Below are 56,885 nucleotides of genomic sequence, written 5' to 3' on the forward strand. Positions count from 1 at the left end.
GGTGAGACGACGGACCGTGACCTCGTCGCCGAGCGACAGCGCCCGGTGCGCCACCGTGTCGACGTTCAGCGCGACGTCGGCGTGGGCCATCCCCGGGTCCCACCGGGGCTGGAGCATGCTCTTGTCGCTCAGCATCACGAGGGTCGGCACCCGGATGCCGAGCCCCTTCTCGACCCGTGCCTGACCGTCGAACACCGCGGCGAGCCACCCGGGGTGCAGCGGGAAGCCCCGCTCCGGGCGCCACCGCTGGTCGTACGTCCACGACCCCTCGCCCTCGGCCGAGACCGTCCGGGTGTAGAAGCCGGGGTCGACCGCGGGCATCGGTGCGAGCGGGTTCCGTCGCGCACCGAGCTTGATGACCGGGGCGACGACGGCCCGCCCGACCGCGGTGGCCTGGAACTCGAGCCACGGGCTGTTCAGGATCAGGCCGTCGACGAGCTCCGGGTGCCGGGCCGCCCAGAGCGACAGGGTCAGCCCGCCGGTGGAGTGGCCCATCGGGACGAGCCGGCGGGACCCCGAGCCGGGGTGTTCGGCGGAGATCGCGTCGAGGGCGGCGGCGATGTCCTCGTCGTACACGGCCAGGTCGTCCACGTTGCCCGGTGTCTGGCGTGGCCGCAGGCTCCGGCCGTACTTGCGCAGGTCGAGGGCGTGGAACCGGGCACCGAGCCGTTCGAGCCGTTCGGCCAGCTCGACCTGGAAGAAGTAGTCCGACCACCCGTGCACGTACAGCACGTCGACGCCGTGCAGCGGACCGCGGCCGTGCAACAGAATGTCCGTCGGGGTGTGCCGGCGGCGGACCAGGGTGGCGACGACCGGCCCCTCGGCGTCGGAGCCGAGCGGCAGTTCGAGGCGCTCGAACGGTGCGCCGAGCACGTCCTCGTGCCACCCCCGGTCCGTCATGCCCCGAGCGTATCCGCGGCGGGCGGCGCCGGGTGCGGTGTCACGCGACGGTCACCACGACCTTGCCGGCGACGCGTCCCTCACTGGCCTCGGCGTGCAGTGCCGGGAGCTCGGCGAGGGGGATCCGCCGGGTGACCTCGACGGTCAGGGCGCCGGCGTCGACCAGCGACACGAGCTCCGCCAGTCGCTCGCGGTTCCGCAGCACGAAGACGGTCGCCGCTCGGACGCCGCGGGACTCGTCGCTCGGGGTCGCCATGAACGCCGTGGTGCTGACGACCGCGCCGCCGTCGCGGACGAGCGGGACGAGGGCGGCGAACTCCTCCGGGTCGATCGGGGCGAGGTTGAGCAGCACGTCCACCGGCTCGGACACCGCCTCGCGCACGTCGGTGGTGGTGTGGTCGACCACCTCGTCCGCACCGGCGGCCCGGACGGCGTCGATGCTGCGGGGACTGGCCGTCGCGATGACGTGGACGCCCGCGCGGACGGCGAGCTGGATCGCGTACTTCCCGACGACGCCGCCGGCGCCCATGACCAGGACGCGCTGGCCGGCCTGCAGCTGCCCGTCGTCGAACAGGGCCTGCCAGGCGGTGAGTGCCACGGACGGCAGCGCCGCGGCGTCGGCGAGCGGGATGGTCGTCGGTGCCGGGACGACCGCGTCGGCCGGAGCGACCACGTACTCGGCGGCGCCGCCGTCGCGCTCCATCGGCAGGAACGCGATGACCGCGTCACCGACGGCGATCCCGTCGACGCCCTCGCCGAGCGCGTCGACGGTGCCGGAGACGTCGTAGCCGGGGACGTGCGGCAGCTGGACCGGGATCGGCAGGAACCCGCCGCGCATCCCGTCGTCCGCGGCGTTGAAGGCCGAAGCGGCGACGCGGAGTCGCACCTGCCCGGCGGCCGGGGTGGGCTGGTCGACGTCCTCGGTGCGGAGCACCTCGGGACCGCCGACCTCGTGGAACCGTACTGCCTGCATGATCGTGCCCTTCGTCGTGTGGTGCATCGTTTGCTTCGAGTTCGAAGCAACTGGTGAGGACGCTACCACTGCTTCGAACTCGAAGCAACAGGTAGGATGCAGACATGACCGGAGCGCCGACGTCCCTGTCCCCGACGCAGCTCGGGGCGTACTTCGCCTTCACCGAGGTGAGCAGCCTGCTGCGCCACGCGGTCGAGCAGCAGCTGCGCGACGCCGGGGGCCTGAGCTCCGTGCAGTTCCAGCTGCTCGCCCGGCTCGGCGACTCCCCGGACGGGCGACAGCGCATGACGGACCTGGCCGACGGCGTCGTCTACAGCCGGAGCGGGCTGACCTACCAGGCGCAGCTGCTCGAGAAGCGTGGTCTGGTCACCCGGGCGCCGTCGCCGGACGACGAACGCAGCACCGTCGTCACCGTCACCGACGCCGGCAGGGCCGTGCTCGCGGACGTGTTCCCCGGGCACATCGCCGCCGTGCACGAGCTGCTGTTCGCGACGATGTCGGACGCCGACGTCGACAATCTCGCACGGATCCTCGGCAGGGCGGCGGAGCACCTCCGGGCCGACCCCCCGCGGTCGGCGGCCACCCGACGGCGCAGCTGACCACAGCACGACGGCCGACCGCTCGGGGGAGCGGTCGGCCGTCACGCCGTCAGGAGCGGTCGCTCCCGCGGGCGCCGATCAGTTGTACGCGGTCAGTCGGTTCGGCGCGGTGTTGCCGGCCGGCGTCGGCACCGCACCGCCCACGCCGTTGATGATGCTCGAGATCGTGCCGGTGTCACCGAGCGAGACGGTGACCAGGTTGTGCGCCCGGACGCCCGCGGTCTGCGGGACCTCGAACGCGCGGTCGGCGTGGACACTCGGGTTGACGTTGAAGAACGAGTAGACGCCGCCGCCCCAGATCTCGTGCTTCGTGACGTTCGACGCGACCTTGTACGCGGCCCATCCGTCGCCCGTCGGGCTCCGCCACGAGGCGTTGTCCGGCACGTCGTACGGCATCTCGTTCTGGAAGAAGATCGTCCGCCCGTTGTTGCCGTTCCAGAGCACCTCGTACTGCTGGTAGTGCTCGACGAACAGCCCGGTCGCCAGCACGTCGTTGCCGTTCACCTCGACGCCGGTCGCGCCGGTGTTGACGGTCCACCCGGTCGGTGCCCCGCCGTGGTCGGCGCGCCAGGCCCAGATGTGGTCGACGAGGGTGTCGTCGGCGTTGACCTGGAGCGTGGTCGTCGCCCTGCCCTGCACGCTCGAGCCGACGCGGAAGAACACGTCCTGGATGCTCTGCGGGTCACCGGCGTGGTCGACGTGCGACCCGGACGTGCCGAGGCGGACGAGCTGCGCGCTGTTCTGCGTGCCCGCGTCGACGACGAGGTTCGACACGTTCACACCGGCGACGTCCGTCGAGGTGAGCACCGCGTTGCCCCTGGTGGGCACCAAGGTCGGGAACCCGATGCCCGTGACGACGGTGTCCGGTCGGGTGACGGTGATCGCCGCGTCGAGCTGGTACGTGCCCGGCGTGAAGAACAGGTTCAGGCCCTGGGCCAGCGCGCTGTTGATCGTCGCCGCGGAGTCACCCGGGTGGGCGACGTAGAAGTTCCGCATCGGGATGTCGGTGCCGGCGGTGTTCGGCCAGGTGACGCCGCTCGAGTCCTGCCGCAGCGACGGGACGAACACGTGGTACTTGTTCGACGAGTCCACGTACAGGTACGGCTTCTCGCGCGTGGTCGGGGTGGTACCGAGCGTCGTGTAGCTCTTCGAGAAGTCGTTCGCCGGTGCGCCCTGCACGCCGGAGAACGTCATGTTCCAGTTGCCGCCCTGCCACGAGCCGATCGTCGAGTTGCGCGTGTACCACTGCTGCTGGGACCCGGAGGTGACCGTCCCGTCGACCTTGCTGTCGGCGATGTAGCCACCGGAGGAGTAGCCCTGGCCGCCGTCCTGGTTCGAGGGACCCATCGTCAGGTTGCCCTTGACGTGCACGCGGCGCATCGGTGCCGCCTGTGACACGGCCCACCGGTCGGTGCCGCTCTCCGGCGCGATGGCGACGTTCTCGACCGACCGCCAGAAGTTCTGCGTCGCGTTCTTCTCGTCGCCGGCGTTCCACCCGGAGTCGACGTTCACGGCGCCGTTGATGGTCACGTCGTCGGGGTTCTTCCCGAGCCCGGCGATCGAGGTGTAGAAGCCGAGGTTCGCCCAGACCCGCCCGTAGTTGCCGGGCTTGAACAGGAAGGCGTGCCGCTGCGTGCCGAACTGCGCGGTGGTGCTGCGGAGCTGGCTGGTGAACGCGGCGTCGACGTCGGCCTGGATGGTCGAGGCGGGGACCGAGGGGTCGTAGATCTTCACGTTGCTGCCGAAGTCCGGGGTGTCGCTCGTGGCGACCGCCTGGGCCGAGACCGCCGGTGCCAGTGCCCCCACGACACCGACGCTCAGCGCGAGCGCGAGGATCCGGTTCATCCGTCGTTGCATGATGCTCGATTCGTCATCGTGCGGCGTCGTTGCCGCACGCGAGCGACGCTAGCCCCGATCGAGCGTCCGGACAGTCGGACGAACGGCGGACAAGCGGCGGACGAGTGATCCCGGGCGATCAGCTCCGGGGCGCGCGCACCAGGAAGAGCGTGATCGCGCCGAGCACGGCCGCGCCGACGATGAGCACCCACGCCGCGACGATCACGGGGCCGTCCCACGGGGTGAACAGCAGGCCGACACCGGCGACCAGGGCGATCGCGGCGCCGAGGAGCGCGAGTCGGTGCGGGGAGCGTGTCACCGCTGCCACGGTACAGGCCCGGCCCTGGGCCTCCTGTCGCGCGCACACCGGCACTTTCCCAGCGGACGTGGCGGTGTTCCGCGGGGGAGTCCCGGCAGACGTCCGAGCAGTGCTGGGACGCTCCTCGAGCCGGACCCGTGGGGGTGCGGCCGAGGGGGAGGACGACATGAGGATGCGACGTGCAGGGGGAGCCGCGCTCGGCTTCGTGGGGGGCAGCGTGCTCGCCGGGTTGCTGGTGAGCGTCGGGGTGACACCGGTCATCGCGGTCGCCGGGGTGGGCACGACCTCGGCCATCGGGCTGTTCGAGTCGCTGCCGGAGGACATCGAGATCGGCCAACTGCCGCAGCGCAACCAGATCTGGGCGTACCGCGGCGGTGCACCGGTGCACCTGGCGGACGTCTGGGCCCAGGACCGGCAGGAGCTCACGCTCGAGCAGATCGACGACGACCTGGAGCACGCGGCGGTCGACGGCGAGGACAAGCGCTTCTTCGAGACCGGCGGTGTGGACGCCACGTCCGTCGTCCGGTCGCTCGTGAGCATCGCTGCCTCTCGGGGCGAGGGCGGGTCGGGTGGTTCGACCCTGACGATGCAGCTCGTGCGGAACATCAAGATCCAGCAGGCGAGCGAACTGCCCACCGCCGAGGAGCGCGAGGCCGCGTACGAGGACGCGACCCGGCGGACACCGCAGCGCAAGCTCGCCGAGATGAAGCTCGCGATCAGCCTGGCGGAGCAGTACAGCAAGCAGGAGATCCTGGCGGCGTACCTGAACATCGCCTACTTCGGCGACCAGACCTACGGCGTGCAGTCGGCGGCGCAGCACTACTACGGCAGGTCGGCGTCCGACCTGACCCCGGCCGAGGCGGCGTCCCTCATCGCGATCGTGCAGTGGCCGGAGCGTCGGGACCTGTCGACGCCGGACCACCACCGCGACAACGCCGCCCGGCGGAACGTGATCCTGCGCTCGATGCACGAGCAGGGGCACCTGTCGACGGCGGAGTACCGCACCGCGCGGCAGTCCCGCGTCGCCGACGCCGTCCACCTGACGGCTCCGCAGCAGGGGTGCCAGGCGGTCGAGGTCGGCGCCGAGTTCTTCTGCGACCACGCGGTGACCATCGCCCAGCGGCTCCCGCAGCTCGGCGTGACGGCGCAGCAGCGTGCGGACGCATGGCGCACCGGCGGCTACCGGATCCAGACCACGCTCGACCTCGACCTGAACGCCGAGCAGAAGCGGCTGCTCGACCAGTACGACCCGAAGACCGAGACCCGGCTGGCGCTCGGCGCCACGTTCGACACGGTCGAGGCCCGGACCGGCCGTGTGCTGACGATGGCCCAGAACACCGACCACGACCGGTCGTCCCAGGCGCCCCGCACCGCCACCTCGCTGAACTACGCCACCGACGAGGCGGACGGCAGCTCGACCGGGTTCCAGACCGGGTCGACGTACAAGATGTTCACGCTGCTCGCCTGGATCGAGGCGGGCCGGAGTCCGGACACCGTGGTGGACGGCACGCCCCACCCGCACAGCGAGTGGACCGCGTGCGGCGCACCCGCCTCGGCGTTCTGGCAGCCGAAGAACGACTCACCCGGCCAGCGCGGCCCGTACACCGTCCGCGCGGCGACGGCGCAGTCGGTCAACGCGGCGTACCAGTCGATGGCGGAGCAGCTCGACCTGTGCGACATCCGCGACGTGGCGCAGCGACTCGGCGTGCACCTGGCCACGGGCGGCGAGCTGCCGTGGAACCCGGCGTCGCTGCTCGGCACCGAGAGCATCGCGCCGCTCACCATGGCGTCGGCCTACGCCGGCATCGCGAACGGCGGGCGCTTCTGTTCCCCGATCGTCATCGACCAGGTCACCGCCCCCGACGGCGAGGAGCTCGGCGGGCAACCGCAGCACTGCACGCAGGCGGTGTCGCCGCAGACCGCGGCCACCGCGTTCGACGTCATGCAGGGCGCCTTCCGCGGTGGCACGGCGGACGGCGGGCAGACCCCGGACGGGGCGACCCTGTTCGGCAAGACCGGCACCACAGACGCGGCCGACCAGGTGTGGTTGGTGGGCGGGACCTCGCGGGCCGTCACCGCCTACTGGCAGGGCAACACGGACGGTGCGAAGCACAACCTGCGGTCGTTCTCCAACGGCCAGGGCGGCACCTACGCGGGATCGCGCGCCGCCGTGTGGCGCCAGGCGCAGACGGCGGTGAACGCCGCGCTGCCGGTCGGCTGACGGTCCGGCAGGTGACCACGGACGGACGGGTGCGTCCTAGGACAGCTTCTTGCTGTCCTCGAGCCAGCCCGCCATCTTCGTCATGTAGTCGGCCTGCGACGCGTAGTCGAGGGCCGGGAACGTCCAGCTATGGACCTGACCGGCCTCGAGCGCCGCGTTGTCGGCGAAGGTCGGCTGCTTCTCGAGGTCGGCGACCTGGTAGCCCTGCTGCGACAGCAGCAGGACGTCACCGGTGATCTGGCCGGCGTTCTCCCACGAGTAGATGCCCCAGTAGAAGCCCTTCGGCTTCGGGTCCACGAAGTCGACGCCGAACGACGAGTACATCTGCAGCGACGGCTCGTCGCTCGGGCGGGTCACGTAGGCGCCGCTGCCGTCGGCGAACATCGAGACGACCGACAGGTCCTTGTCCTTCGTGACCTGCTCGAGCTCCTCCGCGGCGGTGTCGAAACGCTGCTCGGCGGCGTCGATCGTCGACTCCTTCGCACCGAGGGACTCGGACAGGTCCGCGATCTCCTCGATGACGTCCTCGCCCTTGCCGCCCCACTTGACCTGGGCGACCGGCGCGATGGCCTCGATCTGCGCCTGCTGGTCCTTGTCCTTGAACCCGTAGCCGGGCTGCGTCGTGTCGAGCGTGCCCTTCTCGTCCTTGGGGTAGACCGAGGTCACGACGAGGTCGGGCTTGAGCGCGGCGAGCTGCTCGAGGTCGATGTCGCCGTAGGCCGTACCGAGCTGGGTGATGCCGTCGGTGTCGAGGTCGTCGAACCGGGCGTCCTTCGCCATGGTCAGCTGCCCGAAGGTGCCGACGGGCTTGAGGCCGTACTCGATGAACGACAGCGCGATGTCGTTGAGGACGACGACGCGCTCCGGCGTGTGGTCGACCTTGACGGTCGCGCCGGTGGCGTCCTCGTAGGACCAGGCCTTCGACGCGGCGGCGCCGCCGTCGGCGTCGGAGTCGTCCGTGCCGCCGGTGCTCGAGCAGCCGGTGAGCAGGAGGGCCGAGACGGTCACGGATGTCAGGAGGGCGGCGCGCAGGTGGCCACGTCGGGAGTGCTTCACGTTAGGAGAGGCTAACCTAAGTTCCCGGCCGGCGCCAGTGCGTCGTGCCGATCGGTGTGCAGCAGCCGGTCGTGCTCGTCGGCCTCGGGCACGATCATCGGAGCGCCGGTGACCGGGTCGGGCACCACGCGGGCGTGCAGCCCGAACGCGTGCTCGAGCAGGGCCGGGGTCAGGACCTCGTCCGGTGCGCCGTCGGCAGCGACCCCGCCGTCGTGCAGCACGACGAGCCGGTCGGAGTACCGCGCGGCCAGGGACAGGTCGTGCAGGACCATGACGACGGTCGATCCCTGCTCGCGGTTCAGGCGGCGGACCAGGCGCAGCACCTCGAGCTGGTGGGCGAGGTCGAGGTAGGTCGTCGGCTCGTCGAGCAGGAGCGTCTCGGCCTGCTGCGCGACGACGAGGGCGATCCAGGCGCGCTGGCGCTGCCCGCCGGACAGGCTGGCGACGTCGCGGTGCGCGACCTCGGTCAGGCCGGTCGCGGCGATCGCCTCCTCGGCGACGGCGGCGTCCTCGGCGGTCCAGGGCTTCGCCCACGACTGGTGCGGGTTCCGGCCCCGCATCACCAGGTCGAGCACGCTCGTGCCGGCCGGGGCGACGGGGGACTGCGGCAGGATCGCGAGCTTCCGGGCCACCTGCCGGTTCGGTTCCCGGCGGATCGGCACGCCGTCCAGCAGGACCTCGCCCGACTGCGGCTTGAGCACGCGGCCGAACGCCTTGAGCAGGGTCGACTTGCCGCAGCCGTTCGCCCCGAGGAACGTCGTGACGGTGCCGCGCTCGACGCGCAGGTCCAGGTCCCGCAGCACCGGGTGCCGGTCGTAGCCGACGGACAGGGCCCTGGCTTCGAGGACGGGGGTGTCGTTCGGGTGGTGGGTCGTCATCGGGACATCTCCTTGCGGTGACGGACGAGGAGCCAGATCAGGTACGGCGCCCCGATCACGGTGGTGATGATGCCGACCGGCACCTGCCACGGGAACGCCGAGCGGGACAGCAGGTCGGCGGCGAGCACGAGCGCGGCACCGAGGGCACCGGCGAGCAGCAGGGGTGGACGGTTCGTGCCCGCCAGCCGGAGTCCGACCTGCGGCACCACGAACGCCACGAAGCCGACCGGCCCTGCGGCGGCCACGGCGGCGGCGGTCAGCACGACCGCGAGCCCGATGACGAGCAGGCGGTGGCGCTGGACGCCGAGTCCGACGCCGGTCGCGACCTCGTCGCCGAGCTGTCCGATGCCCAGGGCGGCGCTCGTCGCGAGCGCGATGGGCACCGCGACGGCCGCCACGACCAGCAGCGGCCAGACGCTGGCCCACGACGTGCTCGACAGGCTGCCGACGAGCCACTGCGACGCGGCCGCGGCGACCGTGATCTTCGCGCGGACCAGCAGGTAGCTCGTGACGGCGTCGAGCGTCGCGCCGACGCCGATGCCCACGAGCACCAGGCGGTAGCTCTGCACGCCGCCGCGCCACCCGAGGCCGTAGACCAGCACCGCCGCGACGAGCGCACCGATCGTGGCCGCCACCGGGATGCCGCCGCCGAGGGCGATCGAGGACACCGAGTAGGTCCCGCCGCCCAGGACGATCGCGGCGACCGCACCGACGCTCGCTCCCGCGGTGACCCCGATGATGTCCGGGGTGCCGAGCGGGTTGCGCGTGAAGGTCTGCGTGAGCGCCCCGGCGACGCCGAGGGTCAGCCCGACGAGTGCGCCGGTCAGGACCCGGGGCAGCCGGAGCGTGGTGATGATGAAGGCGTCGGGGCCGGACTCCAGGCCGAGCAGCGAGCGCACGACGACGACGGGCGGGATGAAGGTCGAGCCGACCGCGACCCCGATGACGACGAGCACCAGGACGGCACCGAGCGAGGCGGCGGTGTACCAGAACACCCGGGGACGCCAGGCGAGTCCGATCGGTCCGATGCGGACGCCGGCACGACCGGGCGCGCGGCTCTGGACCGCTGCGCCGCTCACAGTGACACCAGCGATCGGCGACGGGCCACGGCGACGAACACCGGTCCGCCGATGACGGCGAGGACGATGCCGACCTCGACCTCGGCGAACCCGCCGACCAGGCGTCCGACGACGTCGGCGAGCAGCACGAGCGCCGCACCGACGAGCCCGGAGACGGGCACGGTCCAACGGTGCCCGGTGCCGACGAGGGCCCGGGCGACGTGCGGCACGGTCAGGCCGACGAAGCCGATCGGGCCGGCGGCCGCCGTGGCCCCGGCGGCGAGGAGCGTGATCCCGCCGAGGCCCACGAGCCGCGCGACGAGCACGTTCTCGCCCAGGCCCTTCGCCAGGTCGGACCCCAGGCCGAGGGCGTCGAGGGCGCGGACGTTCAGGACGGCGAGCACGAGCCCGGCCACCAGGAACGGCCACACCGCCGCGAGGACGTCGAGCTGTCGCGCGGCGAGCGACCCGACGACCCACAGGCGGTACGCGTCGAGCGACTCCTGGTCGGTGAGCACGACGAAGGACGTCAGTGCCGCGAGCAGCGCCGAGACCGCGGCACCCGCGAGGGCGAGGGGGACCGGGCTGGCCGTCCCGCTGCCGGCGATGGTCACCGAGAACACGACGACGCTCGCCACCAGGGCGCCGACCAGGGCGAACCACACGGTCGCGCCCGTGCTCGTCACCCCGAACACGTAGACACCGAGCACGACGGCCAGGCCGGCGCCGGACGAGACGCCGAACAGACCGGGGTCGGCGAGGGGGTTGCGGGTGTGCCCCTGCATGAGCAGTCCGGCGATGCCGAGCGCTGCGCCGACGGCCGCGCCGATGAGCGTGCGCGGGACGCGGGAGCCCCAGACGATGGCCTCGTCGGTGGTCGTCCCGGTGCGCGTCAGGCCGGCCCAGACGTGGTCGACACCGATGCGGTTGCTGCCGAGCAGCATGCTCGCGACCGCCACGAGCACCAGCGCGACGACGAGCACCACGACGACGGCGGTCCGCCGACGGAGGGCGCTCCGGTGCACGCCGAGGGCGCGGGAGGCGTCGGTCGGACGGGCGTCCGGAGCGGGGGCCAGGGTGGGGGCAGGGGGTGGCACGGAGATCATCTTAGGTTAGCCTTGCCTCATGGCGAAGACCCCGCGGCTCCTGCCCACGAACCCCCGGCTCTTCCGTGCCCGGGTCCTGCGGACCGAGCGGGTGACCCCGTCGATGCACCGCGTGACGGTGACCGGCGACGACCTGCACGAGTTCGGGTACCTCGGCTTCGACCACTGGTTCCGCCTGTTCGTCCAGCGCCCCGACCAGGACCGCTTCCGGATGCCCGACCTGGACGGCACGAAGTGGTGGCCGACGTTCCTCGCCATCCCCGAGGACGTCCGACCGCACTGCGCGAACTACACCGTCGCCGCGTACCGCCTGCTCGCCGACGGCACCGCGGAGATCGACATCGACTTCGTCGTGCACCTGGACCCCCGCGGGCAGCTCGAGGGCCGCGCCGCGATCTGGGCCTGTGCCGCCCGCCCCGGTGACGAGCTCGCGATGCTCGACCAGGGCTGCATCTTCGACGTCCCGGCCGGCACGAGCGAGGTCGTCGTCGCCGCCGAGGAGACCGGTCTGCCCGGCGTCGTCGGCATCGCCGCCTCGCTGCCGCGGGACACCGTCGGCCGGATCATCCAGGAGGTCCCGACCGCCGCCGACATCCGCGACCTCGACGCCCCGACCGGCGTGCAGGTGACGTGGCTCGTCCGGCAGCCGGGTGCCGTGCCCGGGAGCGCGGCGCTCGCCGAGCTGCAGCGCCACGTGCCCTCCGACGACCGGGGCTACGCGTTCGTCGTGGGGGAGTCGCGACTCGCCACCGAGGGTCGACGCCACCTGCACCGCGCGGGGCTGCCGAAGTCGCGCATCACGTTCTCCGGCTTCTGGAAGCACGACGTCCGGCAGCACGCGCACGCCTGATCGACATCGGTGGTCGCGACCACACGCAGGACGGGAGGCCCGGTGCCAGCTGGCACCGGGCCTCCCGTCCGTGGTGGGGTCGCGTCAGCCCTTGAGGCCGGACCCGGTCACGCCCTCCACGATCTGCCGCTGGAAGATCAGGTAGAGGATGATCAGCGGCAGCGCGGCCAGGATCGCACCCGCCTGGATGTCGGCGTAGCGCTGACCGAAGCTGCCCTGCACCGTTGCGAGCCCGACCGGGATCGTCATGAGGTCCGGGTTCGACAGCACGAACAGCGGCAGCAGCAGGTTGTTCCACACCCCGACGAAGGTCAGGATCGTCACCGCCGCGATCACCGGACGCGACAGCGGCAGGATGACCGACCAGTAGACCTTCCAGATGCCGGCGCCGTCGATGCGCGCGGCCTCTTCCAGCTCCTTCGGGATGCCGTCGAAGAACTGCTTGAAGATGAACACCGCGATCACGGCGGGCACCTGCGGGAAGATGACCGACCAGTAGGTGTTGAGCAGGCCGACGGCGTTGAGCTCCTGGAAGATCGGGATGATCAGCACCTGCGTCGGGATCATGATCCCCAGGATGATGAGCAGGAACGCGACGTTCCGACCGCGGAACACCAGGCGGGACAGCGCGAACGCCGCCATCGACGCGAACAGCACCGTCAGCACCGCCGTGACGACGCTCGTGATGGCGCTGGCCAGGTACCAGTTCCAGATGTCGCCGGCCTGGAACAACGACGCGTACGAGTGCAGCGTCGGGTTCCAGTTCGACAGGATGGCGTTCGCGCCGAGGGCGGCGACGCCGTTGTCGGACAGCGACGTCTTCAGGGCGAACAGGCTCGGGATGAGCCAGATGACGGCGAAGACGCCCAGCACGATGCCGGCGACCAGGTTGAACCCCTTGCCGGAGACGCCGATCTTCGCGGCGCTCGTGGGAGCGGCCGACGAGACGCCGGTGCGGAGCTTGCGGCCGGTGGTGATGCTCTCGGTGGCGGTCATGTCAGGCCCCGATCTCTCGCTTGGCGGCAGCGCGCTCGACGAGCTGCCGGATGACCGCGATCGCCACGATCACGATGAACAGGAGCACCGACGCGGCCGATGCGGCACCGAGTCGGTTGTCGGTGAAGCCGACGCCGGTGATGAGCTGCAGCGAGACCTGGGTCGAGATGCCCGGACCGCCGTTCGTCATGAGGTAGACCTGGTCGAAGATCTTCAGGCTCGCGATGATCTGCAGCAGGATGACCAGGGTCGTCGTGCGGGCGAGCAGGGGGAGCGTGATCGACTTGATCTGCTGCCAGTTCGAGGCCCCGTCGACGGCGGCGGCCTCGTACAGCTCCCGCGGGATCTCCTGCAGGCCGGCCAGGTAGAGCACGAAGTTGAAGCCGAGCGTCCACCACACCGTGGCGATCGCGACGCCGATCATGGCCGTGTTCGGGCTGGACAGCATGCCCGAGCCGGGCGTCATGCCGATCGCTGACTGCAGGCTCGCCCACAGACCGGTCGACGGCGTGAAGATGAACACCCAGATGAGCGAGATCGTCGCCGACGGCAGGATGAACGGCAGGAAGAACGCCAGACGGAAGAACCACTGGCCGCGGTTCATCCGGTTCGTCAGCACCGCGAACACGAACGCCAGGATGACGAGCGGCGGGGTCGTGTAGAGCGTGAACTGCAGCGTGTGCCAGAGCGAGGACCAGAAGTCCGAGCGCCCGAGCATCTCGGCGTAGTTCGCGAACCCGGCGAAGCTGCCGAGCCCGGTGCGGACGGTCGAGGTGTTGAAGAAGCTCGTGACGAGCATCCAGACCGTCGGGCCGAGCAGGAAGGCCACGTAGAACAGGCCGAAGGGGGCGAGGAACAGCCAGCCGCTGCGGCCCTGGCCGCTCGTCAGGCTGGTCCGGTAGGAGCGTGTCCGGCGGGGACGCGGCGCGGTCGTCGCGTCCGTCGGCCGGTCGAGGACAGGTGCTGTGGTCACGTCATCGTGCCTTTCGCGCGGTGTTCACGATCGCGGGTGTCGTCTGCCGGGAACGTGCGTCCTCGGCGTGCGCCTGCCCGGTCACAGCGGGCTCGGGGTGTTGAGGTAGGTGGACAGCTGGCTCTTGATCGCCCGGAGCGCCTGCGCCGGCGTCGAGCTGCCCTGCTGCACCAGGGCGAGCTGGGCGCCGACCGTGCCCTCGAAGGTCGACCCGGAACCGCCGTACCAGGCGGCGTCGTCGAACACGGCGGTCTCGGCTGCGGCCGCGTAGTTCGACTGCGGCTTGAGCTCCTTGTAGGCGGTGCTGTCGAACGTCGGCATGTAGGCCGGCACGTGCCCGCCCTCGGCCCACGTCAGGCTCTGCTCGAGCATCTGCTTGATGAAGAGCATGTGCTGCTTGCGCTGCTCCGGGGTGCGCGCCTTCTTCGGCAGGACGAAGGTGTGCGAGTCGGCCTGCGTCGCGGGCTTGTCGTACAGCTGGGGGATCGGGACCATGCCGAACTCCAGCCCCTTGATCGACTGCGCCGTGCTGATCTCCCACTCGCCCTGCATGAAGAAGCCGGCCTTGCCGTCGAACATGAGCGACTGCGCGGTGGCGTAGTCGAGGGCCTTGTTCAGCCAGCCCTCCTTCACCCACTTCTGGGTCCGGCTCGTGACCTCGGTGTAGGCGTCCTCGTTGAGGGTGAGCTCGGCGCCGCCCTTGCTGAGGAACGGGGTGGCACCGTCGAGCTGGTTGTACATCGTCCAGAAGAAGCGCCACGGGGTCGCGGTCTCGGGCACGACGTTCGCGACGTTGAGCGCGGTGCCGCCGGTGACCTTGGCGACCGCGGCGAGGGCCTTCTCGAAGTTGTCCATGCCGGACAGGTCCTTGAGCTTGCCGTCGCCGTCGATCAGGCCCGCCTTCTTGCAGACGTCGACGTTGTAGAACAGCACGAACGGGTGGGTGTCCAGCGGGATCGCGATGTTCTTGCCGTCGGTCTTCTGCGCTGCCCAGGCCTTCTGGTTGAAGTCGGCTGCGCTCAGCCCGACGCTCGCCAGGTCGTCCGAGGTGATCGGGTCGAGCAGGTCGCCGTCCCAGAGCGGCTTCGCCCGGGTCAGGTGCGCGACCGCGACGTCCGGCGGCTTGTTCCCGACGGTGGCCAGTGTCAGCTTCGAGTAGTACGGGTTGCCCCACGCGAACGTGGTGCCCTGCAGGGCGCTCGAACCGCCGTGCTGCGCGGCGTAGCCGTCCTCCATCGCCTGCATGCGGACGCCGTCGCCGCCGCCGAACAGGTTCCAGAAGACGAGCGTCTCGGGGTTGAGCGCGCTGCCGGCGAGACCGGCAGCCAGGGGGCTGGAGCAGGCGGCGAGCGGCAGGACCGTCGCGGCCGCGGCACCGGCGGCGAGGAAGCCGCGGCGCGAGAGACGCGACGCGGGGGTTGCGGGTGGGGTCGGCATGGCATCACTCCATCGGGATGGGCCGGACTCGGGAACAGGGTCGGTGTTCCCGCCGGGGCAGCTCTGCCCCGGGCGGAGCAGGGATCGCTCCGTCACGGGGCGGCTTGCGGGTGCCCCGTGAGCGCTCACATTAGCGCTCGGTCCGATGATCCACCACCCCTTCCGCGTCGCCGTCGAACCGGGTAGCGTTTCCCGTAGGTGAGCGCTCACTTTCGTGACGGCCCGCTCCACTACCCGGAGCGCCCGTGACGGCCCGACCAGCTCGCCCCCACGAACCGCACTGCAACGATCGAAGGAGATCCATGCCCCGCACACACCTCGTCCTCGACGCCGCGTTCACCGTGGGGCCGGTGCGACGTCGCCTCTTCGGTGGGTTCGTCGAGCACCTCGGTCGCCACGTCTACGACGGCATCCACGAGCCCGCGCACGAGACCGCCGACGAGCACGGCTTCCGCGAGGACGTCGTCGAGCTCGTGAAGGAACTCGGCGTCTCCGCCATCCGCTACCCGGGCGGCAACTTCGTCTCCGGCTACAAGTGGGAGGACGGCGTCGGCCCCGTCGAGCAGCGCCCCCGTCGCCTCGACCTGGCCTGGCACTCGACCGAGACGAACGAGGTCGGCCTGCACGAGTTCCAGCACTGGCTCGACAAGGTCGGCTCCGAGCTGATGCTCGCCGTGAACCTCGGCACCCGCGGCACGCAGGAGGCGCTCGACCTGCTCGAGTACGCCAACATCGACGCCGGCACCGCTCTGAGCGAGTACCGCCGGTCGAACGGCCGCCAGGAGCCCTTCGCCATCCAGATGTGGTGCCTCGGCAACGAGATGGACGGCCCGTGGCAGCTCGGCCACAAGAACGCCGAGGACTACGGCAAGCTCGCCGCCATGACCGCGAAGGCCATGCGGCAGATCCAGCCCGACCTCGAGCTCGTCGCCTGCGGTTCGTCCGGGGCGTCGATGCCGACGTTCGGCGAGTGGGAGCGCACCGTCCTCGAGCACACCTACGACGACGTCGACTACATCTCCGCGCACGCCTACTACGAGGAGGACGACGACCTGCCGTCGTTCCTGGCCTCAGGCGTGAACATGGACCACTTCATCAAGACGGTCACCACGGCCGCCGACCACGTCCAGGCGCAGAAGAAGTCCGACAAGCGCATCGACATCTCGTTCGACGAGTGGAACGTCTGGTCGATCAAGAAGTGGGAGGCGAAGGCCAAGACCTTCACGCTCGACGAGTGGCCCGTCGCCCCGCGTCTGCTCGAGGACGTCTACACGGTGGCGGACGCCGTCGTCGTGGGTGGCCTGCTCATCTCGCTGCTCCGCCACGCCGACCGTGTCGCCTCGGCCTCGCTCGCCCAGCTCGTCAACGTGATCGGCCCGATCATGACCGAGCCCGGCGGTCCGGCCTGGCGCCAGACCACGTTCTTCCCGTTCTCGGTCACCTCGCGCCTGGCGCAGGGCACGTCGCTGCAGGTCAAGGCCTCCGGTGACACGGTCGACGGCGGCAAGCACGGCGAGGTCCCGGTGGTCGACTCGGCCGCGACGGTGTCCGAGGACGGCAAGGCCGCGGTGTTCCTGGTGAACCGCCACCCGTCCGAGCCGACGACGGTGACGATCGACGTGGCCGGCATCGGTGCGACCGGTGACGTCCACGCCGAGGGTGTGTGGGACGACGACCTGCACGCCGTGAACGACCTGCAGAACACCTCGCGCGTGGGCCTGCGGACGAACGAGTCGGTCCGCCGCGAGGGTGACACGATCACCATCGAGCTCCCGCCGGTCTCCTGGACCGCCGTCTCGATCGGCTGAGAAGACGCCTCGGCGCACGCCACGGCGGGCGTCGAGTGAGCACAGAGGACGTCGGGCGCGCGCGCCCGACGTCCTCTGCTTGTTGCGGGCGCGGGGCGGGCGTGAGTTCACGGGCTGGGCGACAGTTCACGGGGCGCGGCGCGCGTGAGGTGTCGCTGAGCGCGAAACGCGCGCCGCGCGGCGGCCGGGAGGCCCGTGGCGGGCTTGCACCGGGCCTCCCGTCCGGCGCGTGGTGACTCCACGGGCTGGGCGACAGTTCACGGGACCGCGCGCGCGTGAGGTGTCGCCGGGCACGAAACGCGCGCCCCGTGGCGGCCTGGCACCGGGCCTCCCGGCCGGCGCGTGGCGACTCCACGGCCTGGGCGACAGTTCACGGGACCACGCGCGCGTGAGCTGTCGCTGAGCGCGAAAAGCCGCGGCGCGCCGCGTCAGCGCGCGGCGGGCGGCGGCGCCGTGCTCGCGCGCTCGACCAGGCGCACCGGCACGAGGTCGGTCGTGGTGCGGACCGGGGAGCCCTCGATCTGGTCGAGCAGGTTGGCGACCGCGCGCCGACCGACCTCGTCGAACGACTGGTGCACGGTCGTGAGCGGCGGCCAGAACGAGTCGGACTCGGGGGAGTCGTCGAAGCCCACGACGCTCAGCGACGACGGCACCGGGCGTCCGGACTCGTGTGCGGCGCGGAGGACCCCGAGCGCCGTCTGGTCGTTCGCGGCGAACACGGCGGTGACCTCCGGCCGGGCGGCGATCTCCAGCCCGGCGTCGTAGCCGTGCTCCGTCGTCCACCCGCCGTGGAACACCGGCGGCACGACCCGTCCTGCCCGCTCGAGGGTGTCCTGCCACGCGGCGAGCCGCCGGGCGGCGGAGTACGACGACTCGGGCCCGGCGACGTGCCAGACGGTCTCGTGGCCGAGGTCGAGCAGGTGCTGCGTGGCCTGGCGGGCGCCGTCGGCCTGGTCGGTGTCGATCGCCGGGTGCTCGGTGGTGCCGGTCGAGTCGACGACGACCATCGGGACGCCGTCGGGGAGCGCGACCTCGGCGGTGTCGATGATGTGCGACTCGATGATGATGACGACCCCGTCGACGGCCTGCTCGTCGAGGCGGGAGATCGCCGACCGGACGCCCTCCTCGGTGCGGGAGGCCATCGGCAGCAGGGTGATCGTGAAGTCGGCGGCCCCGGCGGCGTCGGCGATCGCCTCGAGCGTGCGCATGTTGCCGAACGACGCGAGCGTGAACATGACCACGCCGATGGTCCGGAAGCGTCCGGACCGCAGCGCCCGCGCAGCACGGTTCGGCCGGTAGCCCAGGTCGTCCATGGCGCGCTGCACCCGGTCGCGGGTGTCCGGGCTGACGTTGTGGAAGCCGCGGGCCACGCGGGACACGGTCTGCATCGAGACGCCGGCGGCATCGGCCACGGCGGCCATCGACGGCGCACGTCGCGGTGCGGTCAGATCGGTCGACAACGCTGTTCCCTCCGTTCGACTTCACCGAACGCTAGTGCATGTTGACGTTGCCATGCTACGGTGACGTCGTTCGATGTTGACGTCAACATCGACGTCTCCGGATCCGTGCCAGCGCAGGCAGGGCACGACCCGCGGGTGCTGTCAGGCGCCCGGTCCGGAACCCGAACGCAGCAGACAAGGGAGTCACATGAGCACGCTCGCAGCGCGTCCGGCCGAGGCGGCCCCCGCCTCGCGGCCGACCGCTCGCCGTCGGAAGCCCCGAGGGCGGTACACCGGCTGGCTCTTCGTCGGTCCCTTCGTCGTCGTGCTGATCGCGATGCTCATCGTGCCGATCGGCTACGCGCTCTGGCTCAGCCTGTTCCGCGACCAGCTCATCGGCGGCAACCAGTTCGTCTGGTTCGCCAACTACGTGCAGCTGTTCCAGGACGCCAAGTTCTGGGAGGGCCTGCTCCGCGTCACGCTGTTCCTCGTCGTGCAGGTGCCGATCATGCTCGGCCTGGCCCTCGTCGCCGCGCTGGCCCTGGACAGCGCCCGGCTCTGGGGCACGTCGTTCTTCCGCATCGCGGTCTTCCTGCCGTACGCCGTCCCCGGTGTCGTCGCCGCCCTCATCTGGGGCTTCATCTACGGCAACCAGTTCGGCCTGACCGGCGCCGCGAACGACGCGCTCGGCATCGACCTGCTGCAGCCGTTCAGCCCGACCTGGGTCCTCACGTCGATCGGCAACGTGGTCACGTGGGAGTTCCTCGGCTACAACATGCTGATCTTCTACGCGGCACTCCGCACCGTCCCCGGCGAGCTGTACGAGGCCGCCGAGCTCGACGGCGCCGGTCCGATGCGCACCGTGTTCTCGATCAAGCTCCCCGCCCTGCGCGGCCCGATGGTCATCGCGACGATCTTCTCGATCATCGGTAGCTTCCAGCTCTTCAACGAGCCGAACCTGCTCAAGACGCTCGCCCCGAACGTCATCGGCAGCGCCTTCACCCCGAACATGTACGCCTACTCGCTGTCCTTCAGCGGTCAGCAGTTCAACTACTCCGCCACCGTCGCCATCGTCATGGGTGTCATCACCGCCGTGATCGCGTACGTCGTCCAGGTCCGCGGAACCCGCCAGGAGAACCGATGAGCACCCTGCAGCACCCCGCCGCTGGCCCCACCGGGCCGGCCACCGTCACCGAGGCGACCACGACCCAGCGCGACCCGCGCGACCGCGCGAGCCGAGCCTCCCGGTCGGCCCGGACCCGCAAGCCGGTCGACGGACGCAAGGTCAAGCGCTCCGGCCTGCTGACCGCGGTCATGGTCGTCTTCGTCGTGTACTCGTTCGCGCCGCTGTTCTACCTGCTCGTGAACAGCACGAAGACGCAGGCGTCCCTGCTGTCCACCTTCGGCCTGTGGTTCGGCGGGGAGTTCACGCTCTGGCAGAACATCGTCGACACGCTGACCTACAACGACGGCATCTTCGTGCAGTGGCTCGGCAACACGCTGCTCTACGTGGTCGTCGGAGCCGGCGGCGCGACCCTGCTCGCCACGATCGCGGGCTACGGCATGGCGAAGTTCCAGTTCCCCGGCCGCCGCGCGGTGTTCGCCGTCGTGCTCGGTGCGATCGCCGTGCCCGGAACGGCCCTGGCGGTCCCGACGTTCCTGCTGTTCTCGCAGGCCGGGCTCACCAACACCCCCTGGGCGATCATCCTGCCGTCGCTCATCAGCCCGTTCGGCATGTACCTCATCTGGACCTACGCGGTCGACGCGATCCCCGCCGAGCTGCTCGAGGCCGCCCGCATGGACGGCGCCGGCGAGTTCCGCATCTTCTTCACCATCGCGCTCCGCCTGCTCGCGCCGGGTGTCGTCACGGTCCTGCTGTTCGCGGTCGTCGCCACCTGGAACAACTACTTCCTGCCGCTCATCATGCTGAGCGACCCGAAGTGGTACCCGCTCACCGTCGGCCTGAACCAGTGGAACGCGCAGGCCACCGGGTCCGGCGCGGAGCCGATCTACAACCTCGTCGTCACCGGTTCGCTCCTCACGATCATCCCGATCGTGGTCGCGTTCCTCTTCCTCCAGCGCTTCTGGCAGTCCGGCCTCGCGGCCGGGTCGGTCAAGGCGTGACCTGCGGACGGGAGGCACGGGGCGACCCCGCCACGCGCCTCCCGTCCGACACACGGCAGCACCACCACCCCCTCCACGAAGAAGTGAAAGGCACTCCCATGCACAAGCGTCTCCGGCGCGGGCTCAGCGCCCTCGCGATCGGCGTCACCGCCACGATCGCCCTCGCCGCCTGCGCCTCCGGTGGCTCGTCCGCCGGCGGATCGGCCGACGACATCGACAAGGCCCTCAAGGAGGGCGGCACCCTGACCTACTGGTCGTGGACCCCGTCCGCCAAGGCGCAGGTCGCGGCCTTCGAGGACCAGTACCCCAAGGTGAAGGTCAAGATCGTCAACGCCGGCACCGGCGCCGACCAGTACACCAAGCTGCAGAACACCATCAAGGCCGGCTCGGGTGCCCCCGACGTCGCCCAGGTCGAGTACTACGCCCTGCCGCAGTTCGCCCTGTCCGAGTCGCTGCTCGACCTGTCGGGCTACGGCTTCGACTCGCTCGAGAAGGACTTCGCGACGAGCACCTGGAACTCGGTCACCATCGACGACAAGGTCTACGGCCTGCCGCAGGACTCCGGCCCCATGGCGCTGTTCTACAACAAGAAGGTCTTCGACGAGCACGGCATCGAGGTGCCGAGGACGTGGGACGAGTACGTCACCGCCGCGAAGAAGCTGCACGAGGCCGACCCGGACGCCTACATCGCCGCGGACTCCGGCGACGCCGGCTTCACCACGAGCATGATCGCCCAGGCCGGTGGCACCCCGTTCACCACCGAGGGTGACAAGGTCACGATCGACCTGCAGGACGAGGGCTCGAAGAAGTGGACGAGCACCTGGGACGAGCTCGTCGAGCAGGGCCTGCTGTCGAAGACGGTCGGCTGGAGCGACGACTGGTACAAGCAGCTTGGCAACGGCCAGATCGCCACGCTGATCACCGGCGCCTGGATGCCCGGCAACCTCGAGGCGAGCGTCGCCGACGCGTCCGGTGACTGGCGCGTCGCCCCGATGCCGACCTACGACGGCGGCGCCGCGCAGACCGCGAACAACGGCGGCAGCGCCCAGGTGGTCATGGAGCAGTCGAAGAACAAGGCACTCGCCGCGGGCTTCCTCAAGTGGCTCAACTCGTCGAAGGAGTCGACGAAGGTCTTCATGGAGTCCGGCGGCTTCCCCTCCACCACCGCCGACCTCGAGTCGAGCGCGTTCCTGCAGGAGAAGCCGGAGTACTTCGGCGGCCAGCAGATCAACGAGGTGCTCGTCGACGCGTCGAAGTCCTCCGACAACGACTTCACCTACCTGCCGTACCAGGTGTACGCGAACAGCGTCTACGCCGACACCGTCGGTCAGGCGTACGAGAACGGCACCTCGCTCGACGCCGGTCTCGAAGCCTGGCAGAAGGCCCTCGTGAAGTACGGCGAGGACCAGGGCTTCACGGTCACGTCGAAGTAGTTCCCGGTACCCCCGCGGGGCCGTGCGGACACCTCCGCACGGCCCCGCTCCACGCCCGGCTCCGGCCGGCAACGAGAAGGTCACACCATGCGCTTCGCCATCGGCGACACCGACTTCCTGCTCGACGGCGAGCCGCACCGGATCCTGTCCGGCGCGATCCACTACTTCCGCGTGCACCCCGACCTGTGGGCCGACCGGATCCGCAAGGCCAAGCTCATGGGCCTCAACACCATCGAGACCTACGTCGCCTGGAACGCGCACGCGCCGTCGCCCGACGTCTTCGACCTGACCGGCGGTCTGGACCTCGGCCGGTTCCTCGACCTCGTCGCCGCCGAGGGCATGCACGCCATCGTCCGACCCGGCCCCTACATCTGTGCCGAGTGGACCAACGGCGGCCTGCCGTACTGGCTCTTCGCCGACGGCACCGTGGGTGTCCGGCGCAACGAGCCGGGGTTCCTCGCCGCGGTTTCCTCGTACTTGCAGGCGTTGGCGCCGGTTCTGGTCCCGCGGCAGATCGACCACGGCGGACCCATCGTGCTCGTGCAGGTCGAGAACGAGTACGGCGCCTACGGCTCCGATCCGGAGTACCTGCGGGAGCTCGAGGCGATGCACCGGTCGATCGGGCTCACCGTCCCGTTCACGAGCGTCGACCAGCCGATGGGCACCATGCTCGAGGACGGCTCCCTGCCCTCGCTGCACAAGACCGGCTCGTTCGGGTCGCGCTCCACCGAACGCCTCGCCCGCCTGCGCCAGGCCCAGCCGACCGGTCCGCTCATGTGCTCGGAGTTCTGGGACGGCTGGTTCGACAGCTGGGGCGAGCACCACCACACCACGCCGGCGTCCGCCAGCGCCGACGACCTCGACGTCCTGCTCGCCGCCGGCGGGTCGGTGAACATCTACATGTTCCACGGCGGCACGAACTTCGGCTTCACGAACGGCGCGAACGACAAGGGCGTCTACCGCCCGATCGCGACGTCGTACGACTACGACGCCCCGCTCGACGAGGCCGGCCGCCCGACGGAGAAGTTCCACGCGTTCCGCTCGGTCATCGCGCGCTACGCGCCCGTCCCGCCGCTGCCCGCGTCGATGGAGCCGGGCGGGAACGGTCGGCTCGCGTCCGGTGCGACGGACGGGGTCGGCCTGGAGGCCCGGACCACCCCCGCCACGGACCTCGCCGTCCGTCTGGAGCGCGTCGCGTCGCTCCGCTCCCTGCTGCCCACGCTGACGACGTGGACGGCGCACGACGAGCCGCCGACCTTCGACGCGCTCGGGGCCGCGAGCGGCTTCGTCGTCCACCGCACCGAGGTCGACCTGCCCACCGGTGGGGTGATGACCGTCGGTACCGAGGTGCGCGACCGCGCGATCGTCTCCGTCGACGGCGTGGTCGTCGGGGTCCTGGAGCGCGAGCACCACGACCGCGCCATCGCCCTGCCGCCCGTGATCGGCACGCTCGAGCTGCTCGTCGAGGACCAGGGTCGCGTCGACTACGGCGTCCGCATCGGCGAACCGAAGGGCCTGATCGGGGGCGTGTCGATCGACGGCGCTCCGGTGGCCCGCTGGACGGCGTCCCCGCTCGCCCTCGACCCGATCGCCCCGGCGGCCGTGCGCGCACTGGCCGAGGTCGATCCGACCGGCGGTGACGTGCTCGCGGGTCCGACCTTCGCCGCGGGGGCGTTCGACCTCGACTCGGCGGACGACCGGTACCTGTCCCTCGACGGCTTCCGCAAGGGAGTCGCCTGGGTCAACGGGTTCTGCCTCGGCCGGTACTGGTCACGCGGGCCGCAGCGGACCCTGGCGATCCCGGGGCCGGTGCTGCGTGCCGGGCGGAACGAGCTCGTCGTGCTGGAGCTGCACGCGTCGGCGTCCCGGACGGCGCACCTGCTCGTCGAGCCCGACCTGGGCCACACCGAGGCGTAGCGGGGGCGGCGCGCTCGGCCGCTGCGGGTCGGCGTCGACTGAGCAGAAGACGTCGAGTGCGCCCCACCCACCCGACGTCTTCTGCTCACTCGGTGTGCTGCGGCGCCGGCGCCGGCGTCGGCCCGGCCCGGCGTCAGGCGTCGAGGGCGTCGAGGTCGGCCAGGGCGCGCTCGGCGTCGGCGATCCGGTCGGCCTCGGGGCGGGTCCACCACTCCGGGCCCCGTTCGCCGAGGCCGTGCTTGGCGAGACCGTTGCGGTGTCGCGCGGCCTCGAGGGCAGCGTCGTCGCCCGACCGCTTCGCCTGCTTGACGGCGTTGCGACCGCGGCCCAGGTGGGAGCGGAGTGCGGCGGCGACGTCCTCGGGCAGCGCCGGGTCGGTGCGGCGCCAGCGTCGTCCGTCCACGACGAAGAAGTGGTCGTCGGGTTCGGCGGTCATGCCCCGAGTCTGCACCGTCGGTGGTACCCGGTAGACAGGTGTCGATGAGCAACGCACGTGTCCGCCCGATGCTCGACGTCCACCGCATCTACGCCGAGCCCGCCGCCCTCGAGCTGCAGCGCGGGCAGGAGATCGTCGGGCGCTGGCCCGACGCCGAGATCGTGCCGGTCGACTCGCACTGGAACATCCCCGAGGTGCACGGCGACGAACGCAACGTGCAGCGCTGGGTCCGGATCAAGACCGAGGCGCTCGTGCTCGGGGTGAAGAAGTCGCTCGTCACCCGACCGAACGGCCGCTCCGCCGACTTCATCGCCCCGTCGACGGCGAACGGATGCGCGATGGCCTGCGCCTACTGCTACGTGCCCCGGCGCAAGGGCTACAGCAACCCGGTCACGGTGTTCGCCAACATCGACCAGATCACGAAGCACGTGGCTCGGAACATCGCGAAGCAGGGGCCGAAGACCGAACCGAACCAGTGCGACCCGGAGTCCTGGGTGTACGACATCGGCGAGAACAGCGACTGCTCGGTCGACGCGATGATCAGCGACAACGTGAGCGACCTGTGCGACCTGTTCCGGATGACCCCGACGGCCAAGGCCTCGTTCGCGACGAAGTACGTCAACCGCGACCTGCTCGACTGGGACCCGATGGGGCGCACGCGCATCCGGTTCTCGCTCATGCCGCACGAGACCGCGAAGGTCACCGACATCCGCACCAGCCCGATCGCCGAGCGGATCGCCGCGGTGAACGACTTCGTCGACGCCGGGTACGAGGTCCACCTGAACTTCTCGCCGGTCATCCTCACGCCCACGTGGGAGTCCGACTGGGCCGAGCTGCTGCGCCAGGTCGACGACGTGCTGTCCCCGGCCGCCAAGGCGCAGCTCGCGGCCGAGGTGATCTTCCTCACCCACAACCAGCCGCTGCACGAGGTCAACCTCGGGTGGCACCCCAAGGCCGAGGACCTGCTGTGGCGTCCGGACCTGCAGGAGCAGAAGGTGTCGCAGAACGGTGCCGTCAACGTGCGCTACCGGTCCGGGATGAAGGGGCAGCTCGTCGAGCGCTTCCGCGAGCTCGTGGCCGAACACCTGCCGAGCTGCCGCATCCGCTACGCGTTCTGACGCGGCGCCCCGCGACGTGGAACGGCCCCGGCGCGTGTCCGCGTCGGGGCCGTTCCGCAGGTCGACCTACTTGCCGTCGAGGGCGTCCTTCGCCTTCTCCTTGTCGAGGCGTCCCTCGCCCATGACCTGGTCCTTCTGGCCCTGGTGCGTGAGCTCGGCGTCGTCCGTGTGCTTGCCGACGGTCTCCTCGGCCTTGCCGGCGACCTTCTGCGTGACGTCCTTGGCCTTGTCTCCGAGCGACATGGTGTCTTCCTTCCTCCGGGAACCGCCGAGGGCTCCCGGCGTGTGTGCCCACGAGACAACCACGCGGGTCGTCGACGCTCGCGGCCGGGTCCGAGGAACCACGTACCCCGGTCGCCCGCTAGGGGACCAGGCGGTCCGCGCGGTACCGGGCGAACAGGTCGGCGAAGGCCCGCTCGGTGCGTCGGAAGGCCGTGAACCCGGCCTCGCGGCTCTTGCCCATGTCGGTGACGACCTCCATCGCGCGGCCCAGGTCGGCGTCGGTGTGCCACCACGAGGCGAGCCGCGTGATGTCCGGCTCGACCAGCCCGTGCCGTTCGGCGATGCCGGCCCACGCGGACTCGTACGGGGCCATCTGCTGCTCGAGCGGACGGGGCGCGTCCTGGTACCCGACCACCCGCGCCGGATCGACGCCGAGGTGTGCCGCCAGGCGCGGCCACATCCAGCGCCAGCGGAAGACGTCGCCGTTGACGATGTTGAACGGCTCGTCCGCTCCCTCGGGTGACGTCGCGGCCCACACCATGTGCTCGGCGAGGATCCCGGCGTCGGTCATGTCGGTCAGGCCGTTCCACTGCGCCTCGCTGCCCGGGAACACGAAGTCCAGGTCGAGCTCCTTCGCCAGCGTGGCCTGCACGGCGATCGTCAGGCCCATGTTCATGGCGTTGCCGACCGCGTGGCCGATCACGGTGTGCGAGCGGTGCACGGACCAGGTGAACCCCTGGCGCTCGGCGGCGGCGACGAGCTCGTCCTCCTGCGCGTAGTAGAAGTTCGGGGTGTCGAGCCGCGGCTCCTCCTCGTGGAAGGGCGTGTCGGACATCTCGCCGGCGGCGTACGCCTCGAACGGGCCGAGGTAGTGCTTGAGCCCGGTGACGAGGGCGACGTGTTCCAGCGGCGCCGGGGCGAGTGCGGCGAGCAGGTCGCGCACCATGCCGCCGTTGACGCGGATGTTCTCGGCCTCGGTCTCCTGGCGCTGCCACGCCGTGAAGAAGACGTGCGTAGGGCGTTCGTCGGCGAGTGCCGTCGCCAGGCCCTCCGGGTCGCGGAGGTCTGCCGCGACGGTGCGGACCCCCTGCTGTGCGAGCGGTCGACGGGACAGTGCGGTCACGTCCCAGCCGAGGTCGAGCAGGTGGGTCACCAGCGCGGAGCCGGTGATGCCGCTGGCTCCCACGACCAGGGCTTCGCGGCGGGCAGGGGTCGATGGGGTCGATCCGGTGGAGGTCATCCGTGGCTGCAACCGACGATGCGCGACAGGTGTTCCCTCACCGCGGTCGTCGGATGCGGATCGGCCCCTTCGCGGTCGACGGGTCGACCACGGATCCGCCCTGGGTGATCTCGACCTCGCCCCGGGCCACCATGCGCCGCGCGGCCCGCCGTGCCGGTTCCATCAGGGGACGCCAGTCGTCGGGGGCGATCGAGCGGGCCACCTCGGACGGGCAGATGCTCGACGTCCGCGCCCGGGCGGCGAGCAACTCGTCGATGCGCTGCTCGAGTGCCCGGTCGGTGTCGTCCAGGCCGTGCTTGCGGCAGGCGCCGGAGCACCACTTCGCCTCGGGTGCCGCCGACGACGGCATCCGCCGTCCGCACGAGGCGCAGGTGCGTTCCGCGTGCGCCGACTCCGACGCCGTCGCGTCCGCCTGCGTCCTGATCGCCCGTCCCATGTGTCCATCCTGGTCCTGCCGACCACGGCCGTCCCCAGGTCGGCGGCGCGCGGCCCAGGTCCGCCTGGCAGCATCGGGGTGGTGAACCCCGACACCGCCCCCGCCCGTCCGTCCGAGCCCGTCTGGGTCGAGCACGTCATGTGGTGGCACGTCTACCCGCTCGGCTTCGTCGGCGCCGAGGTCCGGCCGGCCACCGCGGTGGGGGAGCGCCCGGTCGAGCACCGCCTCGACCGTCTGACCGGCTGGCTCGACCACGTGGTCGACCTCGGCCTGAACGGCCTGCTGCTCGGTCCGGTGTTCGCCAGCTCGTCGCACGGCTACGACACGGTCGACCACTTCCGGATCGACCCGCGACTCGGCGACGACGCCGACTTCGACGCCCTGGTGGCCGCCGCGCACGAGCGTGGCGTGCGGGTGCTGCTCGACGGCGTGTTCAACCACGTCGGCCGCGAGCACCCCGCGTTCCGGGCGCTCGCGGAGCAGGGTCCCGACGCACCCACCGCCGACCTGTTCTCCATCGACTGGTCCGGGTGGCAGCCGGGGCAGCCCGTGCCCGTCGGGCTGTTCGAGGGGCACGACATCCTCGTCGCGCTCGACCACGACAGCCGGGCGACCGAGGACCTGGTGGTCGAGGTGATGACGCACTGGCTGGCCCGAGGGGTCGACGGCTGGCGGCTCGACGCGGCGTACGCGGTGGCGCCGGCGTTCTGGGCGCGGGTGCTGCCACGCGTGCGCGAGCGGTTCCCGGACGCCTGGTTCAGCGGCGAGGTGATCCACGGCGAGGCGGCGGCGATCGCGCAGGGGTCGACGATGGACTCGCTGACCCAGTACGAGCTGTGGCAGGGCATCTGGCACGGCATCGCCGACCGGAACGGCCACGAACTCGCGCACGCGATCGAGCGGCACGACGCCCTGCTCGCCACCTTCGCCCCGACCACCTTCGTCGGGAACCACGACGTCACCCGCATCGCGAGCGCGGTGGGGGAGCGGTTCGCCGGGCACGCCGCCGCCGTGCTGTTCACCGTGGCGGGCACCCCCGTGGTCTACGCCGGCGACGAGTACGGCTGGACCGCGGTGAAGGAGGAACGCGAGGGCGGCGACGACGCGGTCCGTCCCGAGTTCCCGGCCGAGCCGCCGGCACCGACGGACCTGACCCACGTGTACGAGGCCCTCGTCGCCCTGCGCCGCCGGAACCCGTGGCTGCACCGGGCGCACACCGACGTCGTGCATCTGACCAACACCGCCGTGGTCCTGCGCACCGCGACGGCGGACGCGGCCGTGGTGACCGCCCTGAACCTGTCGGACGACCCCGTCGAGGTGCCCGCAGCCGACGCGACGCAGGTGGAGGCGGGCGGGGCCGATCTCGCGGACGGGACCCTGCGCCTCCCGGCCGGGGGTTGGGCCGTCCTGTCCCGCTGAAACGCGAAAGCGACAGAAGTGCACGGCTGTTCCGTGCACTTCTGTCGCTTCGGCGGGGGTGACTCCGACGCGTTACTTGCGCGCGGACGCCGCCCGGCGCTTGTTGAACACGTCGAACGCGACGGCGGCGAGCAGCACCAGGCCCTTGATCAGGGACTGGAACTCGGTGCCGACACCGAGGATCGACATGCCGTTGTTCAGGATGCCGATGATGAGACCACCGATGATGGCGCCCGGCACGGTGCCGATACCGCCGGTGACGGCCGCGCCACCGATGAACACCGCGGCGATGGCGTCGAGCTCGAACCCGTTGCCCGCGCTCGGCGAGGCCAGGTTGAGCTGGCCGGTGAAGACCACGCCGGCCAGCGCCGAGATGACGCCCATGTTGACGAACAGCAGGAACGTGACGCGCTTCGTCTTCACACCGGACAGCTGCGCGGCCAGGGCGTTGCCACCGATCGCGTAGATGTGGCGACCGAACACGGCGCTCCGCATGATCACCGAGTACACGACGACGAGCAGGCCGAGGATGACGAGCACGATCGGGGTGCCGTTGTAGCTGGCGAGCAGCAGCGCGACGTAGATGACGAGCGCGACACCGAACGCGAGCTTGACGATGAACCAGACGAACGGCTCGCTCTCGAGCTGGTACTTGCGACGGGTCGCACGGCCGCGGAAGGCGACGCCGACCATGATGGCCGCCGCGGCGATGCCGAGGATCATCGTGAGCGGCTCGTAGCCCGAGGTGCCGAACGAGGGCAGGAAGCCGGAGCCGAGCGAGCGGAACCCGTCCGGGAACGGCGAGATCTGCTGGTTCTGCAGGGCGATCTGCGCGGCACCGCGGAAGGCGAGCATGCCCGCCAGGGTCACGATGAACGCCGGGATCCCGAAGTAGGCGATCCAGAAGCCCTGCCAGGCGCCGACCAGGGCGCCGAGGACCAGGCAGAGGACCACCGCGACGGGCCAGGGCAGACCCCACTGCGTGATCATCACGCCGGCCATGGCGCCGGTGAAGGCGACGACCGACCCGACGGACAGGTCGATGTGCCCGGCGATGATGACCATCACCATGCCGATGGCGAGGATCAGGATGTAGCTGTTCTGGACGACCAGGTTCGTGACGTTGATCGGTGCCAGCGTGATGCCGCTCGTCGTCACCTGGAAGAAGATGACGATGACGATCAGCGCGATGAACAGGCCGATCTGTCGGAGCTGCCCGGTGAGGTAGCCGGCGGCGGACTTAAGCGCGTTCATTGACAGGGGTCTCCCGTTCCTGGGTCATGTACTGCATGAGGACCTCGGGCGTGGCCTCGGAGCGGGGCACATCAGCCGTGATGGTGCCCTCGGAGAGCGTGTAGATGCGGTCACAGATGCCGAGCAGTTCGGGGAGCTCGGAGGAGATCACGATGATCGCCTTCCCCTGGTCGGCGAGCTGGTTGATGATCGTGTAGATCTCGTACTTCGCGCCGACGTCGATGCCGCGCGTGGGTTCGTCGAGGATGAGCACGTCGGGATCGGCGTACATCCACTTCGACAGCACGACCTTCTGCTGGTTGCCGCCGGACAGCTTGCCGGTCAGCACGTCGACGTTCGGGGCCTTGATGTTGAGGTCCCGCAGGAACCTGCCGGCGACGGTCGTCTCGTGGGACGCGTTCACGAAGCCCCACTTGGCGAGCTTGCCGAGCGCCGAGCCGGACACGTTCCGCTTGATGTCGTCGATCAGGTTCAGGCCGTAGCGCTTGCGGTCCTCGGTGACGTAGGCGATGCCGTTGTCGATGGCCTGCGTCACCGTGTTCGTCTTGATCGGGGTGCCCCGCTTGTAGACGGTGCCGCTGATGCCGGTGCCGTACGACTGCCCGAACACGCTCATCGCGAGCTCGGTGCGTCCGGCGCCCATGAGTCCCGCGATGCCGACGATCTCGCCGGCACGGACGGTCAGGTTCGCCTGGTGGATGATCTCGCGCGAGGCGTCGAGCGGGTGGTGGACGGTCCAGTCCTCGATCCGCAGGAGCTCCTCGCCGACCTTCGACTCGTGCTCCGGGTAGCGCGTGGACAGGTCGCGACCGACCATGCCGCGGATGATGCGGTCCTCGGAGACGTCGTCGGCGTGCATGTCGAGGGTCTCGATCGTCTTGCCGTCGCGGATGATCGTGACCTTGTCCGCGATCGCCTTGATCTCGTTGAGCTTGTGGCTGATGATGATCGCCGTCATGCCCTCGGCCTGCAGCGAGCGGATGAGCTCGAGCAGGTGCGCGGAGTCGTCGTCGTTCAGCGCGGCGGTGGGCTCGTCGAGGATGAGGAGCTTCACCTGCTTCGACAGCGCCTTCGCGATCTCGACGAGCTGCTGCTTGCCGACACCGATGTCCACGATCTTGGTGACCGGGTTGTCCTTGAGCCCGACGCGCTGCAGGAGCTCGGCGGCGGCGAGGTTCGTCTTGTTCCAGTCGATGAAGCCGCCCGTGGAGCGCTCGTTGCCGAGGAAGATGTTCTCGGCGATCGACAGGAACGGGCTGAGCGCCAGCTCCTGGTGGATGATGACGACACCGGCTGCCTCGGAGTCGTTGATGTCCGAGAACCGGACGGGCTGGCCGTCGAGCAGGATCTCGCCCTCGAAGGAGCCGGCCGGGTAGACGCCCGACAGCACCTTCATGAGCGTCGACTTGCCGGCGCCGTTCTCACCGCAGATCGCGTGGACCTGGCCACGCTCGACCTCGATGGAGACCCCCTGGAGCGCCTTGACGCCGGGGAACGTCTTGGTGATGTCACGCATCTCGAGGATGGTGTCCGTCACGTCGACCGCCTTCCGTAGTGCGCGCCAGGGCGCGCAGGTGGGGACGGACGGGAGGCGCGGTGCGGTCCGGCACCGCGCCTCCTGTCCGACAGATGGGTTGCGACCTACTTCAGGTCGGCGTCGGTGTAGTAGCCCGAGTCGACGAGGACCTTCTGGTAGTTGTCCTTCGTGACCACGGTGGGCTGGAAGAGGAAGGTGGGGACGACCTTGACCTTGTTGTCGTAGGTCTCGGTGTCGTTCACCTCCGGCTCCTTGCCGGCGAGCAGGTCCTCGGCCATCTGCGCCGACTTCTCGGCGAGCTGGCGGGTGTCCTTGTAGATCGTCGAGTACTGCTGACCCTTGATGATCGACTTGACGCTGGCCGCCTCGGCGTCCTGCCCGGTGATGACCGGGAGCGGACGGCTGTCGGTGCCGTAGCCGGCGCCCTGCAGTGCCGAGATGATGCCGATGGACATGCCGTCGTAGGGCGAGAGCACACCGTCGAGCTTCGTGCCGCCGGAGTACGACTTGGCGACGAGGTTCTGCATGCGGGCCTTGGCGGTCGCCGGGTCCCACTGCTGCGTGGCGGCCTGGGTGAAGCCGTCCTGGCCGGAGCCGATCGTGATCGTGCCGTCCTCGATGTAGGGCTTGAGGGTCTTCATCGCGCCGTTGAAGAAGAACGTGGCGTTGTTGTCGTCGGGCGAACCGGCGAACACCTCGATGTTGAACGGACCCTTCTCGTCGGTCTTCTCGCCCTTGTCGTCGAGCACGCCGAGGCCGGTGAGCAGGCTGTTCGCCTGGTCGACGCCGACCTTCTCGTTGTCGAACGACACGTAGTAGTCGACGTTCTTGTTGCCGGTGAGCAGGCGGTCGTACGAGATCACCTTGATGCCGGCCTTGGCGGCGGCGTCGAGCTGGTCGGACAGCGAACCACCGTCGATCGACGCGACGATCAGGACCTTCGCGCCCTTCGTGATCATGTTGCTGACCTGCTGGACCTGCTGCGGGATCTTGTTGTCCGCGTACTCGAGGTCGACCTTGTAGCCGGCCTTCTCGAGGTCGCTCTTGACGGCGTCGCCGTCCTTGATCCACCGCTCGGAGACCTTGGTCGGCATCGCGACGCCGACGAGGGCGCCCTTGTTGGCGTCGCCGCCATCACCGCCGCCCTCGGTGGATGCACGGCCACCGGCCGAGCACGCTGCCAGGGAGAACGCGATGCCGAGGGCCGCGACCCCCGCGATGATCCTGCGCTTCATCATCGAAGTACCTCTGTTTCCTCTCGCGTCGTCCTCGACGCGCTCGGGTGCCGGGGCTGCTGTGCCCCGCGGGATGCGCTCGTGTGAGCGCTCACATACTGCGGGTTCCGTACCGGGGTGTCAACTCGCGTACCCGAACCGCGGTCGTGTCGCGTCGGCGGGACCGGGCGGTACGGTTGGCGACGTGACCACCACGACCGCCCCCGGGGGCAAGGGCGGCAAGCGCCGGAAGGCGCCGACGATCTTCGACGTCGCCGAACGGGCCGGCGTGTCCCACCAGACCGTCTCGCGGGTGATCAACGGCGACCCGACGGTGCGCGAGCAGTTCCGCAGTCAGGTCGCCGACGCCGTCACCGCCCTGGGGTACCGGCCCCGCGCCGCCGCCCGCGCGCTCGCCGGTGGTCGGAGCCGCGCGCTCGGGATCATCACCGCGGGCGACGCCCTGTACGGGCCGTCGAGCACCGCGATCGGGTTCGAGCGGGCCGCGCGGTCCGCCGGGTACCACGTGCTGCTCTCCACCCTGCCGGAGGAGCCGACGCCGTCCGACCTGTCCGGCGCGTTGACGACACTGCTCGCGCAGGACGTCGCCGCGATCGTCCTGGTCGCCGCCGACAACCGGGTGCTCGACGCCCTGGCCTCGCTCACGGTGCCGGTCACGGTGCCCGTCGTGGTGGCGAACGCCGTGCAGCGCGATGCCGCCCGGGCCCCGGTCGCGCCGAGTGTCGCGGCCGTCGCGATCGACCAGGCGGCGGGCACCTCGCTCGTGATGCAGCACCTGTTCGACTCCGGGCACCGACGCATCGTGCACATCGCCGGGCCCCACGTGTCGCAGGAGTCCGAGGTGCGCCGTGCCACCTACGTGCGGATCATGCAGGACGCCGGGCTCGAGCCGGTCGTGCTCGAGGGCGACTGGACCCCCGCGAGCGGGTTCGCGGCCGCACGGCACATCGACGTGACGACGGTCGACGCGGTGTTCGCCGGCAACGACCAGATGGCGCTCGGGGTGCTGCACGCCTTCGCGGACGAGGGGCTGCGCGTCCCCGACGACATCGCGGTGGTGGGGTTCGACGACGTCCCCGAGGCCGCGCACTTCACTCCGCCGTTGACCACGGTGCGGCAGGACTTCCGGGCGATGGGGGAGCGGGTGCTCGACGCCGTGCGGGCCCTGGTCGAGGGGGAGCCCCGCGACGAGACCCTGCTCGCGCCCGAGCTCGTGGTGCGCCGGAGCGCGTAGCGCCGCGCGGTGCGGACCCCGGGCGCTTCCGAGGTCGCGCGACGCGCCGGCGGCCTACCCCGGGCCCGCCGGCCCCGCCGAGCGCCCGGCCGGCTAGCGCGCCAGCGGCAGCCAGACGCGCATCGGCGCCGCACCCCGGTTCGCCCACGCGTAGTACGGCACGGCGACCGCCGTCACGGGTGACGCAGCCTCCGCACCTGCGCCGGACCGGAGGCCCGTGGCTGCCCCGGCGGAGCCGGCCACGTCGTCGACGCTGGTCGCGTGCACGGCGGGAGCTGCGCCTCCCTCCCGGGCCGCATCGAGCCGTCGGTACGGCCACGCGAACTGCTCGTGTGCCGCCGGGGCGAACCCGAGCACGCGCAGCGTGACGACGCCGTCGAGCAGGTCGTCGCGGCGTTCCTCGGTGATCGTCGCGGTCGCGTCGACCGTCAGGTCGTCGACCGTGAAGCCCTGCTGGTCTGCCTGCTCCACGGCGTACACCAGGGGACCGCGCTCGATGGCGACCTGCCCGCGGGCCGCGTCGATCCGGGAGTCGGCGACGTACCGGTGCGGCGTCGTGTCGAAGACGAGCTCGACCGTGTCGCCGGCGGTCCAGTCGCGGTCGACGACGTGCAGGGTGCCCGCTGCCGGGCTGTCGACACCGTCCGGCCCGGTGACGCTCGTGGTGTCCGACCATGCCGGGATCCGCAGACCGAGGGCGAGCGGGCCGTCCTCGGTGACCGTGACGCGGACACGGCCGTCGTGCGGGTAGTCGGTCTCGACCCGCACGGGGCCGAGGTCAGCCGTGGCGTACTGGTGGATCTGCAGTCCGCCGTCGGTCGCGGTGGCCAGGTACCCGTCGAGGCTCGCGAACGTCCGCATGATGTTCGGCGGGCAGCAGGCGCAGTCGAACCAGCCTCGGCGGCCGTGCGCGGGGGAGCGGTTCTCGTCCTGGTGCGCGTGATCACGCTGCTGCAGCGGGTTGACGTAGAAGTACTCGGTGCCCGCCAGGCTCACCCCGGCGAGGAACGCGTTGTACAGCAGGCGCTCGATCGCGTCGGCGTAGCCGGGCTCTCCGGTCGCGAGCAGCAGCCGCCACGCCCACTGCACGCCACCGATCGCCGCGCAGGTCTCGGCGTAGCCGCGGTCGGTCGGCAGCTCGTACGGGTCGCCGAAGGCCTCCCAGTCCCAGCGCGCCCCGAGGCCCCCGGTGATGAACGCCTTCGTCGCCATCATGTCGGCGAACTGGCGCTCGCTCGCGGCCAGGAGCTCGGTGTCGCCGGTCTCGATCGCCACGTCGACCGCACCCGCGGCCAGGTAGACCGCGCGGACGGCGTGCCCCTCGACGGTGGTGGCCTGCCGCGCCGGCACCCGGTCGGAGAAGTACGTCGGCTCGCCACCCGCGCGCTCGATGATGCCGTGCCCGCGGGCGTCGACGAACCAGTGCGCCAGGTCGAGGTAGGCGCGGGTCCCCGTCTCGCGGTACAGCTCGACCAGACCCATCTCGACGACGGGGTGCCCGTCGATGTCCTGCGTCCGGTCGGCACCGGGGCCGAACGTGCGGACCAGGTGGTCGGCGTTCTTGATCGCGACGTCGAGCAACCCGGTGTCGCCGGTGGCACGGTGCTGCGCGACGGCCGCCTGGTACAGGTGCCCGGCGCAGTACATCTCGTGGCTCCACTTGAGGTCCGTGTAGCGCTCGCCGCCACCGCGCACCTGCTGCACGGAGTCGAGGTACCCGTCGTCCGCCTGCGCCTGGGCGACCAGGGCGGTGACCTCGCGCTGCAGGTCGAGCAGGTCCTGCGCCGGGGCGCGTCCGTACTCCCAGGCCACGGCCTCGAGCCACTTCGTCACGTCGGAGTCCATGAAGATCGGGCCGACGGCCTCGCCCTCCTCGACCCCCGCGGCGATGCGGAGGTTCCGGAAGTTGCCGGCCGCGTCGAGCTGCTGGTAGCCGCTGCGGACGGCGTCGCGACCGTTGCGCTCCTGCCGCAGCGCCCAGAACCCGCCCGTGATCCCAGCGTCGCCGGCCGGCAGTGGCCGGAACGCCAGGTGCGCCCCGGCGGTCGGCAGGGCCGGCGTCGCGGTGCGCGCCCCGCGATCGGTCGCGAGCGTGGTGGTCATGTCGCCTCCTTGCGATGTGACGGCGCCGCCTCCGGCGCCGGACCCGGTGGGCCGTGGTGCGGAAAACGGTTTCTGCGTCCGACGGTACGACACGGTCTGGAGGCGCGCAAGGGCTCCGTCGCACCGGTTCCGTATGATCGTGGTCACCTGTCGATCAGCGGAAAGGGGTTTGCCGTGACCCTGGAGCGCACCGGGCAGCCCGTCCGGATCACCGACGTCGCGGCGCTCGCCGGGGTGTCGATCGGCACCGCGTCGAAGGCACTCAACGGGACGGGGCAGCTCCGGGAGTCGACCCGGCAGCGGGTGAAGGACGCCGCCGAGCGCCTCGGTTTCGTCGGCGACGCCCGGGCCCGCGCGCTGTCGTCCGGCCGGACCTACACGGTCGGCATGATCACCACCGACTCGTTCGGCCGGTTCTCGATCCCGGTGCTGCTCGGTGCCGAGGACGCCCTGTCCGCCGGGCAGATGGCCGTGCTGCTGTGCGACACCCGCGACGACCACGTGCGTGAGGCCCACTACCTGCGCTCCCTGGCGGCCCGCGGGGTCGACGGCATCATCGTGACGGGCCGCTCCGCCGACGCCCGGCCCCCGATCGACGTGTCGATCCCGGTCGTCTACGCGTTCACTCCCTCGACCTCGGCGCAGGACGTCTCCGTCACGCTCGACGACGCCGCGGGCTCGGCGGCGGTGGCGTCGCACGTGCTGTCGCTCGGGCGGTCGCGGGTGGCGATCGTGACCGGTCCGGCCCGGGCTCGTTCCGCGGTCCGACGGGTCGAGGGCGCCACGGCCGTGCTCGGGAGCCGGTCGGTCGGCGAACCGCTGTACGGCGAGTGGTCCGAGCGGTGGGGACGACAGGCCGTGGACGTGCTGACGCGGCAGTCGCTCGACGTCGACGCGATCGTGTGCGGCAGCGACCAGATCGCGCGGGGTGTGTGTGATCGGTTGCGGGAGCTCGGTCGCACGGTCCCCGGGGACGTCGCGGTGACCGGGTTCGACGACTGGGACGTGATGGCGCTGGCGAGCCGGCCGCCGTTGACCACCGTCGACCTGCGGCTCGAGGAGCTCGGGCGTGTGGCGGGGCAGGCGCTGCTCGCGCTCATCGACGGCGGGACGGCTTCGTCGGCGTCGGTCACCCCGTCGCTCGTCATCCGCGAGAGCACCGTCGGCGCGTAGATGCCGGTGCCGGCCGGTGCCGGTGCTGGTGGTGCCGCGCCTGGTGCCGGTGCGTCCGCTCCCGAGCGGTCACGACACCCCGTCACCCGCGGCCGAGCGGTCACGACTCGTCGCTCGGCGCACCCCCAGCCGACAGGTCCTGACCGCTCGATGGTGCGGCAGCGGGGTGTCGTGACCGTCCGGGGCGCGGTCGTTCGGCGTGTCGTGGTTCGGAGGATCGGGACTCGCGCGGGTGCGGGCGTCGGGGGGTCGGGGCTCGCGCGGGTGCGGGCGTCGGGTGGTCGGGACTCGCACGGGTGTGGGGCGCCCGGCGGTCGATCCACGTCGTCACTCTCATCCGTCGAGCGGTCACGACCTGCCGTGGGTGGGACGTCGAGTGGTCGGGAACGGTCGGCTGCGGATGTGCCGGACGACGGTTGGTAACCGGTCGGGGGAAGTGAGCGGGGTGTTCCGGCCGGTCCGGCGCGGCACCCGGCGCGCCGCACGTTGCACGTGTGAGCGCTCACGTGCCAGGATGTGAGCGCTCACTGAGGACGACGAGGTTCTGGAGGAACGCATGGGCGACGACCGCCGACAGCAGGTCGTGGACGGCCGCACCACGCTCGGGATCGAGCTCGGCTCCACCCGCATCAAGGCCTGCCTGGTGGACGAGGCCCTCGTGCCGATCGCCGCCGGCTCGCACGAGTGGGAGAACGAGTTCGTCGACGGCCGCTGGACCTACTCGCTCGAGGCCGTCGAGACCGGACTCCGTGCCGCGTACGCCGCCCTCGTCGCCGACGTCGAGTCGCAGTACGGCGTCCGCCCGACCACCTTCCGGGCGGCGGGCGTCAGCGCGATGATGCACGGCTACCTGGCGTTCGATGCGTCGGGCGAGCTGCTCGTGCCGTTCCGCACCTGGCGCAACACCTCCACCGGCCCCGCGGCCGAACGGCTCAGCGAGGCCCTCGGCTTCAACATCCCGCTGCGATGGTCGATCGCGCACCTGTACCAGGCGGTCCTCGACGACGAGCCGCACGTGGCCGAGATCGCCGGCGTCACGACGCTCGCGGGGTACGTGCACCGACGCCTCACCGGTCGGGACGTGCTCGGTGTGGGCGATGCCTCCGGGGTGTTCCCGATCGAGGGCGGCCCCGTCGACAGCGGCCCCGGCGACCCGGGCACCAAGGACTTCGACCAGGCCATGCTCGCCACCGCCCAGGACCTGATCGGCGTGCCGGACCTGCGGTCCCTGCTGCCCGAGGTCCTCGTCGCAGGTGCCGACGCCGGCGCCCTGACGCCCGAGGGTGCGGCCTGGCTCGACCCGACCGGCACGCTCGAACCCGGCGTCCCGCTCTGCCCGCCCGAGGGCGACGCCGGCACCGGTATGGTCGCGACGAACGCCGTCGCACCGCGCACCGGCAACGTGAGCGTCGGCACGAGCATCTTCGCGATGGTCGTGCTCGAGCAGCCGCTCACCACCGCGCACGAGGAACTCGACGTCGTCACCACCCCGGCCGGCGACGCCGTGGCGATGGTGCACTGCAACAACGGCGCGAGCGAGATCGCGAGCTGGGCCCGCGTGTTCGGGCGGTTCGCCGAGGCCTCGAGTGCGCGATCGGGCACGGCCGCGATCGGCATCGACGACGTGTACGCCACCCTGCTCGCCGAGGCCGTCGCGGACGACACCGACCCCGACGCCGGTGGCCTGCTGTCCTTCAACTACCTGGCCGGCGAACCCGTCACCCGCGTCGAGGACGGCCGACCCCTGCTGCTCCGCACCCCCGGCGCACGGTTCACGCTCGGCAACCTGGTGCGCTCCGAGGTGCACGGCGCCTTCGCGACCCTGGCCATCGGCATGGACGTCCTGCACGGCGAACAGGTGCAGGTCGACCGGATGACCGCGCACGGTGGGCTCTTCCGCACGCCGGGTGCCCCGCAGCGGCTGCTCGCGGCGGCCCTGCGCGTGCCGATCGCGCTCGAGGAGACCGCGGGCGAGGGCGGCGCGTGGGGGATCGCCGTGCTGGCCGCGTACCTCGAGCACACCGACCAGCAGCTCGCCGACTACCTGTCGGACACCGTGTTCGGCGGGGACGCCGTGCACGTGGCCGAACCCGAGCCGACGGACGTCGCCGGGTTCCAGACGTACCTGGAGCGCTACCGGGCCGCACTGCCCGTGCAGGACGTCGCCGCGGCGGCGACCCGCCCCAGCGCGACCACCGGACCGACCGAGCAGACCGACGGCGCCGACCCGCGCCTCCAGACAGAGGAAGTGACCCGATGACGGACGCGATCGACGAGACCACACGCCAGGCGGTGGCGGCGACGCGGGAGCGCGTCGCCCGGCTGCACGGCGAACTCGTCCGCTACGGCCTGGTGATCTGGACCGGCGGCAACGTCTCCGAGCGCGTGCCCGGCACGGACCTGTTCGTCATCAAGCCGAGCGGGGTGTCGAGCGACGACCTGACGCCGGAGAACCAGGTCGTCTGCACCCTCGACGGCGTCCCCGCCGAGGGGTGGGGCAACGAGCACGGCCCGTCCTCCGACACGGCCGCGCACGCCTACGTGTACCGGAACATGCCCGAGGTCGGCGGCGTCGTGCACACCCACTCGACCTACGCGACGGCGTGGGCGGCCCGTGCCGAGGAGATCCCGTGCGTCATCACGGCGATGGCGGACGAGTTCGGCGGACCGATCCCGGTCGGCCCGTTCGCGATCATCGGCGACGACTCGATCGGCCACGGCATCGTCGAGACGCTGAGCGGCCACCGCAGCCGCGCGGTCCTCATGCAGAACCACGGCGTGTTCACGATCGGCAAGGACGCGAAGGACGCCGTCAAGGCCGCCGTGATGTGCGAGGACGTCGCCCGCACCGTGCACATCGCCAAGCAGGGCGGCGAGGTCGTCCCGATCGCCCCCGAGAACATCGATCGACTGTTCGATCGCTACCAGAACGTCTACGGACAGAACCCCGAAGGAGCCATGCGATGACGCAGGAGACCACCGTCGACCCCCAGGCCACACTCGACGGCTACGAGGTCTGGTTCCTCACCGGCTCCCAGGGCCTGTACGGCGAGGAGACCCTGCGCCAGGTCGAGGAGCAGAGCCGCGCCGTGCACGAGTCGCTCGCGGGATCGCTGCCCGTGAAGCTCGTGTGGAAGCCCGTGCTCAAGGACGCCGACGGCATCCGCCGCGCCCTCATCGAGGCGAGCGCCGACGACAAGGTCATCGGTGTGACCACGTGGATGCACACGTTCAGCCCGGCCAAGATGTGGATCGGCGGGCTCACCGCGCTGACGAAGCCGCTGCTGCACCTGCACACGCAGGCGAACGTCGCGCTGCCCTGGGCGGACATCGACTTCGACTTCATGAACCTCAACCAGGCCGCGCACGGCGACCGCGAGTTCGGGTACATGCTGGCCCGCCTCGGCGTCCGGCACGCCACGGCGATCGGGCACGTGTCCGACCCCCGGGTGCAGCAGCGCGTCGCCGACTGGACCCGTGCCGCCGCCGGCGCCGCGGCCGTCCGTGAGCTGAAGCTGACCCGCTTCGGTGACAACATGCGCTACGTCGCCGTCACCGAGGGTGACAAGACCGAGGCCGAGATCGAGCTCGGCGTGCAGGTCAACACATGGGCGGTCAACGAGCTCGCGGCAGCGGTCGACGCCGCAGCAGCGGACACGGCAGCGGTCGACGCGCTCGTGGCGACGTACGAGCGCGACTACGACGTGGACCCGTCGCTCCGCAGCGACGGCGGCGAGCGGCACGCCGCGCTCCGCGACGGCGCCGCCATCGAGCTCGGCCTCCGCACGCTCCTGCAGCAGAACGGCAGCGCCGCGTTCACCACGAACTTCGAGGACCTCGGCACGCTCAAGCAGCTGCCCGGTCTGGCGGTCCAGCGCCTGATGGCCGACGGCTACGGCTTCGGTGCCGAGGGTGACTGGAAGACCGCCGTCCTGGTCCGCGCGATGGCCGTCGCCGGCGCGGGGCTGCCCGGTGGTGCCTCCCTGATGGAGGACTACACGTACGACCTCACCCCGGGCGCCGAGAAGATCCTCGGCGCGCACATGCTCGAGGTCTCGCCGACGCTCACGTCGACGAAGCCGACGCTCGAGATCCACCCGCTCGGCATCGGCGGCAAGGACGACCCGGTCCGCCTGGTCTTCACGGCCGACGCCGGCGAGGCCGTGGTGGTCGCGCTGTCCGACACCCGCGACGGCTTCCGCCTCACCGCGAACGTCGTCGACGTCGTGCCCCCGACCGAGGCCCTGCCGAAGCTGCCCGTGGGTCGCGCGGTCTGGGAGCCGCGTCCGTCGTTCCCGGTCGCCGCGGAGGCCTGGCTCACCGCCGGTGCCGCCCACCACACCGTCATGACGACCGCGGTCGGCCTGCAGGTCGTCGAGGACTTCGCGACGATGGTCGGCACGGAGTTCCTGGTCATCGACGAGCACACCACCTCCCGCGGCTTCCGCGACGAGCTGCGTCTCCAGCAGACGTGGCACCGTCTCGACCGCGGCTTCTAGAGGAGTCGGGACCCACGATGGACGACGTGATCGCGGCCGAGCGCACCCGCACCAACTGGGCGGGCAACGTCACCTACCGCGCCTCGGCGCTGGCCCGGCCGACGTCGGTGGACGAGCTCCAGCAGCTCGTCGCCTCGACGCCGCGCCTGACGGCGCTCGGCTCGCGACACTCGTTCAACACCATCGCCGACACCGACGCCGTGCAGGTGTCGCTGGCCGACCTGCCGCCCGTGCTCGACATCGACACCGCGCGTCGCGTCGTCCGGGTCGTCGCCGGGATGACGCACAGCCAGGTGGCCGCCGGCCTGGAGGCCCGTGGCTGGGCACTCGGGAACCTCGCGTCCCTGCCGCACATCTCCACGGCCGGGGCCGTCGCCACCGGCACGCACGGCTCCGGCGTGCGGAACCCGTCGCTCGCGCAGGCGGTGGTCGGTCTCGACGTCGTCCGTGCCGACGGCTCGCTCGTGCGGGTGGACGCCGCGTCGCCCGACGGCCTGCTCGACGCCCACCGGGTGGGGATCGGCGCCCTCGGCGTCGTCACCGCGGTGGAGCTCGCGATCGAGCCGACGTTCCAGGTCGCGACGACGGTGCACCTCGACCTGCCCTGGGACGCGGTCGCGTCGCGGTTCGACCAGGTGATGTCCGACGCCTACTCGGTGTCGATGTTCACCGCGTTCGACGACCGCGGTGCCCGGCAGGTCTGGGTGAAGCACCGTGTCGACGAGGCCGCTCCCGCGGTCGACCTCGTCGGACTCGGAGCGCGCCCCGCGACCGGACCCGTGCACCCGGGCGAGAACGACCCCGCTGGCGTGACCGAGCAGGGTGGCGTGCCCGGACCGTGGTCCGAACGGCTGCCGCACTTCCGGTCCTCGTTCACCCCGTCGACCGGGGCCGAGATCCAGGCGGAGTACCTGATCCCCGCAGCCTCGGCGGTGCCCGCGCTCGAGGCCCTCCGCACGCTGGCGTCGCTGTTCGCCCCGATCCTGATCGCCGCGGAGGTCCGCACCATCGCCGCCGACACCGCGTGGCTCGCACCCTCGGCAGGCCGGCAGTCGGTCGGCCTGCACTTCACGTTCCGCCGGGACGCCGCCGCGGTGACGGCCGCCGTCGAGCGGATCGAGGAGGTGCTCGCGCCGTTCGACCCGCGGCCGCACTGGGGCAAGGTGTCCGCTGCGAGCGCCGAGCGGCTGCACGAGGCGTACCCGCGGCTGTCCGACTTCGCGGCGCTCGCCCGTGACCTCGATCCCACGGGTCGGTTCCGCAACGCGTTCCTCGCGCGCATCCTGTCCTGACGCGCACCGGCGGCACGCTCACCGGCGGGGGACCGCTCTCAGGCGATGCCCACCGAACGTGCGGGAGACGCGCTGGGTGGTCGCCGGGCCTGCACATGTGAGAACGCAAAGGTGGAGGCATGGCGAACTTCAACCGGATCCTGGGCATGGCCTCGAAGGCGATCGACAAGCAGATGCAGAAGCGCGGGGGTCAGGGCGGTTCGCAGCAGCACGGCGGCACCGACTGGCGGGACATCGTGCGGACGGCCGCGGACAAGCTGACCGGCGACGACCGCGGTCAGCAGCAGCGGCCGCCGCAGGGCGGGCAGCCGCCGCAGTACGGCCAGCAGCAGTACGGGCAGCCGCAACAGCAGCACGGGCAGCCGCAGCCGCCCCGGTACGCGCAGCCGCAGCAGCACACCGGTCAGCCCCAGCACGGCCAGGCGGACGCCGACAAGGTGGCCATCGCCAAGTACGACTACCTGCTCAAGACCTCATCGCCGGAGCAGCTCGAGCAGGTCCACCACGACGCCTTCGCCCGGCTCACCCCGGCGCAGCGCCAGCAGGTCCGCGACCGCCTGAACTCGGAGCTCCCGCCCCACGAGCACCTGCGCGACGACTCGGCGGGCAGCATGGCGCGTGCGATGACCCGCGGCGAGATGTCGCGTCCGGGGCTGATCCGCCGGGTCCTCGGCGGATCCGGCCGTCCGGGCGGCGGACGTGGCCGCGGCGGGGCCTTCGCGGGTGGTGCCGCGGTCGGTGCGGGCGCGATGGCGTTCGGCGGGCTCGCCGCAGCGGTCGCCGGGGGAGCGGTGCTCAGCGCCGCCGCCGGTCCGGTGCTGGCCGGTGCCGCCGACCTCGGCGTCGACTTCGAGGGGATCGCGTCCGGCATGGGCGACCTCGGGCTGGGCGACCTCGGCGGCGGTGTCGAGGGACTGGTCGGCGAGGGCGAGCAGCTGCTCGGCGGGTTCGGTGAGCAGGCCGCCGGGTTCGGTGAGCAGGCTGCCGGGTTCGGCGAGCAGGCGTCCGGCCTCGGCGAGCAGGCGTCGAACCTCGGCAACGACTTCCTGGGCGGGCTCTTCGACCGCTGAGGGCACGCGGTGTTGCTGCACCGGGAATAGCGGGACGGCGTCCGACGCTTGCAATGTTTCGTCGTGCGTCGTCCCGGACGCGCGAGATTCGGACGGGTCACCGTCGCGGTGTCAGGATGGACGCCGCCCGGCGACCGGACCGTTCCGTCGTCGGAGTGACCGCCACCCCGGTCACCACCACCCCTCCCGAGGAGCAGCACCGTCATGAGACGCCCCAACCGCCTGACGATCACCGCGGCCGTCGCCGCAGCAGCAGCCCTGGTGCTGACCGGCTGCTCGGGCGGGGACACGTCGGGCGACGGGGCCGAGGGCACGGCCAAGGGCGGCACGCTCACCATCCTGACGCCGCAGACCTCGTTCCACCTCGACCCGGCGACGAGCCAGAGCCTCGGGATCACCTCGATGGGCCTCGTCGCCCGCCGACTCACCACGTGGGACGTCGAGCCGGGCAAGACCGCGAAGGTCGTCCCCGACCTCGCGACGGACACCGGGACGTCCAGCGACGGCGGCAAGACCTGGACCTACACGCTCAAGGACGGCGTCGAGTTCCAGGACGGCACGCCCATCACCACGAAGGACATCAAGTGGGGCATCGAGCGCTCGTTCGCGCCGACCCTGAGCGGTGGCCTGAGCTACCACAAGTCGCTCCTGGTGGGCGGCGGTGACTACAAGGGTCCGTTCGAGGGGAAGTCGCTCGACAGCATCGAGACCCCCGACGACAAGACCATCGTCTTCAAGCTCAACGACGCGTACGGTGACTGGCCGTGGCTCGCGTCGATGCCCGCGTTCACCCCCGTCCCCGAGGGCGAGGGCAAGGACACCGGTGCCTACGACCTCGAGCCCGTCGCCTCCGGGCCGTACCAGGTGCAGTCGAACACGCAGGGCTCGCAGGTCACCCTGGTGCGGAACAAGAACTGGAGCGCGAAGACCGACGAGGTCCGCACGGCCGGCCCCTCGAAGATCGTCTTCAAGGAGAGCCAGGACCAGTCCACGGTGACGCAGACGCTCATCGCCGACAACGGCGACGCGAAGAACTCGTTCGGCGCGATCTACCTCGGTGCCGCGGAGCTCAACCAGGTCCGCAGCAACCCGGCGGCGCAGGAGCGTCTGGCCACCTCGAAGGCCGGCCCGATCTCGTACATGGCGATCAACACCCAGCGCGGGGAGCTCAAGGACCTCAAGGTCCGCCAGGCGCTGCAGTACGCCGTCGACCGCAAGTCCTTCCGGATCGCCGCCGGTGGAGCCATCGCCGGGTCGTACGCCTCGACGCTGATCACCCCGGGCATCGCCGGTCGCCAGGACTACGACCTGTACGAGACGAAGCCCACCGGTGACGTCGACAAGGCCAAGCAGCTGCTCGAGGAGGCCGGCGTCAGCAACCTGAAGCTGACCCTCGTGACGCAGAACGACCCGACCTACCTCGCACAGGCGCAGGCGCTGCAGTCCGGGCTCAAGCGCGCCGGCATCGCCGTGACGCTCAAGCCGCTCGACTACGACTCCTTCACGCAGGCGACCACGAACGGCACCGACTTCGACCTGTCGCTGTCGAGCTGGCAGCCCGACTTCCCGAGCGCGAACGCCAACCTGCAGCCCCTGTACGACTCGTCGCAGATCGGTGGCGGCGGCTACAACATCTCGAAGTACCGCAACGCCGAGGTCGACGCCCTCATCGCGAAGGCGAGCTCGACGGTCGACCAGGACGACGCGCAGGAGCTGTGGGCCGAGGCCGACCAGAAGATCATGGCCGACGCACCGGTCGTGCCGCTGATCTACGCGAAGCAGTCGTTCCTGGCGGGTTCGAACGTGCAGAACTTCCAGATCGCCGACTTCCCCGCGTACCCGAACTACCTCAAGGTCTCGCTCGAGCAGTGACCGATCCCATCCTGCAGGTCGAGGGGCTCCGCGTCGCGTTCGGTGACGCGGAGCCCGTCGTCCGTGACGTCTCCTTCGACCTGACACCCGGCCGCGTCCTGGCCCTGGTGGGCGAGTCCGGCTCGGGCAAGTCCGTCAGCGCCATGAGCGTGCTCGGGCTCCTCCCGCCGCAGGCCACGGTGTCGGGCAGCGCCCGCTTCCGTGGCGAGGAGCTCATCGGTGCCCCCGCTGAGGTCGTCCGCGCCGTGCGGGGTGCGGGCATCGGCGTGGTGTTCCAGGAGCCGATGAACTCGTTCACACCGGTGTTGTCGATCGGCACCCAGATCGCCGAGGCCGTCCGCGCGCACCCGTCCGGACTCGACCGCGCCGGGGTCAGGACGCGCGTCGACGAGCTGCTGCGCGATGCCGGGCTGCCCGACCCGGAGCGCATCCGGAAGGCGTACCCGCACGAACTCTCCGGCGGCCAGCTCCAGCGCGCCATGATCGCGATGGCCCTGGCCGGCGACCCGGTCGCGCTCTTCGCCGACGAGCCGACGACCGCCCTCGACGTGACGGTGCAGGCCGGCATCCTCGACCTGCTGCGCCGGTTGTGCCGCGAGCGCTCCCTGGCCGTCCTGCTCATCACGCACGACATGGGTGTGGTGGCGGACGTCGCGGACGACCTGCTCGTGCTGCGCCGCGGCGACCCGGTCGAGCACGGCACCGTCGCCGAGGTCTTCGCCCACCCGACCGCCGACTACACACGCGAGCTCCTCGCCGCCGTCCCCAGCCTGGAGGCGCGGGCCGGCGAGCCCGGATCACGCGCCCAGCGACACCTCACGTCTGCGGGGGCGCGTGCGGTGTCGCCCAGCGCGAACACCGCTGCGGTGACCGACGGGGCGGACGGAAGCCGCGCCTCCAGCCCGCTCGTCGCGCGCCTGCGTGACGTCGCCGTGCGGTACTCGCGCCGAGGCGGACCGACCGTGTCCGGGATCGACCTCGACCTGCACGCCGGCGAGACCGTCGGCCTCGTGGGGGAGTCGGGCTCCGGCAAGTCGACGATCGGACGTGCGCTCGCGGGTCTGGTGCCCGTGGTCGCCGGTTCGGTCGAGGTGGACGGCAGCGACCTGCGGACCGCACGCGGCCGACGCCTGCGCGAGCTCCGCAGCCGTGTCGGCATCGTGTTCCAGGACCCGGCGTCGTCGCTCAACCCCCGGCAGACGATCGGCTGGAGCATCGCCGAGCCGTTGCTCGTACACGGCACGGCCTCCGCCGCCGACCGCGCCGAGCGGGTGCGCGAGCTCCTGACCGCCGTGCAGCTCGACCCGTCGTGGGCCGAGCGCTTCCCGCACCAGCTCTCGGGCGGGCAGCGGCAGCGCGTCGCCGTCGCCCGGGCACTCGCGCTCCGGCCCGCGCTCGTGATCGCCGACGAACCGACCTCGGCGCTCGACGTCACGGTGCAGGCCGCCGTGCTCGACCTGCTCGCCGAGCTGCAGCAGGACCTCGGGTTCGGCATGCTGCTCATCAGCCACGACCTCGCCGTCGTCCGCCAGCTCGCCGACCAGGTGATCGTGCTGCACGACGGCCGCGTGGTCGAGCGGGGCGACACCGACGCCGTGCTCGACGACCCGCAACAGGACTACACGCGCATGCTCCTCGCGGCAGCGCCCGTCGCCGACCCCGAGCGACAGGCCGCCCGCCGCGAAGCGTGGCGTGCGTGGGAAGGAGCGGCCTCGTGACCGCCAACGTCGTCGACCGACCGGTCGCACCGTCCGGCCGCGCCACCGGGTTCCGCGCCGTCGTGCGTCGGGTCCGGCAGGACCGCTGGGCCGTCGGTGCCGCCGTCGTCATCGCGGTGTTCATCGTGGTGGCGGTCGCCGCTCCGCTCATCGCGAAGCTGTCCGGGCAGGACCCGTACGCGTACGACATCGACGCGCTGAACGACTTCGGTGCGCCGCGTGGCGCCGGCGGTGGCATCAGCGGTGAGCACTGGTTCGGGGTCGAGCCGTTGACCGGCCGCGACCTGTTCTCGATCGTCACCTACGGCGCACGGACCTCGCTGGGCATCGGACTGGCGGCCACCCTGCTGTCGATCGTCATCGGCGTGCTCGTCGGCGTCACGACCGGGTTCTTCGGCGGCTGGTACGACCGGGTGCTGTCCCGGGTCGTCGACGTGATCTTCGGGTTCCCGTCGCTCGTGTTCATGATCGCCCTCACCGCGATCGTGCCGACCTCGTTCCCCAAGCCCCTGCTCGTCGTGCTCGTCATCGGGTTCTTCGGCTGGCCGGCCGTGGCGCGCGTGGTCCGCGGGCAGACGCTGTCGCTCGTCAGCCGGAACTACGTCGTGGCGTCCACGGCGATGGGGGCCGGTCGCTGGCACGTCATCCGCACGCAGCTGTTGCCGAACCTCGCCGCGACGATCACCGTCTACGCCACGATCTCGATCCCCTCGATGATCGGGGCCGAGGCCGCGCTGTCCTTCCTCGCCGTCGGGGTGAACCCGCCGACGCCGTCGTGGGGCCGCAGCATCGGCGACGCCATCGGCTGGGTGCAGACCGACCCCATGTACCTCGTGTTCCCCGGAGCCGCACTGTTCCTCATCACCCTCGCCTTCAACGTGCTCGGCGACGCCCTGCGCGACGCCCTCGACCCGCGAGGGGGCACCAAGTGAACGCCGCCACCCTCCGGTTCCTGGCGATCCGCCTGCTCGGGGCCGCCGTCGTGCTGCTCGTCGTCGCGGCGATCACCTACGCGCTGTTCATGCTGCTGCCGACGAACCCGGCGCGCGCGATCTGCGACAAGCCCTGCACGCCCGACCGGCTGCGCGAGGTCCAGGCGTTCCTGGGCACCGACAAGCCGTGGATCGCCCAGTTCGGCGCCTACCTGGCCGGCATCTTCGCCGGACGCACCTTCGGCAGCGGCAACAGCGTGATCGAGTGCGCGGCGCCCTGCTTCGGCTACTCGTTCCAGCTGCACGAGAGCGTCACCGACCTGATCCTGTCGCGTCTGCCCGTGACGGCGTCGATCGCCGTCGGGGCCGCCGTGCTCTGGCTCGTCGCCGGGGTCCTCGGCGGCGCGGTGTCGGCCCTGCGGCGTGGCACGTTCGTCGACCGGGCGGTCATGACGGTCGCGGTCGCCGGGGTGTCCTCGCCGGCGTACCTGGTCGGGCTGCTCGGCATCCTGCTGTTCGGCTTCGTGCTCGGGATCCTGCCGACGAGTGGCTACGTGGAGTTCTCCGACGACCCGGTCGGCTGGTTCACGCACCTGATCCTGCCGTGGAGCGTGCTCGCCTTCATCAGCGCGGCGATCTACGCCCGGCTCACCCGCGGCGAGATGCTCGAGTCGATGTCGCAGGACTTCGTGCGGACGGCCCGCGCGAAGGGCCTGAAGGAGCGCCAGGTCGTCGTGCGGCACGGTCTGCGGACCGCGATCCTGCCCGTGGTGACGCTGTTCGGGCTCGACCTCGGGTCGCTGCTCGGCGGTGCGGTCATCACCGAGAAGGTGTTCTCGATGCAGGGACTCGGAGCGCTGCTCATCGACGCGGTGCACACGCTCGACCTGCAGGTGGTCGTCGGGTTCACGGTGTTCTCGGCGCTGCTCATCGTCACCGCCAACGTGATCGTCGACATGGTGTCGGCGATCGTCGACCCCCGGGTGCGGCGCCGGGCGTAGGGCACCGGGCCGGTCAGGGCGGCCCGACCACCAACCGGTAGACGGAACCGTCGGCGGTCCGCTCGAGCACGCCCAGGTCGACGGCGTCCCGGCGCACGACGGAGACATCCGCGGCGAACATCGCGATCGCGGCGTTCAGCACCGGCTCGGACACCGCGCGGCCACCACCGAGCCGCTCGAACACGAGCTGCACGATACGGACCGACAGCCCGTGGCGCTCGGCGTCCTTGGCGGGCATCCGCTCGATCCGGGCGAACTCGAGCAGGCCCGCAGGGGACTGCAACCGCTGGAGGTCCCGAGCGGTCCGGCCGAGCACCTCGGCATCGGGGCCGTCGTCGTCGAGCCAGTCGAAGGACCGGATCGACCTGCGGGTCCGTTCGTCGAGGTGCCCGTCGCTGACGACCGCCGCACGCAGGGTCGGGGACGCCAGGACCGACAGGACCTGGCGTGCCCGACCGAGCGTGTCGGCGACCGTCATCAGAAGTACGTGATGCCGTGCGGCGTCCGCGGCGGCGTCAGCATCGCCCCGAGCCGCTGCACCGACGTCGGGTCCGCGGCACGGACGAGTCCCGCAGCGGCCAGCGTGCCGGGGGAGACCGACCCGATGAGCAGCGCGCCGAGCTCCGCGACATCGAGCTGGATGTCGGACCCGGCCACGTCGACGTCGTCGGCGATCCGCGTGACCGTGCCACGGGCCTCCTGGACGTCGAGCCGGTACGTGCCGGAGGTGAAGCCGAGCGCATCGGTGACCGCGAGGGTCAGCGACCCGTCGACGGCGAACGGGCGCGACTCGAGCACCGCGGCCACGTCGAGGACACGCAGCCAGACGTGGTCCTCCTCGTGGTCGACGTCGTACGCACGGTTGTCGCCGAGCGCCGCGACGATCGGGTCGTCGAGGCGGGAGCGGTTGTACTTCACGACGTCGTTGAGGTCGATCGACAGCAGGAACTCCCACAGCGCGGTGTAGGCGGCGTCGTCGGCGTAGACCAGGTCGACGATCTCGAGCGTGGTGTCGGCGCCGTTCGACTCCTTGATCCGCCACGTGACGTACCCGTCGAGCTCGTCCGAGCCGTCGGGGCGGTGCACGGCGGCACGGACGTCCTTCGCGGGCTTGTCGTCGGGACCGATCAGGCCGAACACGATCGGCCAGGTCCCGGTGTTGCGGACCATGGAGCCCGGCGTGCGGGCGTGGAAGCGCTCGAACAGCGCCTTGCCCGGGCCGTCGGCCAGCCACTGCGGCGTGACGACCGACACCGTACCCGAGGTCGGGGCGAGCAGGGGGAGTGCGCGCTCGCGGCGGACGTGCACCGCGCGCTCACGGATGGCGCAGCCGAAGCCGAAGCGGCGGTAGATGGTGCCCTCGGACGCCGTGAGCGACGCGACGGCATACCCCTCGGCGACACCGCGCTCGAGCGCGTGCGTCATCATCCGGCGCAGGATGCCGCGGCGACGCTCGGTCGGGCGGACGGTCACGGCCGAGATCGCCTGCGTGTCGATCGCGGACCCGTCGCCCCAGCTCAGCGCCTTGCGGAACCAGGTGAAGGTGCCGGCCGGCCACGTCTCGTCCACGGAGCCCGGGAACGGCTGGCGCACGTACACGCCGAGGAACGTCTCGTCGTCGGCGATGAAGTGCGACACCATGCGGGCCGCGCCCTCGGCGTCGGGGTCGGCTTCGTGGAACCCCATCCCCACGGCCTGCATCCACGCTGCCGTCTCGGCGTTCGGTGCCCCCTTGTCGTCCGTCCCGGGCGCGAACTCGCGCAGCTCGTAGCGGTCGTCGAATGCCTCGTTGCTCACGTTCCGACACTACCGGGACGAGGTGCCGTCACGGCGAGCGGCGGGCGGCTTCCTGGGCGACGACCTGGTCGAGGTCCGGCAGCCGCCGCATCTGCTGCAGGGGGCGGACCATCCGGTGGTTGTCGCGGAGTGCCGGTTCGGCGCGGGACAGGAAGGCCCAGTAACCGGCGGTGAACGGGCAGGCGTCGTCCCCGGTGCGCTGGGTCGGGTCGTACCGGCACCCGCCGCAGTGGTCCGACATGCGGTCGATGTACCGACCGCCCGAGGCGTACGGCTTCGTGGCGACCATGCCCCCGTCGGCGTGCTGCGACATGCCGATGATGTTCGCCGGCATCACCCAGTCGGTGCCGTCCACGAACACGTCGGTGAACCACTCCGTGAGCCGGACCGGGTCGTACCCGCGCTGGAGCGCCCAGTTGCCGAGGACCATCAGGCGCTGGATGTGGTGCAGCCACCCGTGGTCGTGCAGGCCCTGGACCGCGGTCCGCAGGCAGACGGCGTCGATCTCGCTGGCGTCCAGCTCCCGCCACCAGTCGGGCAGGAGCTCGTGGGCCCCGAGCGCGTTCTCGGAGGCACCGTAGTCGTCGCCGAACCACCAGTAGAGGTGCCAGACGTAGTCGCGCCACCCGGCGATCTGCCGGACGAAACCCTCGACGCTGGCCAGCGGTGCCGCCTGGGTCCGGTGTGCCTCGAGCGCTGCGTCGATCGCCTCGACGGGGTCGAGCACGCCCAGGTTCATCGGCACGCTCAGCAGCGAGTGCGCCATCGTCCAGTCGTCGGTGAGCGTCGCGTCCTCGAACGGGCCGAAGTCGCCGAGCCGCACCGCGACGAAGTCGTCGAGGGCGCGGCGGGCCTCGTCGGCGGTCACCGCGAAACGGCGCCGGTCGTCACGCCCGACGAACCGGGCGACGCCGTCCCGCTCCCACCGGTCCAGATCGTGTCGGACCTGTTCGTCGATGTCGTCCTCGACCGGCCACCACGGTTCGGGCAGCCCGAGGGTCGTCGCACCCTTCGGCGGGGGCTGGCGGTTCTGGGCGTCGAGGCTGAACGCGCCGCCGAGCGGTGCCCCCTGCTCCATGAGCCAGCCCTCGCGCCGCCGGACCCGCTCGTAGTGCTGCTCCATCCGGAACCGCCCGGTGCCTTGCGCCGCCCACTCGGCGAACTCGGCCTCGTCGGTCACGAAGCCGCGACTCGGCAGGACGAGGACGTCCTGGCCCCAGTGCCGGACCTGTGCCCGCATCGTGCTCGAGGGGGGATCGACCACGTCGAGCCCTGCCCGGCCGGCCAGCGCCTCGCGCAGGGTGTCGACCTGGACGTGCTCGGCCCGGTCGCCGAGTTCGCGGACGCGGTGGCGCAGCGCGCTGAGCCACAGGTGGGCCTTCGCACGGTGCACCGGGCGCGCCGTGAAGAACTCGCGCGCCTCGACCACCAGGGCCGGCCCGCCGTCGTCGAACGCGGGGCCGTACTGCCCGGGCAGGACGATGCGGCGGCGTTCGGCGTGCATGCCGCAGAACCTACCGAGGCGGTGCGGCGACAGCTGGGAGCCCGCGGGCTCAGTCGGTCGCGCCCCGCGGCGGGTCGACGAGGAGCCCGACCCGGTCGGCCAGGTAGTCGGCGAGCGGGACGGCGGTGCCTGCGGCGGGGGACCAGCGGACGGACGGCACGTCGTCGGCGACGAAGAGCACCCCGTCGCCGCCGACCAGGGTGTCGTCGACGGGGATCGGCACGGCACCGTGGTTGACGGTGTCGCCGGCGGCGAAGTGTCCCTTGGCCGCCGCGGCACGGTAGGCGCGGCGCACCTCGGCCGAGACCGACTGGAACTGCGCCCGGCCGGGTTCCGTCACCCAGGTGATCGCTCCCGTGGCCCAGACCCGGCCGGTGGTCTCGGGCGACGACCCGATCAGCAGCGCGCCGACCCGCCAGACCCGGCCGAGCGGTCGCATCGTCGGGTCACGACGGATCCCCAGGACGGCCTTCGGTTGCACGTACTCGCCGAGTGCCTCGTCCGGCACGTCTGCCGCGCGGAGCCGTCGAGTCGCCTCGTCGAGGAGCTCCTGCGCCCGCTGCACGCCGTCCGTCACGTCCACCGAGCCTAGACCGGCTCGTGTCCGTGGTCTCGGTGCTGCTGTGTGCGACCCGGTGCGCCGCGCTCCGGCGTCCGTGGCCGGTCCTGGCCCGTCGGCGTCGAGCGGTGCTGACGACGCCAGCGGTGATCATGACGGCGCCGTACGTCAGCAGCACGCCCGCGACCGCGGGGATGAGCCAGCTGCGCGACCCGTTCACGACCTGGTTGACGATGCCGATCTCCGGCAGGGAGTACCAGACCACACCGCGGATCTGCACCGCGGTGACGGGGGCCGGGTCGGCCTTCGCGTTGGCGTCGCCCTTGAGCACGAAGGTCCGTTCGCCGTCCGACGACGAGGCCACCGACACGACGCGGTGGCTGATCACCGCCGGCTGCCCGGAGACGATCTGGTAGGTCACGACGTCGCCGACGCGGATGTCCTCGACGGGGACCGGCCGGACGACGAGCAGGGTGCCCGGGGGCAAGGTCGGCTCCATCGAGCGCGTCAGGACGGTGAGCGGCATCGAGCCCGTGGCCTTCGGCACGACGATCAGCACGACGGCCAGGCCCGCGACGATGAGCAGCAGTCCGGTGCTGAGTCCGAACGCGACCGCGTGGACGACCGCACGCCAGCCGGTCCTGGGCGTCGTGGGGGTCAGACGCCGCATCGGATCGCCGCCCCGTTGTCCTGGGTGAAGAGCGTCACCTTGCCGGTGCCCGCGACGGTCGTCGTGGGGGTGCCGGTGCTGTCGAGCACCTTGACGGTGACGGTCAGCGTGCCCGAGGTGCCGGCGCTCGCGGGGATGTCCGCGGGCGAGATGGTGATGAACGCGGAGTAGTCCTGCGCCTTCTGCCCGACCGGCGTCGAGCCGACGAAGGCCCCGTACCAGGTGTCCTGCGGACGGTTCGCGGCGTCCCACCGGACGTCGACGTACCAGCCGCCGTGGTCGGTGCAGACCAGTGACGGCGTGTCGGCCACCGCTGCCGGTGTGGTCAGGGTGAACCCGCCCGACACGACGGCGGAGGTCCAGGTCCCGCTCGTGACGGTCAGGGCGACGACCACCTTCGCGGTCGAACCCGCGGGGGCCGACGACTGCAGGGTGCTGCGGGTGCACCAGACGGCGGAGGCGCCGGCGGCGAGCTTCGAGCTCATGCTCGGCAGCGACGCCCAGGACCCGGTGACGGATCCGCCGCCGACGGCCGTGCTCGTGGTGCACGCAGCGGTCGAGGCGACGGGCCAGGCGACGACGGTGACGGCTCGCGCCAGGGCGGTCGAGCTGCCGGACGCGACGGAGACCGTGGTGGTGGTCGTTCCGCCGAGGGTGCCCGAGTCGGTCAGCGTGAGGGGCTTCGTGATCGCCGTGACGCCCGACGAGAACGTCGTGGTGAGGGCGTTGGTGCCGCTGATCGTGCCCGCGACCGTGCCGACCCGGGTGGTCGCGGTGGTCGTGCCGGACGCGCTCCACAGCGCCCACGCGGCGCTCGACCCGCCACCGACGAAGACAGCGGCCAGGAGCACGGCGACGACGAGCCGGAGGCGGCGGTTCATGCGGAGACCTGCGTTCCCGTGACGGTGAGGGAGAAGTCCGTGGTGGCGCCGGCGACGCTCTGCGGGGCGTCGGCGTCGAGGACGACCTCGACGCAGCCGACACCGCTCGCGCCGGCCGGCAGGGTGAACGAGCTGCTGCCCGTGTCGAAGGTCGCGAGACGGCCGCTCGCACCGGCGAGACCGGCGGCGCAGTCCGCGGCCGACGACACGGTCGCCAGTCGGAGGGTCAGCTCACCGAGTGCGGCCGTGGACGACGACGTCGCGGACGTCGTGGCGACGCGCATCGACAGGGGGATCGACCCGGTGTTCCGGACCGTGAAGGTGCCCCTGGTGCTGGTCCCCGGTCCGAGCACGGTGGTGTTCATCGAGGAGAGCGTGCCGACGGTGATCGTCGCGGTCGCGGAGCGCACGCTGGTGGCCGCGGTGCTCGCGGTCCCGTTCCAGAGCGCGTAGGTCCCGCCGGTCCCGAGGAGCGCGGTGCCGACCGCGACGACCAGGCCGAGCGCGACCGGCCACACCCAGCGGTGTCGTCGGGCTGCGCGGTGGCGTCCCGTCGTCCGCGGTGTGGCGGTCATGCGTGTGCTCCTGGTCGTCGTGGTCGGCTCGTGGCGATCGGTGGATCAGGAACCGATCGCGGTCTGGGTCAGCGTGAAGGCGAGCGCGCTGAGGTTGATCGAGCCGCCCTGACCGGTGGTCGCCGACGCGGGCAGCGTCACGGTGAAGACGACCTTGACGGTCGAGGTGGACGACGACGGCGAGACCACGAAGGTGTTCGCGGCGGACGAGGACTGCACGACGGAGGCGCTCGTCGACGTGACGGCCAGCGTCTTCGTCGTGGCGGCGAGCAGGGCGGCGTCGCCGGTGATGCTCTGGTTCGCGTAGGTCAGGTTGGCCTTGAGGTCCTGGCCGGTCGCGCCGATGGTCAGCGTCTGCGTGAACTGGAAGGTGTTGCCCGGGACCATCAGGGCCTTGGTCGGGTCGATCGCGGTGGAACGACCGTTCGTGATGTCCGTCCAGGCGCCGTCGTTGTTGGCGCTCAGCGTCAGGGTGCCCGAGTTGACCGACGACGCGGCGCTCGAGGCGCTCGCGTTCCAGAGGGCGAAGGTGCCCGCACCGCCGAGGAGGAGTGCGACGCCTGCTGCGCCGGCGATGGCGCCGGTGACGATCTTGTGCATGGGGTTGATCCGTTCCTGCGTGCTCGTGGCACGCTGAAGCCCACCGGGGACATTCGGGCGTCGTGTCCGGTGGGGGACTTCGTCATCGACCCAGGGGTTGGAGGGGGTCGCGGCTGACCGGTGCCGAGAACGGTCGCCGGGCCTCGGAGCGCATGTGCTGCTGCTCGGGCGGGCTGGACTCGCTCTGGCTTCGACGTTAGCTGTCCCCCAAAGTGCGGACAAGCGAGAACGAGCGTTCACCACGACCCCAGAACGGGGGTCATTTCAGTCCCCGAGAAGGAGGACACAGTTTGTACCCCGTTTTCACGGTGCCGGCGAGCATGATCGATGGTCGTCCAGCAGGAATGCCGGTCGGTGATGCGTCGTTGCACCGTCCCGGAACGAGGAGGACCCATGGACATCGTGCGCTGGTTGTTCGACGCGCAGATCGTCATCGGCGACCAGACGGTGCTCTGGCGCGAGGTGATCGGCAACGTCTTCGGCCTGCTCAGCGCGCTGGGCGGCATGCGCCGGAAGGTGTGGGCCTGGCCCGTCGGCCTGGTCGGCAACGCCCTGCTCTTCACGGTCTTCATGGGCGCCCTGTTC

Annotated in this window: 50 protein-coding genes (2 of these 50 cut by a window edge); 22 read left to right on the forward strand and 28 right to left on the reverse strand. The window is 71.3% G+C overall.

Features of this window, described 5'->3' with window-relative positions; genetic code table 11:
• Together LEL83_RS00245 and LEL83_RS00250 are read right to left on the reverse strand one after the other, a co-directional pair.
• Nucleotides 1–900: the 5' portion of an alpha/beta hydrolase gene (locus tag LEL83_RS00245; protein WP_225557271.1), read on the reverse strand. The gene continues 90 nt to the left of window position 1, outside the view; the window shows 900 of its 990 coding nt (coding positions 1–900); its start codon is at nt 898–900; the stop codon falls past the left edge of the window.
• Nucleotides 901–940: 40 nt separating this feature from the next.
• A complete protein-coding gene (locus LEL83_RS00250) occupies nt 941–1,873 on the reverse strand; it encodes an NADP-dependent oxidoreductase (RefSeq protein WP_225557377.1) in 933 nt (310 codons plus the stop codon).
• A gap of 104 nt (nt 1,874–1,977) precedes the next feature.
• Between LEL83_RS00250 and LEL83_RS00255 the strand changes: the two genes are divergently transcribed.
• Nucleotides 1,978–2,472, forward strand: a complete 495-nt coding sequence (locus tag LEL83_RS00255; protein ID WP_225557272.1) for a MarR family winged helix-turn-helix transcriptional regulator — start codon at nt 1,978–1,980, stop codon at nt 2,470–2,472.
• 78 nt (nt 2,473–2,550) lie between these two features.
• Here the strand turns inward: LEL83_RS00255 and LEL83_RS00260 are convergent, their stop codons facing one another.
• Together LEL83_RS00260 and LEL83_RS00265 are read right to left on the reverse strand one after the other, a co-directional pair.
• Nucleotides 2,551–4,317, reverse strand: coding sequence for a pectate lyase-like domain-containing protein (locus LEL83_RS00260; RefSeq protein WP_225557273.1), 1,767 nt, complete (start codon nt 4,315–4,317; stop codon nt 2,551–2,553).
• A 130-nt stretch (nt 4,318–4,447) separates the two neighbouring features.
• Nucleotides 4,448–4,627: a hypothetical protein gene (locus LEL83_RS00265; protein WP_225557274.1), complete on the reverse strand. Its 180-nt coding sequence runs from the start codon at nt 4,625–4,627 to the stop codon at nt 4,448–4,450.
• A 166-nt stretch (nt 4,628–4,793) separates the two neighbouring features.
• On the opposite strand from LEL83_RS00265, the gene LEL83_RS00270 reads away from it, so the two are divergent.
• Nucleotides 4,794–6,848 carry a transglycosylase domain-containing protein gene (locus LEL83_RS00270; protein ID WP_225557275.1) on the forward strand — a complete coding sequence of 685 codons (2,055 nt, stop codon included), beginning with the start codon at nt 4,794–4,796 and terminating at the stop codon, nt 6,846–6,848.
• 36 nt (nt 6,849–6,884) lie between these two features.
• Here the strand turns inward: LEL83_RS00270 and LEL83_RS00275 are convergent, their stop codons facing one another.
• Genes LEL83_RS00275 through LEL83_RS00290 form a run of 4 tightly spaced genes read right to left on the reverse strand, consistent with a single transcriptional unit; the run spans nt 6,885 to nt 10,937 of the window.
• A complete protein-coding gene (locus tag LEL83_RS00275; RefSeq protein ID WP_225557276.1) occupies nt 6,885–7,856 on the reverse strand; it encodes an ABC transporter substrate-binding protein in 972 nt (323 codons plus the stop codon).
• A gap of 59 nt (nt 7,857–7,915) precedes the next feature.
• Nucleotides 7,916–8,782 carry an ABC transporter ATP-binding protein gene (locus LEL83_RS00280; protein ID WP_225557277.1) on the reverse strand — a complete coding sequence of 289 codons (867 nt, stop codon included), beginning with the start codon at nt 8,780–8,782 and terminating at the stop codon, nt 7,916–7,918.
• On the reverse strand, nt 8,779–9,861 hold the full coding sequence (locus tag LEL83_RS00285) for a FecCD family ABC transporter permease (protein WP_225557278.1): 1,083 nt from the start codon (nt 9,859–9,861) through the stop codon (nt 8,779–8,781). Before LEL83_RS00285 ends, LEL83_RS00280 begins: the two co-directional genes overlap by 4 nt.
• The gene (locus LEL83_RS00290; RefSeq protein ID WP_372454417.1) at nt 9,858–10,937 is read right to left on the reverse strand and encodes a FecCD family ABC transporter permease; all 1,080 of its coding nucleotides are present in this window, start codon (nt 10,935–10,937) and stop codon (nt 9,858–9,860) included. The genes LEL83_RS00285 and LEL83_RS00290 overlap by 4 nt, the downstream gene beginning before the upstream one ends.
• Nucleotides 10,938–10,965: 28 nt before the next feature.
• Between LEL83_RS00290 and LEL83_RS00295 the strand changes: the two genes are divergently transcribed.
• On the forward strand, nt 10,966–11,796 hold the full coding sequence (locus LEL83_RS00295) for a siderophore-interacting protein (protein WP_198656554.1): 831 nt from the start codon (nt 10,966–10,968) through the stop codon (nt 11,794–11,796).
• A gap of 84 nt (nt 11,797–11,880) precedes the next feature.
• Here the strand turns inward: LEL83_RS00295 and LEL83_RS00300 are convergent, their stop codons facing one another.
• From LEL83_RS00300 to LEL83_RS00310, 3 genes are all read right to left on the reverse strand, one after another.
• Nucleotides 11,881–12,792, reverse strand: coding sequence for a carbohydrate ABC transporter permease (locus tag LEL83_RS00300; RefSeq protein ID WP_198656553.1), 912 nt, complete (start codon nt 12,790–12,792; stop codon nt 11,881–11,883).
• Nucleotide 12,793: 1 nt separating this feature from the next.
• Entirely contained in the window at nt 12,794–13,765 is a 972-nt protein-coding gene (locus LEL83_RS00305; protein ID WP_198656552.1) for a carbohydrate ABC transporter permease, read from the reverse strand.
• Nucleotides 13,766–13,846: 81 nt separating this feature from the next.
• Nucleotides 13,847–15,202: an extracellular solute-binding protein gene (locus tag LEL83_RS00310; protein WP_225557280.1), complete on the reverse strand. Its 1,356-nt coding sequence runs from the start codon at nt 15,200–15,202 to the stop codon at nt 13,847–13,849.
• A gap of 302 nt (nt 15,203–15,504) precedes the next feature.
• Here LEL83_RS00310 and arfA point away from each other — a divergent pair, with 302 nt between their 5' ends.
• Nucleotides 15,505–17,010 (forward strand): arabinosylfuranosidase ArfA, encoded by a 1,506-nt coding sequence (gene arfA, locus LEL83_RS00315; protein ID WP_225557281.1) that lies wholly within the window; start codon nt 15,505–15,507, stop codon nt 17,008–17,010.
• Between the two features lie 428 nt (nt 17,011–17,438).
• Here arfA and LEL83_RS00320 read toward each other — a convergent pair whose 3' ends face one another.
• Nucleotides 17,439–18,431 carry a LacI family DNA-binding transcriptional regulator gene (locus LEL83_RS00320; protein WP_225557378.1) on the reverse strand — a complete coding sequence of 331 codons (993 nt, stop codon included), beginning with the start codon at nt 18,429–18,431 and terminating at the stop codon, nt 17,439–17,441.
• Between the two features lie 226 nt (nt 18,432–18,657).
• On the opposite strand from LEL83_RS00320, the gene LEL83_RS00325 reads away from it, so the two are divergent.
• The 4 genes from LEL83_RS00325 (at nt 18,658) to LEL83_RS00340 (ending at nt 23,923) form a co-directional block, all read left to right on the forward strand.
• Nucleotides 18,658–19,593: a carbohydrate ABC transporter permease gene (locus LEL83_RS00325; protein WP_225557282.1), complete on the forward strand. Its 936-nt coding sequence runs from the start codon at nt 18,658–18,660 to the stop codon at nt 19,591–19,593.
• A complete protein-coding gene (locus LEL83_RS00330; protein WP_225557283.1) occupies nt 19,590–20,573 on the forward strand; it encodes a carbohydrate ABC transporter permease in 984 nt (327 codons plus the stop codon). Before LEL83_RS00325 ends, LEL83_RS00330 begins: the two co-directional genes overlap by 4 nt.
• A 98-nt stretch (nt 20,574–20,671) precedes the next feature.
• On the forward strand, nt 20,672–22,006 hold the full coding sequence (locus LEL83_RS00335; protein WP_225557284.1) for an ABC transporter substrate-binding protein: 1,335 nt from the start codon (nt 20,672–20,674) through the stop codon (nt 22,004–22,006).
• 87 nt (nt 22,007–22,093) lie between these two features.
• On the forward strand, nt 22,094–23,923 hold the full coding sequence (locus tag LEL83_RS00340) for a glycoside hydrolase family 35 protein (RefSeq protein ID WP_225557285.1): 1,830 nt from the start codon (nt 22,094–22,096) through the stop codon (nt 23,921–23,923).
• A 133-nt stretch (nt 23,924–24,056) separates the two neighbouring features.
• Here the strand turns inward: LEL83_RS00340 and LEL83_RS00345 are convergent, their stop codons facing one another.
• Nucleotides 24,057–24,359, reverse strand: a complete 303-nt coding sequence (locus LEL83_RS00345; RefSeq protein ID WP_225557286.1) for a biopolymer transporter Tol — start codon at nt 24,357–24,359, stop codon at nt 24,057–24,059.
• Between the two features lie 44 nt (nt 24,360–24,403).
• Here LEL83_RS00345 and LEL83_RS00350 point away from each other — a divergent pair, with 44 nt between their 5' ends.
• Nucleotides 24,404–25,477, forward strand: a complete 1,074-nt coding sequence (locus tag LEL83_RS00350; protein WP_225557287.1) for a spore photoproduct lyase family protein — start codon at nt 24,404–24,406, stop codon at nt 25,475–25,477.
• Nucleotides 25,478–25,543: 66 nt separating this feature from the next.
• Here the strand turns inward: LEL83_RS00350 and LEL83_RS00355 are convergent, their stop codons facing one another.
• The 3 genes from LEL83_RS00355 to LEL83_RS00365 all read right to left on the reverse strand — a co-directional run bounded on the left by LEL83_RS00355 (nt 25,544) and on the right by LEL83_RS00365 (nt 27,375).
• Nucleotides 25,544–25,720, reverse strand: a complete 177-nt coding sequence (locus LEL83_RS00355; RefSeq protein ID WP_198656544.1) for a CsbD family protein — start codon at nt 25,718–25,720, stop codon at nt 25,544–25,546.
• A gap of 118 nt (nt 25,721–25,838) precedes the next feature.
• On the reverse strand, nt 25,839–26,939 hold the full coding sequence (locus LEL83_RS00360; RefSeq protein WP_225557288.1) for an SDR family oxidoreductase: 1,101 nt from the start codon (nt 26,937–26,939) through the stop codon (nt 25,839–25,841).
• Between the two features lie 37 nt (nt 26,940–26,976).
• On the reverse strand, nt 26,977–27,375 hold the full coding sequence (locus LEL83_RS00365; RefSeq protein WP_225557289.1) for a DUF3253 domain-containing protein: 399 nt from the start codon (nt 27,373–27,375) through the stop codon (nt 26,977–26,979).
• 81 nt (nt 27,376–27,456) lie between these two features.
• Here LEL83_RS00365 and LEL83_RS00370 point away from each other — a divergent pair, with 81 nt between their 5' ends.
• The gene (locus tag LEL83_RS00370; protein ID WP_225557290.1) at nt 27,457–28,794 is read left to right on the forward strand and encodes an alpha-amylase family glycosyl hydrolase; all 1,338 of its coding nucleotides are present in this window, start codon (nt 27,457–27,459) and stop codon (nt 28,792–28,794) included.
• Between the two features lie 72 nt (nt 28,795–28,866).
• On the opposite strand, the gene mmsB is transcribed toward LEL83_RS00370, so the two are convergent.
• The 3 genes from mmsB to chvE form a co-directional block, all read right to left on the reverse strand.
• Nucleotides 28,867–30,048, reverse strand: coding sequence for a multiple monosaccharide ABC transporter permease (gene mmsB, locus LEL83_RS00375; RefSeq protein WP_198656541.1), 1,182 nt, complete (start codon nt 30,046–30,048; stop codon nt 28,867–28,869).
• Entirely contained in the window at nt 30,035–31,585 is a 1,551-nt protein-coding gene (gene mmsA / locus LEL83_RS00380) for a multiple monosaccharide ABC transporter ATP-binding protein (RefSeq protein ID WP_225557291.1), read from the reverse strand. The genes mmsB and mmsA overlap by 14 nt, the downstream gene beginning before the upstream one ends.
• 104 nt (nt 31,586–31,689) lie before the next feature.
• Nucleotides 31,690–32,823: a multiple monosaccharide ABC transporter substrate-binding protein gene (chvE, locus tag LEL83_RS00385; RefSeq protein WP_225557292.1), complete on the reverse strand. Its 1,134-nt coding sequence runs from the start codon at nt 32,821–32,823 to the stop codon at nt 31,690–31,692.
• 181 nt (nt 32,824–33,004) lie between these two features.
• Here chvE and LEL83_RS00390 point away from each other — a divergent pair, with 181 nt between their 5' ends.
• Nucleotides 33,005–34,054 carry a LacI family DNA-binding transcriptional regulator gene (locus tag LEL83_RS00390; RefSeq protein WP_198656538.1) on the forward strand — a complete coding sequence of 350 codons (1,050 nt, stop codon included), beginning with the start codon at nt 33,005–33,007 and terminating at the stop codon, nt 34,052–34,054.
• 93 nt (nt 34,055–34,147) lie between these two features.
• On the opposite strand, the gene LEL83_RS00395 is transcribed toward LEL83_RS00390, so the two are convergent.
• Nucleotides 34,148–36,157, reverse strand: a complete 2,010-nt coding sequence (locus tag LEL83_RS00395; protein ID WP_225557293.1) for a glycoside hydrolase family 127 protein — start codon at nt 36,155–36,157, stop codon at nt 34,148–34,150.
• Between the two features lie 174 nt (nt 36,158–36,331).
• Here LEL83_RS00395 and LEL83_RS00400 point away from each other — a divergent pair, with 174 nt between their 5' ends.
• From LEL83_RS00400 to LEL83_RS00445, 10 genes are all read left to right on the forward strand, one after another.
• Nucleotides 36,332–37,330: a LacI family DNA-binding transcriptional regulator gene (locus LEL83_RS00400; RefSeq protein WP_225557294.1), complete on the forward strand. Its 999-nt coding sequence runs from the start codon at nt 36,332–36,334 to the stop codon at nt 37,328–37,330.
• 556 nt (nt 37,331–37,886) lie between these two features.
• Complete coding sequence (locus LEL83_RS00405; protein ID WP_225557295.1) at nt 37,887–39,590, forward strand: xylulokinase; 1,704 nt, start codon at nt 37,887–37,889, stop codon at nt 39,588–39,590.
• Nucleotides 39,587–40,297: an L-ribulose-5-phosphate 4-epimerase gene (locus LEL83_RS00410; protein ID WP_198656534.1), complete on the forward strand. Its 711-nt coding sequence runs from the start codon at nt 39,587–39,589 to the stop codon at nt 40,295–40,297. The genes LEL83_RS00405 and LEL83_RS00410 overlap by 4 nt, the downstream gene beginning before the upstream one ends.
• Complete coding sequence (gene araA, locus LEL83_RS00415) at nt 40,294–41,829, forward strand: L-arabinose isomerase (protein WP_225557296.1); 1,536 nt, start codon at nt 40,294–40,296, stop codon at nt 41,827–41,829. Before LEL83_RS00410 ends, araA begins: the two co-directional genes overlap by 4 nt.
• A gap of 17 nt (nt 41,830–41,846) precedes the next feature.
• Nucleotides 41,847–43,121 carry an FAD-binding protein gene (locus tag LEL83_RS00420; protein ID WP_225557297.1) on the forward strand — a complete coding sequence of 425 codons (1,275 nt, stop codon included), beginning with the start codon at nt 41,847–41,849 and terminating at the stop codon, nt 43,119–43,121.
• 119 nt (nt 43,122–43,240) lie between these two features.
• The gene (locus LEL83_RS00425; protein WP_225557298.1) at nt 43,241–44,191 is read left to right on the forward strand and encodes a cation-transporting ATPase; all 951 of its coding nucleotides are present in this window, start codon (nt 43,241–43,243) and stop codon (nt 44,189–44,191) included.
• A 204-nt stretch (nt 44,192–44,395) separates the two neighbouring features.
• Nucleotides 44,396–46,063, forward strand: coding sequence for an ABC transporter substrate-binding protein (locus tag LEL83_RS00430; RefSeq protein WP_225557299.1), 1,668 nt, complete (start codon nt 44,396–44,398; stop codon nt 46,061–46,063).
• Nucleotides 46,060–47,781: a dipeptide ABC transporter ATP-binding protein gene (locus tag LEL83_RS00435; protein WP_225557300.1), complete on the forward strand. Its 1,722-nt coding sequence runs from the start codon at nt 46,060–46,062 to the stop codon at nt 47,779–47,781. The genes LEL83_RS00430 and LEL83_RS00435 overlap by 4 nt, the downstream gene beginning before the upstream one ends.
• A complete protein-coding gene (locus LEL83_RS00440) occupies nt 47,778–48,713 on the forward strand; it encodes an ABC transporter permease (protein WP_225557301.1) in 936 nt (311 codons plus the stop codon). The genes LEL83_RS00435 and LEL83_RS00440 overlap by 4 nt, the downstream gene beginning before the upstream one ends.
• The gene (locus LEL83_RS00445; RefSeq protein WP_198656527.1) at nt 48,710–49,714 is read left to right on the forward strand and encodes an ABC transporter permease; all 1,005 of its coding nucleotides are present in this window, start codon (nt 48,710–48,712) and stop codon (nt 49,712–49,714) included. Before LEL83_RS00440 ends, LEL83_RS00445 begins: the two co-directional genes overlap by 4 nt.
• Nucleotides 49,715–49,727: 13 nt before the next feature.
• Here LEL83_RS00445 and LEL83_RS00450 read toward each other — a convergent pair whose 3' ends face one another.
• Genes LEL83_RS00450 through LEL83_RS00485 form a run of 8 tightly spaced genes read right to left on the reverse strand, consistent with a single transcriptional unit; the run spans nt 49,728 to nt 56,300 of the window.
• Entirely contained in the window at nt 49,728–50,192 is a 465-nt protein-coding gene (locus LEL83_RS00450; RefSeq protein ID WP_225557302.1) for a DUF2087 domain-containing protein, read from the reverse strand.
• Complete coding sequence (locus LEL83_RS00455; RefSeq protein ID WP_225557303.1) at nt 50,192–51,511, reverse strand: GNAT family N-acetyltransferase; 1,320 nt, start codon at nt 51,509–51,511, stop codon at nt 50,192–50,194. The genes LEL83_RS00450 and LEL83_RS00455 overlap by 1 nt, the downstream gene beginning before the upstream one ends.
• A 28-nt stretch (nt 51,512–51,539) precedes the next feature.
• On the reverse strand, nt 51,540–53,015 hold the full coding sequence (locus LEL83_RS00460) for a cryptochrome/photolyase family protein (RefSeq protein ID WP_225557304.1): 1,476 nt from the start codon (nt 53,013–53,015) through the stop codon (nt 51,540–51,542).
• A 49-nt stretch (nt 53,016–53,064) separates the two neighbouring features.
• Nucleotides 53,065–53,523: a hypothetical protein gene (locus tag LEL83_RS00465; protein WP_225557305.1), complete on the reverse strand. Its 459-nt coding sequence runs from the start codon at nt 53,521–53,523 to the stop codon at nt 53,065–53,067.
• Nucleotides 53,462–54,244, reverse strand: coding sequence for a signal peptidase I (locus LEL83_RS00470; protein ID WP_198656523.1), 783 nt, complete (start codon nt 54,242–54,244; stop codon nt 53,462–53,464). Before LEL83_RS00470 ends, LEL83_RS00465 begins: the two co-directional genes overlap by 62 nt.
• A complete protein-coding gene (locus tag LEL83_RS00475; protein ID WP_225557306.1) occupies nt 54,232–55,125 on the reverse strand; it encodes a hypothetical protein in 894 nt (297 codons plus the stop codon). The genes LEL83_RS00470 and LEL83_RS00475 overlap by 13 nt, the downstream gene beginning before the upstream one ends.
• A complete protein-coding gene (locus LEL83_RS00480; protein ID WP_225557307.1) occupies nt 55,122–55,700 on the reverse strand; it encodes a hypothetical protein in 579 nt (192 codons plus the stop codon). Before LEL83_RS00480 ends, LEL83_RS00475 begins: the two co-directional genes overlap by 4 nt.
• 45 nt (nt 55,701–55,745) lie before the next feature.
• Nucleotides 55,746–56,300 carry an alternate-type signal peptide domain-containing protein gene (locus LEL83_RS00485; protein ID WP_198656520.1) on the reverse strand — a complete coding sequence of 185 codons (555 nt, stop codon included), beginning with the start codon at nt 56,298–56,300 and terminating at the stop codon, nt 55,746–55,748.
• Between the two features lie 393 nt (nt 56,301–56,693).
• Between LEL83_RS00485 and pnuC the strand changes: the two genes are divergently transcribed.
• A protein-coding gene (gene pnuC / locus LEL83_RS00490) for a nicotinamide riboside transporter PnuC (protein ID WP_198656519.1) crosses the window boundary here: on the forward strand, nt 56,694–56,885 show its beginning. Its footprint extends 474 nt past the window's final position; 192 of the gene's 666 nt are visible here — the first part of the coding sequence; its start codon is at nt 56,694–56,696; its stop codon lies beyond the right edge, outside the window.

This window comes from Curtobacterium oceanosedimentum (genome assembly GCF_020297365.1).
Lineage (GTDB): Bacteria > Actinomycetota > Actinomycetes > Actinomycetales > Microbacteriaceae > Curtobacterium.

What these genes read in the sequence shown, in the direction of transcription:
- mmsB (WP_198656541.1), bottom strand. Translation starts at nt 30,048, where the DNA reads ATGAACGCGCTTAAGTCCGCCGCCGGCTACCTCACCGGGCAGCTCCGA.
- LEL83_RS00320 (WP_225557378.1), bottom strand. Translation starts at nt 18,431, where the DNA reads ATGGCCGCCGTGGCCGATGCCGCCGGCGTCTCGATGCAGACCGTGTCC.
- LEL83_RS00480 (WP_225557307.1), bottom strand. Translation starts at nt 55,700, where the DNA reads ATGACCGCCACACCGCGGACGACGGGACGCCACCGCGCAGCCCGACGA.
- LEL83_RS00310 (WP_225557280.1), bottom strand. Translation starts at nt 15,202, where the DNA reads ATGCCGACCCCACCCGCAACCCCCGCGTCGCGTCTCTCGCGCCGCGGC.
- LEL83_RS00250 (WP_225557377.1), bottom strand. Translation starts at nt 1,873, where the DNA reads ATGCAGGCAGTACGGTTCCACGAGGTCGGCGGTCCCGAGGTGCTCCGC.
- LEL83_RS00330 (WP_225557283.1), top strand. Translation starts at nt 19,590, where the DNA reads ATGAGCACCCTGCAGCACCCCGCCGCTGGCCCCACCGGGCCGGCCACC.
- LEL83_RS00365 (WP_225557289.1), bottom strand. Translation starts at nt 27,375, where the DNA reads ATGGGACGGGCGATCAGGACGCAGGCGGACGCGACGGCGTCGGAGTCG.
- LEL83_RS00450 (WP_225557302.1), bottom strand. Translation starts at nt 50,192, where the DNA reads ATGACGGTCGCCGACACGCTCGGTCGGGCACGCCAGGTCCTGTCGGTC.
- LEL83_RS00395 (WP_225557293.1), bottom strand. Translation starts at nt 36,157, where the DNA reads ATGACCACCACGCTCGCGACCGATCGCGGGGCGCGCACCGCGACGCCG.
- chvE (WP_225557292.1), bottom strand. Translation starts at nt 32,823, where the DNA reads ATGATGAAGCGCAGGATCATCGCGGGGGTCGCGGCCCTCGGCATCGCG.
- arfA (WP_225557281.1), top strand. Translation starts at nt 15,505, where the DNA reads ATGCCCCGCACACACCTCGTCCTCGACGCCGCGTTCACCGTGGGGCCG.
- araA (WP_225557296.1), top strand. Translation starts at nt 40,294, where the DNA reads ATGACGCAGGAGACCACCGTCGACCCCCAGGCCACACTCGACGGCTAC.
- LEL83_RS00405 (WP_225557295.1), top strand. Translation starts at nt 37,887, where the DNA reads ATGGGCGACGACCGCCGACAGCAGGTCGTGGACGGCCGCACCACGCTC.
- LEL83_RS00420 (WP_225557297.1), top strand. Translation starts at nt 41,847, where the DNA reads ATGGACGACGTGATCGCGGCCGAGCGCACCCGCACCAACTGGGCGGGC.
- LEL83_RS00255 (WP_225557272.1), top strand. Translation starts at nt 1,978, where the DNA reads ATGACCGGAGCGCCGACGTCCCTGTCCCCGACGCAGCTCGGGGCGTAC.
- LEL83_RS00270 (WP_225557275.1), top strand. Translation starts at nt 4,794, where the DNA reads ATGAGGATGCGACGTGCAGGGGGAGCCGCGCTCGGCTTCGTGGGGGGC.
- LEL83_RS00295 (WP_198656554.1), top strand. Translation starts at nt 10,966, where the DNA reads ATGGCGAAGACCCCGCGGCTCCTGCCCACGAACCCCCGGCTCTTCCGT.
- LEL83_RS00360 (WP_225557288.1), bottom strand. Translation starts at nt 26,939, where the DNA reads ATGACCTCCACCGGATCGACCCCATCGACCCCTGCCCGCCGCGAAGCC.
- LEL83_RS00340 (WP_225557285.1), top strand. Translation starts at nt 22,094, where the DNA reads ATGCGCTTCGCCATCGGCGACACCGACTTCCTGCTCGACGGCGAGCCG.
- LEL83_RS00410 (WP_198656534.1), top strand. Translation starts at nt 39,587, where the DNA reads ATGACGGACGCGATCGACGAGACCACACGCCAGGCGGTGGCGGCGACG.
- LEL83_RS00470 (WP_198656523.1), bottom strand. Translation starts at nt 54,244, where the DNA reads ATGCGGCGTCTGACCCCCACGACGCCCAGGACCGGCTGGCGTGCGGTC.
- LEL83_RS00425 (WP_225557298.1), top strand. Translation starts at nt 43,241, where the DNA reads ATGGCGAACTTCAACCGGATCCTGGGCATGGCCTCGAAGGCGATCGAC.
- LEL83_RS00335 (WP_225557284.1), top strand. Translation starts at nt 20,672, where the DNA reads ATGCACAAGCGTCTCCGGCGCGGGCTCAGCGCCCTCGCGATCGGCGTC.
- LEL83_RS00260 (WP_225557273.1), bottom strand. Translation starts at nt 4,317, where the DNA reads ATGAACCGGATCCTCGCGCTCGCGCTGAGCGTCGGTGTCGTGGGGGCA.
- LEL83_RS00280 (WP_225557277.1), bottom strand. Translation starts at nt 8,782, where the DNA reads ATGACGACCCACCACCCGAACGACACCCCCGTCCTCGAAGCCAGGGCC.
- LEL83_RS00345 (WP_225557286.1), bottom strand. Translation starts at nt 24,359, where the DNA reads ATGACCGCCGAACCCGACGACCACTTCTTCGTCGTGGACGGACGACGC.
- LEL83_RS00475 (WP_225557306.1), bottom strand. Translation starts at nt 55,125, where the DNA reads ATGAACCGCCGCCTCCGGCTCGTCGTCGCCGTGCTCCTGGCCGCTGTC.
- LEL83_RS00350 (WP_225557287.1), top strand. Translation starts at nt 24,404, where the DNA reads ATGAGCAACGCACGTGTCCGCCCGATGCTCGACGTCCACCGCATCTAC.
- LEL83_RS00485 (WP_198656520.1), bottom strand. Translation starts at nt 56,300, where the DNA reads ATGCACAAGATCGTCACCGGCGCCATCGCCGGCGCAGCAGGCGTCGCA.
- LEL83_RS00430 (WP_225557299.1), top strand. Translation starts at nt 44,396, where the DNA reads ATGAGACGCCCCAACCGCCTGACGATCACCGCGGCCGTCGCCGCAGCA.
- LEL83_RS00355 (WP_198656544.1), bottom strand. Translation starts at nt 25,720, where the DNA reads ATGTCGCTCGGAGACAAGGCCAAGGACGTCACGCAGAAGGTCGCCGGC.
- LEL83_RS00460 (WP_225557304.1), bottom strand. Translation starts at nt 53,015, where the DNA reads ATGCACGCCGAACGCCGCCGCATCGTCCTGCCCGGGCAGTACGGCCCC.
- LEL83_RS00325 (WP_225557282.1), top strand. Translation starts at nt 18,658, where the DNA reads ATGAGCACGCTCGCAGCGCGTCCGGCCGAGGCGGCCCCCGCCTCGCGG.
- LEL83_RS00300 (WP_198656553.1), bottom strand. Translation starts at nt 12,792, where the DNA reads ATGACCGCCACCGAGAGCATCACCACCGGCCGCAAGCTCCGCACCGGC.